General features: G+C 43.8%; 51 protein-coding genes, 1 tRNA gene and 1 pseudogene (1 of these 53 only partly in view). 38 read left to right on the top strand and 15 right to left on the bottom strand.

Annotated features, from left to right (window positions below; translation table 11 throughout):
• Window positions 1-15 carry the start of a DMT family transporter gene (locus tag LZZ98_RS10065; RefSeq protein ID WP_237787730.1) on the bottom strand. Its footprint begins 912 nt before the window's first position, so only the first 15 of its 927 coding nucleotides appear in the window; its start codon is at window positions 13-15; its stop codon lies off the left edge, out of view.
• Window positions 16-984: 969 nt separating this feature from the next.
• Here LZZ98_RS10065 and LZZ98_RS10060 point away from each other — a divergent pair.
• The 5 genes from LZZ98_RS10060 to LZZ98_RS10040 all read left to right on the top strand — a co-directional run bounded on the left by LZZ98_RS10060 (window position 985) and on the right by LZZ98_RS10040 (window position 6,237).
• Entirely contained in the window at window positions 985-2,112 is a 1,128-nt protein-coding gene (locus LZZ98_RS10060; protein WP_237787729.1) for a Re/Si-specific NAD(P)(+) transhydrogenase subunit alpha, read from the top strand.
• An 11-nt stretch (window positions 2,113-2,123) separates the two neighbouring features.
• Entirely contained in the window at window positions 2,124-2,444 is a 321-nt protein-coding gene (locus tag LZZ98_RS10055; RefSeq protein WP_086195869.1) for a proton-translocating transhydrogenase family protein, read from the top strand.
• A 3-nt stretch (window positions 2,445-2,447) separates the two neighbouring features.
• Complete coding sequence (locus LZZ98_RS10050) at window positions 2,448-3,902, top strand: NAD(P)(+) transhydrogenase (Re/Si-specific) subunit beta (protein WP_237787728.1); 1,455 nt, start codon at window positions 2,448-2,450, stop codon at window positions 3,900-3,902.
• Window positions 3,903-4,272: 370 nt separating this feature from the next.
• Window positions 4,273-5,607: an ammonium transporter gene (locus tag LZZ98_RS10045; RefSeq protein WP_237787727.1), complete on the top strand. Its 1,335-nt coding sequence runs from the start codon at window positions 4,273-4,275 to the stop codon at window positions 5,605-5,607.
• Between the two features lie 21 nt (window positions 5,608-5,628).
• A complete protein-coding gene (locus tag LZZ98_RS10040) occupies window positions 5,629-6,237 on the top strand; it encodes a hypothetical protein (RefSeq protein ID WP_237787726.1) in 609 nt (202 codons plus the stop codon).
• Window positions 6,238-6,347: 110 nt separating this feature from the next.
• Here the strand turns inward: LZZ98_RS10040 and rsfS are convergent, their stop codons facing one another.
• The 5 genes from rsfS to LZZ98_RS10015 form a co-directional block, all read right to left on the bottom strand.
• Entirely contained in the window at window positions 6,348-6,749 is a 402-nt protein-coding gene (rsfS, locus tag LZZ98_RS10035) for a ribosome silencing factor (protein WP_237787725.1), read from the bottom strand.
• Window positions 6,750-6,826: 77 nt separating this feature from the next.
• On the bottom strand, window positions 6,827-7,621 hold the full coding sequence (locus LZZ98_RS10030; protein WP_237787724.1) for a hydroxypyruvate isomerase family protein: 795 nt from the start codon (window positions 7,619-7,621) through the stop codon (window positions 6,827-6,829).
• 34 nt (window positions 7,622-7,655) lie between these two features.
• A complete protein-coding gene (locus LZZ98_RS10025; protein ID WP_086174371.1) occupies window positions 7,656-8,522 on the bottom strand; it encodes an NAD(P)-dependent oxidoreductase in 867 nt (288 codons plus the stop codon).
• Between the two features lie 36 nt (window positions 8,523-8,558).
• A complete protein-coding gene (locus LZZ98_RS10020; protein ID WP_237787723.1) occupies window positions 8,559-9,347 on the bottom strand; it encodes a crotonase/enoyl-CoA hydratase family protein in 789 nt (262 codons plus the stop codon).
• A 128-nt stretch (window positions 9,348-9,475) separates the two neighbouring features.
• Window positions 9,476-12,286 (bottom strand): GacS-like sensor histidine kinase, encoded by a 2,811-nt coding sequence (locus LZZ98_RS10015; RefSeq protein WP_237787722.1) that lies wholly within the window; start codon window positions 12,284-12,286, stop codon window positions 9,476-9,478.
• Window positions 12,287-12,439: 153 nt separating this feature from the next.
• On the opposite strand from LZZ98_RS10015, the gene cysM reads away from it, so the two are divergent.
• The 23 genes and pseudogenes from cysM (at window position 12,440) to LZZ98_RS09900 (ending at window position 34,881) form a co-directional block, all read left to right on the top strand.
• Window positions 12,440-13,360: a cysteine synthase CysM gene (cysM, locus tag LZZ98_RS10010; RefSeq protein WP_086174374.1), complete on the top strand. Its 921-nt coding sequence runs from the start codon at window positions 12,440-12,442 to the stop codon at window positions 13,358-13,360.
• 19 nt (window positions 13,361-13,379) lie between these two features.
• Entirely contained in the window at window positions 13,380-14,201 is an 822-nt protein-coding gene (locus LZZ98_RS10005) for a 3'-5' exonuclease (RefSeq protein ID WP_237787721.1), read from the top strand.
• Window positions 14,202-14,207: 6 nt separating this feature from the next.
• On the top strand, window positions 14,208-15,599 hold the full coding sequence (gene rlmD / locus LZZ98_RS10000) for a 23S rRNA (uracil(1939)-C(5))-methyltransferase RlmD (protein WP_237787720.1): 1,392 nt from the start codon (window positions 14,208-14,210) through the stop codon (window positions 15,597-15,599).
• 29 nt (window positions 15,600-15,628) lie between these two features.
• A complete protein-coding gene (locus LZZ98_RS09995) occupies window positions 15,629-17,935 on the top strand; it encodes a RelA/SpoT family protein (RefSeq protein WP_086174377.1) in 2,307 nt (768 codons plus the stop codon).
• A gap of 231 nt (window positions 17,936-18,166) precedes the next feature.
• Window positions 18,167-18,805, top strand: coding sequence for a beta-ketoacyl synthase chain length factor (locus tag LZZ98_RS09990; protein ID WP_237787719.1), 639 nt, complete (start codon window positions 18,167-18,169; stop codon window positions 18,803-18,805).
• Window positions 18,799-19,612: pseudogene (locus LZZ98_RS09985) on the top strand (lysophospholipid acyltransferase family protein). The gene LZZ98_RS09990 and the pseudogene LZZ98_RS09985 overlap by 7 nt, the downstream one beginning before the upstream one ends.
• On the top strand, window positions 19,596-19,856 hold the full coding sequence (locus LZZ98_RS09980; RefSeq protein ID WP_086199792.1) for a phosphopantetheine-binding protein: 261 nt from the start codon (window positions 19,596-19,598) through the stop codon (window positions 19,854-19,856). The pseudogene LZZ98_RS09985 and the gene LZZ98_RS09980 overlap by 17 nt, the downstream one beginning before the upstream one ends.
• Window positions 19,857-19,865: 9 nt before the next feature.
• Entirely contained in the window at window positions 19,866-20,114 is a 249-nt protein-coding gene (locus tag LZZ98_RS09975; RefSeq protein ID WP_237787717.1) for an acyl carrier protein, read from the top strand.
• A complete protein-coding gene (locus LZZ98_RS09970; RefSeq protein WP_237787716.1) occupies window positions 20,111-20,665 on the top strand; it encodes a septation protein IspZ in 555 nt (184 codons plus the stop codon). Before LZZ98_RS09975 ends, LZZ98_RS09970 begins: the two co-directional genes overlap by 4 nt.
• Before the next feature lie 12 nt (window positions 20,666-20,677).
• Window positions 20,678-22,348, top strand: coding sequence for an AMP-binding protein (locus tag LZZ98_RS09965; protein WP_237787715.1), 1,671 nt, complete (start codon window positions 20,678-20,680; stop codon window positions 22,346-22,348).
• A gap of 12 nt (window positions 22,349-22,360) precedes the next feature.
• Window positions 22,361-23,095, top strand: a complete 735-nt coding sequence (locus tag LZZ98_RS09960) for a glycosyltransferase family 2 protein (protein ID WP_237787714.1) — start codon at window positions 22,361-22,363, stop codon at window positions 23,093-23,095.
• 55 nt (window positions 23,096-23,150) lie between these two features.
• Complete coding sequence (locus LZZ98_RS09955; RefSeq protein ID WP_269091744.1) at window positions 23,151-24,029, top strand: LpxL/LpxP family acyltransferase; 879 nt, start codon at window positions 23,151-23,153, stop codon at window positions 24,027-24,029.
• Window positions 24,029-25,561, top strand: a complete 1,533-nt coding sequence (locus tag LZZ98_RS09950; RefSeq protein WP_237787712.1) for an HAL/PAL/TAL family ammonia-lyase — start codon at window positions 24,029-24,031, stop codon at window positions 25,559-25,561. The genes LZZ98_RS09955 and LZZ98_RS09950 overlap by 1 nt, the downstream gene beginning before the upstream one ends.
• Window positions 25,562-25,580: 19 nt before the next feature.
• Window positions 25,581-26,000, top strand: a complete 420-nt coding sequence (locus LZZ98_RS09945; RefSeq protein ID WP_237787711.1) for an acyl-CoA thioesterase — start codon at window positions 25,581-25,583, stop codon at window positions 25,998-26,000.
• A gap of 5 nt (window positions 26,001-26,005) precedes the next feature.
• Window positions 26,006-26,653 carry a LolA family protein gene (locus tag LZZ98_RS09940; RefSeq protein ID WP_237787710.1) on the top strand — a complete coding sequence of 216 codons (648 nt, stop codon included), beginning with the start codon at window positions 26,006-26,008 and terminating at the stop codon, window positions 26,651-26,653.
• Window positions 26,628-28,952 (top strand): MMPL family transporter, encoded by a 2,325-nt coding sequence (locus LZZ98_RS09935; RefSeq protein ID WP_237787709.1) that lies wholly within the window; start codon window positions 26,628-26,630, stop codon window positions 28,950-28,952. Before LZZ98_RS09940 ends, LZZ98_RS09935 begins: the two co-directional genes overlap by 26 nt.
• Before the next feature lie 19 nt (window positions 28,953-28,971).
• Window positions 28,972-30,270 carry an NAD(P)/FAD-dependent oxidoreductase gene (locus LZZ98_RS09930; protein ID WP_237787708.1) on the top strand — a complete coding sequence of 433 codons (1,299 nt, stop codon included), beginning with the start codon at window positions 28,972-28,974 and terminating at the stop codon, window positions 30,268-30,270.
• A gap of 1 nt (window position 30,271) precedes the next feature.
• Window positions 30,272-30,838, top strand: coding sequence for a DUF3261 domain-containing protein (locus LZZ98_RS09925; RefSeq protein ID WP_237787707.1), 567 nt, complete (start codon window positions 30,272-30,274; stop codon window positions 30,836-30,838).
• A gap of 12 nt (window positions 30,839-30,850) precedes the next feature.
• Window positions 30,851-32,050 (top strand): beta-ketoacyl-[acyl-carrier-protein] synthase family protein, encoded by a 1,200-nt coding sequence (locus LZZ98_RS09920; RefSeq protein WP_237787706.1) that lies wholly within the window; start codon window positions 30,851-30,853, stop codon window positions 32,048-32,050.
• Window positions 32,047-32,484, top strand: coding sequence for an ApeP family dehydratase (locus LZZ98_RS09915; protein ID WP_237787705.1), 438 nt, complete (start codon window positions 32,047-32,049; stop codon window positions 32,482-32,484). Before LZZ98_RS09920 ends, LZZ98_RS09915 begins: the two co-directional genes overlap by 4 nt.
• Window positions 32,481-33,206 carry a 3-ketoacyl-ACP reductase FabG2 gene (locus LZZ98_RS09910; protein WP_237787704.1) on the top strand — a complete coding sequence of 242 codons (726 nt, stop codon included), beginning with the start codon at window positions 32,481-32,483 and terminating at the stop codon, window positions 33,204-33,206. The genes LZZ98_RS09915 and LZZ98_RS09910 overlap by 4 nt, the downstream gene beginning before the upstream one ends.
• On the top strand, window positions 33,206-34,426 hold the full coding sequence (locus LZZ98_RS09905) for a beta-ketoacyl-ACP synthase (RefSeq protein ID WP_237787703.1): 1,221 nt from the start codon (window positions 33,206-33,208) through the stop codon (window positions 34,424-34,426). The genes LZZ98_RS09910 and LZZ98_RS09905 overlap by 1 nt, the downstream gene beginning before the upstream one ends.
• A gap of 20 nt (window positions 34,427-34,446) precedes the next feature.
• A complete protein-coding gene (locus tag LZZ98_RS09900; RefSeq protein ID WP_237787702.1) occupies window positions 34,447-34,881 on the top strand; it encodes an excinuclease in 435 nt (144 codons plus the stop codon).
• Window positions 34,882-35,024: 143 nt separating this feature from the next.
• Here LZZ98_RS09900 and secF read toward each other — a convergent pair whose 3' ends face one another.
• The 7 genes from secF to queA form a co-directional block, all read right to left on the bottom strand.
• A complete protein-coding gene (gene secF, locus LZZ98_RS09895) occupies window positions 35,025-35,990 on the bottom strand; it encodes a protein translocase subunit SecF (RefSeq protein ID WP_237787701.1) in 966 nt (321 codons plus the stop codon).
• 10 nt (window positions 35,991-36,000) lie between these two features.
• Window positions 36,001-37,899, bottom strand: coding sequence for a protein translocase subunit SecD (gene secD / locus LZZ98_RS09890; protein ID WP_237787700.1), 1,899 nt, complete (start codon window positions 37,897-37,899; stop codon window positions 36,001-36,003).
• Between the two features lie 51 nt (window positions 37,900-37,950).
• Window positions 37,951-38,280, bottom strand: a complete 330-nt coding sequence (gene yajC / locus LZZ98_RS09885) for a preprotein translocase subunit YajC (RefSeq protein ID WP_086174397.1) — start codon at window positions 38,278-38,280, stop codon at window positions 37,951-37,953.
• A 103-nt stretch (window positions 38,281-38,383) separates the two neighbouring features.
• Window positions 38,384-39,514: a tRNA guanosine(34) transglycosylase Tgt gene (gene tgt / locus LZZ98_RS09880; protein WP_237787699.1), complete on the bottom strand. Its 1,131-nt coding sequence runs from the start codon at window positions 39,512-39,514 to the stop codon at window positions 38,384-38,386.
• A gap of 242 nt (window positions 39,515-39,756) precedes the next feature.
• Window positions 39,757-40,323, bottom strand: a complete 567-nt coding sequence (locus tag LZZ98_RS09875) for a LemA family protein (protein ID WP_086175490.1) — start codon at window positions 40,321-40,323, stop codon at window positions 39,757-39,759.
• Between the two features lie 28 nt (window positions 40,324-40,351).
• Entirely contained in the window at window positions 40,352-41,380 is a 1,029-nt protein-coding gene (locus LZZ98_RS09870) for a hypothetical protein (RefSeq protein ID WP_237787698.1), read from the bottom strand.
• 26 nt (window positions 41,381-41,406) lie between these two features.
• Window positions 41,407-42,444 carry a tRNA preQ1(34) S-adenosylmethionine ribosyltransferase-isomerase QueA gene (gene queA, locus LZZ98_RS09865; RefSeq protein WP_237787697.1) on the bottom strand — a complete coding sequence of 346 codons (1,038 nt, stop codon included), beginning with the start codon at window positions 42,442-42,444 and terminating at the stop codon, window positions 41,407-41,409.
• Between the two features lie 194 nt (window positions 42,445-42,638).
• Between queA and LZZ98_RS09860 the strand changes: the two genes are divergently transcribed.
• Window positions 42,639-42,725 (top strand) — tRNA-Leu (locus LZZ98_RS09860).
• A 138-nt stretch (window positions 42,726-42,863) separates the two neighbouring features.
• Entirely contained in the window at window positions 42,864-43,601 is a 738-nt protein-coding gene (locus tag LZZ98_RS09855; RefSeq protein ID WP_237787696.1) for a hypothetical protein, read from the top strand.
• A gap of 132 nt (window positions 43,602-43,733) precedes the next feature.
• Here LZZ98_RS09855 and LZZ98_RS09850 read toward each other — a convergent pair whose 3' ends face one another.
• Entirely contained in the window at window positions 43,734-45,965 is a 2,232-nt protein-coding gene (locus LZZ98_RS09850) for an NADP-dependent isocitrate dehydrogenase (RefSeq protein ID WP_237787695.1), read from the bottom strand.
• A 1,193-nt stretch (window positions 45,966-47,158) separates the two neighbouring features.
• Between LZZ98_RS09850 and LZZ98_RS09845 the strand changes: the two genes are divergently transcribed.
• From LZZ98_RS09845 to LZZ98_RS09810, 8 genes are all read left to right on the top strand, one after another.
• The gene (locus tag LZZ98_RS09845) at window positions 47,159-48,433 is read left to right on the top strand and encodes a sensor histidine kinase (RefSeq protein WP_237787694.1); all 1,275 of its coding nucleotides are present in this window, start codon (window positions 47,159-47,161) and stop codon (window positions 48,431-48,433) included.
• 74 nt (window positions 48,434-48,507) lie between these two features.
• Entirely contained in the window at window positions 48,508-51,267 is a 2,760-nt protein-coding gene (gene glnE, locus LZZ98_RS09840; RefSeq protein WP_237787693.1) for a bifunctional [glutamate--ammonia ligase]-adenylyl-L-tyrosine phosphorylase/[glutamate--ammonia-ligase] adenylyltransferase, read from the top strand.
• Window positions 51,268-51,285: 18 nt separating this feature from the next.
• Window positions 51,286-52,212, top strand: a complete 927-nt coding sequence (locus LZZ98_RS09835; protein WP_237787692.1) for a branched-chain amino acid transaminase — start codon at window positions 51,286-51,288, stop codon at window positions 52,210-52,212.
• An 81-nt stretch (window positions 52,213-52,293) separates the two neighbouring features.
• Window positions 52,294-53,172, top strand: coding sequence for an ELM1/GtrOC1 family putative glycosyltransferase (locus LZZ98_RS09830; RefSeq protein ID WP_237787691.1), 879 nt, complete (start codon window positions 52,294-52,296; stop codon window positions 53,170-53,172).
• A gap of 13 nt (window positions 53,173-53,185) precedes the next feature.
• Window positions 53,186-54,214 carry a glycosyltransferase family protein gene (locus tag LZZ98_RS09825; protein WP_237787690.1) on the top strand — a complete coding sequence of 343 codons (1,029 nt, stop codon included), beginning with the start codon at window positions 53,186-53,188 and terminating at the stop codon, window positions 54,212-54,214.
• Entirely contained in the window at window positions 54,211-54,966 is a 756-nt protein-coding gene (locus LZZ98_RS09820; RefSeq protein ID WP_237787752.1) for a polysaccharide deacetylase family protein, read from the top strand. The genes LZZ98_RS09825 and LZZ98_RS09820 overlap by 4 nt, the downstream gene beginning before the upstream one ends.
• Complete coding sequence (locus LZZ98_RS09815; RefSeq protein WP_237787751.1) at window positions 54,960-55,739, top strand: glycosyltransferase family 2 protein; 780 nt, start codon at window positions 54,960-54,962, stop codon at window positions 55,737-55,739. Before LZZ98_RS09820 ends, LZZ98_RS09815 begins: the two co-directional genes overlap by 7 nt.
• Window positions 55,736-56,770 carry a glycosyltransferase gene (locus LZZ98_RS09810; protein ID WP_237787689.1) on the top strand — a complete coding sequence of 345 codons (1,035 nt, stop codon included), beginning with the start codon at window positions 55,736-55,738 and terminating at the stop codon, window positions 56,768-56,770. The genes LZZ98_RS09815 and LZZ98_RS09810 overlap by 4 nt, the downstream gene beginning before the upstream one ends.
• Here LZZ98_RS09810 and LZZ98_RS09805 read toward each other — a convergent pair whose 3' ends face one another.
• Complete coding sequence (locus tag LZZ98_RS09805; protein WP_237787688.1) at window positions 56,771-57,661, bottom strand: glucosamine inositolphosphorylceramide transferase family protein; 891 nt, start codon at window positions 57,659-57,661, stop codon at window positions 56,771-56,773.
• Window positions 57,662-57,671 lie beyond the last annotated feature (10 nt).

Raw genomic sequence — 57,671 nt, 5'->3', positions numbered from 1 at the left:
TAGAGTCGGTTTCATTTTACCTGCTTGATTAGGGCTTCTGATCTGAAGAAGATCGAGACAAAGTTGAATTATAAAGTTTTTAAGCCCCGAGGTTAAATGCAAAAAGATGCGAATTATAATTCCAATTTGGAATGATTGATGCTTAGAGCTATTTTCTAGAGGTTACTGACAGCTGGCTTGGCTTCTCTGGAAAGTGAGTTTTTTGTCTAAATTTTATTCAAACGCGTTTATTTAGAAACCTTATCTTACTATGCCTATTCTTTTAAAATTAATAAAAACAAGAAGATGAGTATAAAAAATAAATTTTTGCACTAAATTTGTGCAAAACATGTTGAATTGAGACAAATCCAGCGTAAAACATCATCAAGCGAAATGGCTGTAAAATTTTTTTTAATTTATTTTTTTAATTGCCTTAGACTTAGGGCGAATAAGCATTAAATAACAAAAAAACATAAAAATAAGGAAAATCAGCATTTTTTCTGATATGCCGCTCCAGACTTGATTTAGGCAAAACAAGATAGGCAATCGCTGATTTTTTAAGGGAACAAGCCCATTCAAAATGTCATCCTGGCTAATAGAGAGGGAGAAAATTATTTAAATTTAATCAGTCGATAAGTAAATCAAGCAACTTTCTGGGTACTTATTTAAATTCTGATTAAAGGAAGAATGTCAGAAAGATCAATTTTGTGGGACAAGCCGGCTGGAAATGATGAACGGAAAGGTCAAGATAAAGATTAATGGCTTTTTCAGGCTGGCATTTAAAGTCATGAAGACGAGCTAAAATGAAAGTAAAACCGACGAATCCTATATGAAACTATTATTTTTATGAATCATCAGTTCAAAATATGGGTATTTATTAAATAAATATTGGGTGGTAATTTAAAAAAGTTCAATTAGAATCCAAAAATTCAACAAAAATGCATCTAGGGGGAAACATTGCTCACCGCAATGTTTACTTAAGAAAAATTAGCTTGAGGAACGCTCATGCAGATCGGAATCCCAACTGAAACTGTTGCCGGTGAAAGTCGTGTGGCTGCAACGCCAGAAACAGTAAAGAAGTTGATCAGTGCTGGTCATACTGTAGTCATTGAACGTAGAGCGGGTGTAAAAGCCGCTTATATTGACAGTGCATATGAACAGGTCGGTGCCAAAATTACGGATGATGCCTATACCGGCAGTCAGATTATTTTGAAAGTTCGTGCGCCTAAAGGGGACGAAATTCAAAAGCTTGCTCCAAATACTGCAGTTATTGCGATGTTTGACCCATATCGCAACACTGAACTTGATCAGTTTGCATCACAGCAGGTTTCTGCATTTGCATTAGAGCTTTTACCCCGTACGCTTTCCCGTGCGCAAAACATGGACGTGTTGTCTTCTCAAGCTAACCTGGCCGGTTATAAATCGGTACTTTTGGCAGCAGCAGAATATCAACGCATGTTCCCAATGCTGATGACTGCAGCCGGTACGGTAAAACCAGCCCGTGTTGTGATTATGGGTGTGGGTGTTGCGGGTCTACAAGCGATTGCAACAGCGAAACGTTTAGGTGCTGTGGTAGAAGCAACCGATTTACGTCCAACTGCGCGTGATCAAGTGGAATCGCTTGGCGGTAAGTGGCTAGACGTGCCGATGTCGGATGAAGAAAAACAGAAAGCGGCGGATGCTGCTAAAAACGGTTATGGATGGATGCCAGGTGAGCAATACATCAAAGACCAGGCAGCGATTGTCGATAAAGCCGTTTCCAATGCTGACATCGTGATTACCACTGCACTTTTACCGGGCCGTGATGCACCGCGTTTAATTCGTGCTGAAACGGTTGCCAAAATGAAACCGGGTTCAATCATCCTGGATATGGCAGTTGAATCTGGCGGTAACGTGGAAGGCTCAAAATGTGGCGAAAATGTCGTGACTGATAATGGCGTGACCATTTTAGGTATTCCAAATATCCCGGCAACCGTTGCGACTGAAGCTTCGGCACTTTATGCGCGTAACGTCTTTAATTTCCTCGAGACACTGTTTGATGCAGAGAAAAACTTTGCCATCAATACGGAAGAAGAAATTCAAAAAGCCCTTCTAGTAACTCATGGCGGTCAAGTGCTGCTGAAGCGTGGTTAAGGAGAGAGATCATGGTTGAAACGATTACAATTTTCGTCCTTGCCATCTTCGTAGGTTACTACGTGGTTTGGGGCGTTACCCCTGCATTACATACGCCATTGATGGCTGTAACCAATGCTTTGTCATCTATTATTGTGGTGGGTGCGATGTTACAGACTGTTGGCATCCCGGGTTTGGTTGAAGCCAATGTGCAATTCCAAAGCATCAACGTGGTCAGTATTTTGGGTGCAGTCGCAGTATTCCTGGCAAGTATCAATATTTTTGGTGGCTTCGCCGTGACTGCACGTATGCTTGAAATGTTCAAGCCAAAGCAAAAGAAAAAAGAGGGCTAAGACATGGAATTCATTCGAGAATATGCGGATTGGTTCTACCTGGTTGGTGCCGTTCTTTTTATCTTAACCTTACGTGGTTTGTCTGGTCCTAAAACAGCGATTCAAGGTAACCGTTACGGTATGGTTGCAATGGCAATTGCCGTGATCACCACTTTCTTCGTTGCAGATCATCCTGTGGTCTGGATGATTGGCGGTGCGATGGTGCTGGGTGCAATTGTCGGTATTGCCCGTGCACGTACGGTTCCGATGACTCAAATGCCAGAAACTGTTGCATTAATGCACTCACTGGTGGGTTTGGCTGCGGTACTGATTGCCATTGCTGCGATTCTGCATAACAACCAGCTCACTGCGTTATTTGCACAAAATGAAGCGGTATTAACGGCGGCTGGCGTACAGCATGCACATATGAGCAGCGTACATTTATTTGAATTGTTCGTGGGTTGCTTCGTGGGTGCAATCACATTTACAGCCTCTGTATTTGCTTACGGTAAACTGGCGGCGAAGAAATGGGCAAAAACCATTTCGGGTGCATGGGTTAAACCGGTACAGGCGATTATCTTCCTGGCAATGCTCGGTTGTGGTATCAACTTCTTCTTAACAGGCGACATGACTTCGTTCTGGGCAATGACAGCACTTGCACTTGCATTTGGCTGGGTATGGATTGCACCGGTCGGTGGCGGTGATATGCCAGTTGTGGTATCACTGTTGAACTCATTCTCTGGCTGGGCAGCAGCAGGTATTGGTTTCACTTTAGAAAACAATATGTTGATTGTTGCTGGTTCACTGGTTGGTTCTTCAGGTGCGATTCTGTCTTACATCATGTGTAAAGCCATGAACCGTTCAATCATCAATGTCTTGTTTGGTGGTGCAATGGGCGGTACGGCAGTTGCTTCTGGTGACAAGGGCGAACAGGTTCAGCGTAATCACCGTTCTGGTTCGGCAGATGATGCAGGCTTCTTGATGTCTAATGCAGACAGCGTTGTGATTGTACCGGGTTATGGTATGGCACAAGGCCGTGCACAAAATGCCGTGAAAGAATTGTGTGAAATCCTGAAAGAACAAGGCGTGAAAGTACGCTTTGCGATTCACCCGGTTGCAGGCCGTATGCCAGGTCACATGAACGTATTGCTTGCGGAAGCTGATGTGGCTTATGAAGACATCCTGGAAATGGATGAAATCAACTCAGACTTCCCGGCAACTGATGTGGTACTGGTGATTGGTGCAAACGACGTCGTCAACCCGGCAGCGAAAGATGATCCAAGTTCACCAATTTATGGCATGCCGATTTTGGAAGCGCATAAAGCACGTACCATTATGGTGATCAAGCGTTCGATGGCAACCGGTTATGCGGGTCTGGACAATGACTTGTTCTATAATGAAAAAACCATGATGATCTTCGGTGATGCCAAGAAAGTTGTGGAAGACATGACTAAAGCCATTAACGGCGGCGGTCACTAAATCCACGCTTCAAAAGTCCCTCTTTCATAAAGAGGGATTTAGGGAGATTAAAACCACCTTCGGGTGGTTTTTTAATTCTAGAATATATGACTTTTCAACAATTAAATTGAAGAACAGAGCAGTGCACATTTTTATAAGGCTATGGTCTCTTGTTTTTTTTGGTGCTGCCTGATCAAGCGATATTGCAAAAATGCTTTATAAAATGGCAATTAACTGTTTATTTCTAAATGGGTATTGCTGATGAGGGATATTTTTAGAAAATAAGTTGTGTTAAGACCGGCATTTGCCGGCCTTTTTAAATAAAAAGATAAATCTCGATAATCTGGCATTTCTTTTGCATTTTTGTGATTCAGTTTTAGGGGGACTGTTCATGAAAATAATAAAGTATCTAGTATTGCTGTTATGTGTATGTTCACTGCCGGCATTTGCAAGTGAAACCGCGACAAACACAGCCAATATTCAGGAAATACGCTTATCACTCGACAGCGTATGGGTAGTGATGGGCGGTATATTGGTGTTCTTTATGCAGGCCGGTTTTGCACTGATCGAAAGTGGTTCGGTACGCAGCAAAAATACAGTGAATGTACTGATGAAAAACTATATGGATGCTTGTCTGGGGGGATTGGTGTTCTGGTTGGTAGGTTTTGGTTTGATGTTTGGGGTCAATGCTTCAGGCTGGATCGGAACCAGTCATTTTGCACCCAATGTCATGGATGGTTGGCATTGGAATCTATTGTTCTTTCAAATGATGTTTGCAGCAACAGCAACCACCATTGCCAGCGGAGCCATGGCTGAGCGCATTCACTTTGTTGCTTATATTGTCAGTGCCACCGTAGTCAGCGGCCTGATTTATCCAATCTTTGGTAGCTGGGTATGGGGCAGTATTTTTGATGGCTCAGGCTGGCTAAAAGCTTTAGGTTTCATTGACTTCGCCGGTTCAACCGTGGTGCATTCTATTGGTGGCTGGGTCGCTCTGGCTGGAATTATTGTATTGGGGCCACGTTTGGGGCGCTTTGGACGTAATGGACAAAGTCACCATTTGGCCGCACATAATCTACCTTTGGTGGCCTTGGGCGGTTTTATCCTCTGGCTGGCATGGTTTGGTTTTAATGCTGCATCCACCGTGAATGCCAATGTCAGTATTGGCCGCATTGCCCTCAATACCCATTTGGCTGCCTGTGCGGGAGCGGTGGCTTATATGCTGTATGCCCTGATTCGTGGTAAAGCAATTTTAATGCAGACCACCATTAATGCCTCATTGGGTGGTCTGGTCGGTATTACCGCAGGTTGTGCCACCATGTCACCACTATTTGCCGTAATTACCGGCCTTGTTGCAGGTTTGCTGGTGAGTGTGCTGCCAAGTCTGATGGAAAAACTCAAACTGGACGATGTGGTTGATGCCGTGACGGTACATGGTTTTTGCGGGGCATGGGGAACGCTGGCAGCAGGTTTGTTCTTTGAAACAGATATGTTTAATTCACAAATTGTCTCGATTCAGCTTTTGGGCATAGGCGCTGCATTTGCATGGGGCTTTGGGGTTGCATTGATCGTTTTTAAAATTCTGGACAAATTGCTGGGTGGGTTGCGTGTGAGTAAGCAACATGAACAACGTGGCCTGGATTATACCGAACATGCGGAACTGTCTTATCCCGAATTTCAGCGTGATGTGACTTTTGAAACAGATGATATTACCAAACGCCACTAAACCAACAAGGGGAGTTTCGCTATGCCAAATGAATTACTCACTGTGATGCAAAAGAAACAGGCGATTGAACGCGGTTTAAGTCATTATCTGCAAGGGACTGTATTGGAACGGGTATTGAATTATTGGGAACAGGAGTACGGAGACAAACCTTCATTTGTCCTCAACCGTTTTATGAATGACATTTGCAATACCGATGAATTGCGTGTTCAGCGCAAAGAAATGCTGAAGCAGGTGTTATGTGAAATGTCGGCGGTTGAGAAACAGGTGTTGCTGGATACCCAGCCAAAAGTGCAAACGGAGGTGCCGATTTCAGCCGATTTTGCCGATGCTTTTTTTGATTTGATTAATGGAGTGCTACAGACAGTAGCTAGAGCTGATCTGAATGATTTTAATGTGGAAGTCAAAAATCATGTTCAAGCCCTGGGCATTGCCATTCAGCAATCCGCGAATCTGAATGATGCTGCTTTTGCAGAATGTTTACCGCTCACCAGTTATGCTCAGGTGATAACCGCATCATATGAATGCTATTGTGAATTCTATGGTCCAAGCAAGGCTGATCAGGTTTATGCACGGGTGAAAATGGACATCAAGAGCAAATATCCGTCCGTGGATTTACATCATTTATTATAGTTGGCAGCAATCTTGATCGAATGGATGTTCAGTCTTAAGCCTAGGCTGGGCATCCCAAAAATAGCAGCACTAAAAAAGCGACCTGAAGGTCGCTTTTTTAGTTTAAATTTTTAAGCTACTGATTCTGGAGTCACGCGCCATAAGCTTTCAAGGTCGTAAAATTTACGCGCTGTTGGAAGCATGACATGAACCACCACAAAACCAAGATCGATTAAAATCCATTCAGCATCACGTTCGCCTTCAACGCCGATAGGGCGGAAACCCGCTTTACGTGCTTCTTCAGCAACGTTATCTGCGAGGGCTTTAATGTGACGGGTTGATGTACCGCTAGCAATAACCATGGCATCTGCCACATTGCTGATTGCGCTGACATCAAGTTCTAAAATATCTTTTGCTTTTACATCTAATAGGGCTTCATGTACAACTTTTAAGCAAGCTTGTACATCTTTAGCATGAGCATTCATTGCGTGTTCGAGAGAATTAGAAGCGCTGGGCGATGGTTCTAAATTCATAAAGGGTTTAATTTCCGGACAATATCTCATCGTGTAATATAGCGGTTTTGGTGCCGAATTTCAAATCAGTTCATAATTTAACTTTGCGGATGTTTTGCAAAATATTTATCTTTCCATGCAAAAGAATGGTTTGAATGCGCCTGTGGACGGTATTCTGCCGCAGTAAAACCGTTATAAGTGCTTTGATTTAACCACTGAAAAATTTCTGCATATTGAATTTGTGCCGTATCGGGCTGATGTCGTCCGGGACAGTCTGCAAATTGGATATGTCCAATATCCTGAATATTTTCCTTTAAGCCTTGCAGTACATCTTCACCCATCATCGCCATGTGATAGCAGTCATATTGCATTTTCAGCGCAGGGTGTTGTACCGCTTCCAGCATCTCCTGGGCTTGGGCAATATTCTGCACCAAAAAGCGTGGCATATCGGTGCTGTTAATCATTTCAAACACCGGTTGGATGTTATGTGCAGCAAGCATGGAACAAGCCAGTTTTAAATTTTTTGCTAGGGTATTTAAGCAAGGCAACAAGTCTGCATCTAGCGGTTGCTTGCCGGCCAGAATATTCACACTGGGTACATTCAGTGCTGTGGCGTATTGAATTGCCTGTTCCAGGGCATGATGAAACTCGATTTCTTGACCCGGTACGCCAGCCAGACCATTGCCACCTTGCATCAGGTCACCTGCAGGCACATTAATCAGGCATAAGCTCAGGTCGTGCAGGGTCAATTGGGTCTGAATCTGTTCAATGCTGAGTTCATAGGGAAACTGAATTTCTACATGCTGAAAACCATGAGCCTGCGCCAGAGCAAAGCGCTCAAGCAAAGGCACTTCAGTAAAAATCATCGATAAATTTACCGCTAGCTTAATCATGCTTTTACTCCTTGCTCGCTAAAAAATGTTCTGCTCAAGATTCAACAAGTTGAATGACCGTCGCCAGATCAGCTTCAGCATAGCCTTTATTTTGATGAGTTTTCAATTGTGAAAGTGCCTGTTTTGCTACAGGAATATTTAAATTGAACTGTTCAGCCAGCTGTACGGCATTATTTAAGTCTTTGGACAGGGTTTGAACTTTCCATTGCACCGGTTCAAAAGTATGCGTGGCCATACGCGGGGTTAAAATCTGAAACGGTTTGGAGTCGGCAAAACCACCGGCAAGCGCTGGAGCCAGCAGGGTTGTATCCACCCCAGCTTGTCCAGCTAAAGCCACCGCTTCAGCAATAAGAGTACTGTTGGCTGCCACAATTAGCTGGTTGCAAATTTTGGTGGCTTGTCCGGTGCCCGTTTCACCCATACGGGTCACACGTTGCGAAAGTACATTATAAATCAGTGATAAATCCTGGATGGTTTGCCTGTCCCCACCGGCAAAGATCACTAGTGTGCCCTGTTCGGCACCTGCCGTGCCACCGGAAACAGGGGAGTCAATCCACTGGACTTGACGAGTTTGAGCCTGCTCTGCCAAAACTTTGGTTTTATCCACAGACAGGCTGGAGAAATCCACAATCACTTGTCCGGCCTGTAAATTGCTCTGAATCTGGTCATAAACCGCTTGTACGGCAGCATCATCGGCCAGACAGGTCAGAATCACCGGATATTGTCCAATATTCTGCAAGTCCAGGGCTGTGGCGCCCATATCAATCAGCACGTCACAGGCGGATGCCGTTCTGTTCCATACAGCCACTTCAAAACCGGCTTGAATCAGCCGAGTTGCCATTCGGCTTCCCATGAGACCCATGCCTAAGAATGCAATTTTTGTATTACGATCAAAACTCATGTGTTTTTCTCTGAACGATCCTGTTATGGCCCTATTTTACTTATATTGACGCGGTAAAAACTGAACTTCAGGGTTCTTGTCTTTTTTACGAGCCAATTTACTGTTTTTACCTAACAGTAATTTCAGCTGCCAGATTTTCTCCAGACGTAACGATTTCTTCGGTTCATGTTCCATGGCATCCAGTACGCGTTTGGCTGCAGCAAGTGCATCTGGAGAACGTTGCAGCATTTCTTCTGCTATGGCTTGTGCTTTAGTTACAGGAGAGGCATCGAGATGAGTCACCAAACCAATTTCTTTGGCATAGTTGGCATCAAAAATACGACCGGTCAAGGTCAGTTCTTTGGCCAGATCAACACTGATAATACCTTTAATGGAACGGGTCAGCCCCATGTCCGGCACCAATCCCCAGCGGCTTTCCATAATCGACATTTTGGTGTCCGGATGGGCAATACGAATATCGGCTGCCAGAGCCAACTGCATGCCGGCACCCAGACAATAACCTTCGATTGCTGCAATGACCGGTACAGGCAGTTCCTGCCAGATTAAAAAGGCTTTCTGGAACAGGCTTTGTCCCGGTTTGATTAGTTCCCAAGCCGCGTAAGCGGTATTTTTCGGCGCATTTAAATCGGCTAGATCAATTCCGGCACTAAACACATGCGCTTCGCCAGTTAAAATGACACAACGAATTGAGCGGTCTTTTTTGATCTGCTTGGCGGCATTCACCAGTTCACGTAACAAAGCAAAGCTCATGGCATTGCGTTTTTCTGGACGGTTTAAAGAGACGGTTGCGATGCCATTGTTTTTTTCTATGCGAAGTAACGCCATGAGATAGACCTGTATTTTTATATGGTTTTGAGCATAACATGGACATTTCTATGATACATGCCAAGATACATGACAGCAGAGTCACATCTAAGGATGGACGCTGCCGGCAAAATTAGTATCAGTCCCGATCAGATATTCTGTTTGCTTAAAATTTGCTGTGAAGCCTGTTCAACCTGCTGAATCACGGACTGTAATTGATCAAAGCGTTGCAGGGTTTCCTGAATAAAGGCTTCATCTGCTTTGCGTCGTTCTTTACGTAAGGAAGAAACAAATTGCTCAAATCCACCGGTTACTTCTTGCAAGTGCGGCACACCTACATAACGGGTTGCACCATATAAACGGTGCAGCACATGTTCCAGTTGCGGAAAATCTTCCATCTCGATTAACTGCTGCATTTCATCCAGTTCGGTCGGGAAACTGTCCGTCAGCATTTTCAGTAAATCGATGGCTAAATCTTCTTTATTGGCTGCCAGTTGCAGGCTTTGTTGCCAATCCAGAATAGTTGGATCCAGCGCTTCAATCAGAATGGATTGCTCTACACTTTTAGCCTTTTTAAAACTTTCCGAAGTCCAGTGGGTCAGAATCTGAGTAATCTGTTCCATCTGAATCGGTTTGGTGACGTAATCATCCATGCCCACCTGCAACAATTTCTGCTTTTCATCCGCCAGTGCATGGGCAGTCAGGGCAATAATCGGCAAGCGTTTATGGTCTTCCAAGGTCGATTCTAGCGAGCGAATGGCGCGAGTGGTATCAATACCGGACATGACCGGCATTTGAATATCCATAAACACCACATCAAATGCAGGCAAACCTTGTGCTATACGCTGCTGGATAATATCAATGGCTTCCTGACCACTCAGGGCTTTGGTGGTGGTGACATTCAGCTCTGCGAGCAGCGCTTCCAGAACAATCAGATTCGGTAAATGGTCATCCACGGCCAGTACATGCAGACCTTGTCCATTAAACTCTTCATGTACATCTTGCTCGAAAATAGGCTGATTGCTGAGCAGCTGAATCAAGGCACTACGGCTGAGTGGTTGATACAGTGGGCGTGCACGGTACTCGTTCAGCATGTTTTGATCAAGCGCCATCTGATAGCCATATACCGCAATATTGCCATGATAGCGGTTGCGTATTTCTTTCAGCAAAGCTTCACTATCGCCACTATGATCGACAATCAGCCAGGTATTTTCATCGCTTTTCGAGAATTTATTCAGCTGACTGAACAAGTCCAGAATCGACGTGGTTTCGACATGATGAACATCATAATTTTCAAGATAATGCCGTAAAATATTGGCTGTTGCAGGGTGGGCTAAATAGGAAACCACCTGCATTTGATTAAAGTGTGGATGCATAATTTCAATATCTTCCTCCACGACAAACATGGCGGTGAACCAGAAAGTGGAACCTTTTTCAGTGGGTGCGCGTTCCTGGTTATCTTCAAAGCCAATTTGCCCTTGCATCAAATGCACCAGCTGTTTGGAAATAGCCAGGCCGAGTCCTGTACCGCCAAATTGACGGGTCACTGAAGCATCGCCTTGCGAGAAGGATTCAAACAGTTTTTTACGGTCTGTACCACTCAGGCCAATACCACTGTCCTGCACGCTAAAGTGCAATAGACATTGCCCGATATCATCATGTTCCATACGGGCACGGACAATAATTTCGCCATCCGGAGTAAATTTAATCGCATTCGAAATCAGGTTGGTCAGAATCTGCTTGAAGCGCAGGACATCGCCAATGACTTGTGTTGGCACATTGTCAGCATAATAAAACGCCATATCGATATGCTTTTGTGCCGCCAATGGCGAGAGCATATCCATCACGTCAAAAATGGCTTCTTCCATGTCAAACGGTGCAGTTTCCAGTTCCAGCTTGCCGGCATCAATTTTGGAGAAATCCAGTACATCGTTAATCAGTGCCAGCAGATGGGCAGATGATTTACGAATGGTTTGCAAATACAGGTTCTGCTCATTGCTCAGGTTACCTTGACGCAGCAATAAATGAATAAAGCCATCAATACTGTTGAGCGGCGTCCGCAATTCGTGGCTGATATTGGCCAGAAACACCGATTTGGACTGGTTGGCTGAAATGGCCTGGTCACGTGCCTGACGGTAGGTAATGTTTTGCACTTCCAGTGTATCCAGAGTACGGCGCAAATCATCTTCAGTCTGTTCGGTATGTTCTTTCAGTTCAAGAAAGCTAAAGTGCAAGCGCTTGACCACATTGGCAATATCGCGCTGTAGTAAACGCAATTCACCGGTACTGTTAATCACCATATGCTGATCTAGGGTATCGGCATTCAGACGCTGTAACTGCATCCGGATTTCGTACATTGGTGCAATCCAGCGCCGTGAATAGAAATTCAGGCACAGTAACAGCAGTAATAAAGTCAATAAACCAGTGGCGATCAGAACAATCATGACCCGGTAGTGGGCAATTTCCAGGGGCTGGTTATCCAGCTCAATCACCAGTCTGGCCGGGTTATCGGTATGTTCATTAATTTTTAAGGCATAGATATGATTGTGATTATGCAGGATAGGGCCGACAAAATCGGCTTTAGTGTCAATCTTGGGCCAAGCTTCCTGATCTTGAAAACCAATACTTAAACGGTTTCTGCCTTGGGGATCGATAATTGCGGCACGAATCAGATGTTTTTCATCCAGCATTACCTGCAGGGTATTACGGGCTTGATCATATTGCCAGGGATAGCGGTTGAGCAGATCGAATGCAGCTTCGGCGGTAAGCTGATAGCGAGCCACAATCGCAATCGCCATCTGACGTTGCTGCGCCCGTGAGGCATTGGATGTTTCGGATAAAACCAGCAATGCCCCCACACATGCCAAAACCATAATGGGGACAAAAATCATGGCGATGAGTTGTCCATAAGCATGATTTAAGTGTAGACGCTTAAATAACTTTTTATTGATATTTGACATGGTTAAAGCAGTTGATTCCCTATGCTTTGCATATTAGCACGCTTTATTTAAAACTGGCTGCGCTTTAATCACTTTCAATAAAAAGCCTGCTAAATGGGTGCAGGAGGAAGCATTTTTTCATACAATAGGCGCACCTCGATATAGGTGCAAATAATGAGTAATACTACCCCTGATTTCCAAGCTGACGAATTTTTACTGGACCACTATGTAGGAAAAACTCCTCTGGTGCGTTTACAACGTTTGGCAAGTCATACTCAAGCAACAGTATTGGCTAAACTTGAAGGAAACAATCCTGCAGGTTCGGTAAAAGACCGCCCAGCGTACAATATGATTATGCAAGCTGAAAAACGTGGTCAAATCAAGCCAGGCGATACATTGATTGAGGCGACCAGTGGAAATACGGGAATTGCCTTGGCGATGGTGGCTGCTATGCGTGGCTACAAAATGAAACTCATTATGCCTGCAGGTTCCAGTCAGGAACGCAAAGATGCCATGCGTGCTTATGGCGCCGAGCTAATCGAATCTGAAAATATGGAACAGGCGCGTGATATGGCGCTGCAAATGCAAAAAGAAGGGAAAGGACTGGTCTTGAACCAGTTTGGTAACCCGGACAATGTTGAAGCTCATTATCTCACCACCGGTCCAGAAATCTGGCAACAAACCGGCGGTAAAATTACCCATTTCGTCAGTTCCATGGGAACTACAGGTACGATTATGGGAATTTCCAAATATCTGAAAGAACAAAATCCTGATATTCAAATTGTGGGGTTACAACCTTCTGAAGGTTCAAATATTGCCGGTATCCGTCGTTGGCCACAAGAATATCTTCCAACCATTTTTGATCCAAAACGCGTTGACCGCATTATGGATATTCCGCAAATTGAAGCGGAAAAAACTGCACGTCAATTGGCGCGCAAAGAAGGCATCAGTGCCGGAACTTCATCAGGCGGTGCTGTTTGGGCCTCCATTAAACTGGCGGAAGAAAATCCGGGTGCCGTGATTGTCTGTATCATCTGTGACCGTGGCGACCGCTATCTGTCTACCGGTTTGTTTTCTGTCGTCGATCCTGAATAATTCAAAATTGTGAGATGAAATGCGCTTACCTGTCTTAATTTTCGATATCGAAACGCTGACCGATTTAAAGTCAGGGGCGCATTTATATCATCTGGATTTACCCGAAGCAGATCTTGAGCAGGCGTTAATGAAATTGCGCCGTCAGGAATCTGGTATGGATTTTCAGCGTTTGCCGCTACATGAAATTGTCTGTATTTCCGGGCTATGGATTGATGAAAATGGCGCAATGAAGCTGTTTTCATTTAGCCGCGAGCAATACGGCGAAGCGGAAATTTTAAAAAAATTCCTGTCCATTTTTGACAAGCGTCATCCGACATTGGTCAGCTGGAATGGCTCGCAATTTGATTTGCCGGTGATTCTGTTCCGCGCCATGTATCATGGTCTTTCGGCACCAAGTTTGTTTGATCAGGGCGAAATTGATCAGCAAAAGCGCTATAATAATTATCAGAACCGTTACCATCAGCGTCATGTCGATTTAATGGATGTCATGGCCATGTTTAATGGCCGTCATTTCCAGAAGTTGGACGATGTTGCACATTTACTCGGTTTCCCGGGCAAGCGCGGTGATGGTGCTTACCATGTTCTGGAATATGTCCGAGCGCAACAGTGGTCAAAACTGACCAGCTACTGTGAAGGCGATGTGCTAAATACTTGGTTGATCTATTTGCGCTGGCTATTGCTGAAGGGCCAGTTATTGACTGAAGATCATCGTTACTGGATTCAAGCCACCATCCAGTATTTACAGCAACAACCGCAACATGCGGATTTTCTTCAGGTATGGCGTGAAACCTCACAACATACCGAATTTACCACTGCAGATTTTTTCTCTCCCACACTTTAGGTATTCATGAAACATAGAACCAAGCCACGTCCAGCTCAATATCCGATTTATACGCTTCAGGTTGAGTCTCTTTCACATGAAGGACGGGGGATAGCACACTATGGATCACATCCCGATCATCCGAGTGACAAGCACGGTAAAAAAGTTTTTATTGCTTATGCCTTGCCTGGTGAGACGGTGAGAGCCCAAATTACCAATGTGGTGAAACGTTTAGAAGAAGCAGATTGTGTTGAAATTCTGAGTCAGCCTTCGCATTTGCGTGTTCAACCGCCATGTCCGCATTTTGGTGTCTGTGGGGGCTGCAATATGCAGCATATTCAGCAAGATGAGCAAATTCGTTTAAAACAGGATGTTTTGAAATCTCATCTGGAACATTTTGCCGGCATTCAACCTGAACAATGGTTGGAACCATTACGTTCCAAGCGGGAAGATTATCGCCGTAAAGCGCGTATCGGCGTGCGCTATATTCCGGCTAAAGATCAGCTGGTGGTGGGTTTTCGTGAGCGTCAGAGCAATAAATTGACCCCGATTGACCGCTGTATGGTACTAGACCGTGAATTTGGCCCAATTAGCGCCTTGCGGGAGTTACTCGAAAGTCTAAAGGGCAAAGCAGCGATTGGTCATGTAGAATTGGCCATGGGGGATGAGGATATTGCACTGCTGGTTCGTCATACTGAAAAATTGTCATCCGATGATGTCAACCAATTAAAACAGTTTACGTTAAACAGACAGTGGCAGTTGTATTTGCAGCCTGCAGGTAGCGACAGTTTGCATCGGGTGGATGATCCGACCGCGGCGATGCGTTTGCATTATGCTTTGGATGAGTTTGATGTGAAATTTGGCTTTAATCCGCTGGATTTTACTCAGGTCAATTCGACCATTAACCCGCAGATGGTGAAGCTGGCATGTGATTTGCTTCAGTTGCAGCAAGGTGAACGCGTTCTCGACCTGTTTTGTGGTTTAGGAAATTTTTCTTTACCCCTGGCTCGTTGTGTCGGTGAAACCGGACAAGTAGTCGCTGTTGAAGGAAGTGAAGAAATGGTACAACGTGGGGCAGAAAATGCTAAACAAAACGGCATGACTCACGTTCAGTTCCATTCACAAGATTTAACAAAAGATTTTTCGCAGCATTCTTGGGCAAATCAAGGATTTGATGCATTATTGATTGACCCTCCACGTTCAGGTGCGGAAGAAATAATGTATTATGTGCCCAAGTTTGGTGCAAAAAGAATCGTTTATGTATCATGTAATCCTGCAACATTGGCGCGAGATGCGGGTGTACTGGCGAAACATGGTTATCGATTAAAAAAGGCTGGGGTAATGGACATGTTTACCCATACGGGACATGTGGAATCTATTGCCTTATTCGAAAAATATAAAGAAATAAACGATTTATAATATGAAGTGTAAAAAAGTAGGAGTAGGGTATGGTCACAGTACGTGAGCAACTTCCTGGACGTCTCAATGAGTTGTCGGAGGAAGCGACTGTAGAACATGCCGAACAAGCTCGACATGATTTGGCCGAATGGTTAAATCGGGTTCGTGGCATATTAGATGATACGGCGCTAAAACAACTCGAAGAAGTTGCACATCTGACTTTATATAAAGAGCTACAAACGACTGTCGATCATCGCTCAAATACCTTTTATACCGGCATTGAAATGGCGGATATTTTGGCGCATCTGCATGTCGATGAAGCGACCTTGTCTGCCGCAATGCTGTATCGTAGCGTTCGTGAAGGCGTGATGACGCTGGAAGAAGTACAGCAACATTTTGGCGAGCAAGTCTATAGTCTGGTGCAAGGCACACTGGCGATGGGTAAGCTTTCCGAGCTGATTGAAAAGAACAAGCGCCTGGAAGATCATTTTAACAACAACCAGCGTGAACATTTAAGCGGCATTTACAAGATGCTGATTTCAGTGACTGAAGATGTTCGTGTAGTACTGATCAAGCTGGCAGAACGTACCTATGCCTTGCGTGAGCTGACCAAAGCTTCTCGAGAGCGTCAGGAACGTGTGGCGCGTGAAATTCTGACCATTTACTCGCCTTTGGCGCACCGTTTGGGGATAGCCCAACTGAAATGGGAGCTTGAAGATTTAGCTTTCCGTTACTTGGCACCAGAACGCTATAAAGAAATTGCCTCTTTACTGAATGAAAAACGGCTGGAGCGTGAACAATATATCCAGTTTGTGATTGATAAACTGAAGAATGAGCTGGCTCAGTACAATATTGAAGCTGAGATTAGCGGGCGGGTGAAACACATTTATTCGATTTATCGAAAAATGAAAAGCAAGAACCTGAGCTTTGACCAGCTTTATGATATTCGTGCGGTTCGGGTATTGGTCAAAACCGTCCCTGAGTGCTATCACTCTTTAGGCATTGTGCATCAAATCTGGCGCCATATTCCGCATCAGTTTGATGATTACATTACTAATCCCAAAGCCAATGGTTACCGTTCATTGCATACTGCCGTGATTGCAGAGAACAAATCGCTGGAAGTGCAAATCCGGACTAAGGATATGCATGAAGAGGCCGAGCTTGGAGTATGTTCGCACTTTAACTATAAAGAAGGCGCGAAAAATACCGATCATTCCTTCAATCATCGTTTGCATTCTTTACGTGCCGTACTTGAACATTATCAGGAACGTAACGATGCCAGTGCGCATAAATCAGATGATGAAACTGAAAATTTTGAACAGATTCAAGATTTCGAAGGCTTTGAAAAAATTTACGTGTTTAGCCGTGATGGGGATATTAAAGAATTACCGCGTGGCTCGACCGTTTTAGACTTTGCTTATCACGTACATACTGAAGTGGGCAACAAGTGCTATGCGGCACGTGTGAATCAGCGCTATGTACCGTTGACCTATACTCTAAAAACTGGTGAACAGGTCGAAATTTTAACCAAGAAAGATCGCGAGCCGAATCGTGATTGGTTGGTAAATTCACTTGGCTACATTAAAACTGCCCGGGCACGGGATAAGTTACGTCACTGGTTCAGGCAGCAAGACCGCAGTAAAAATCTGGAAGTAGGCCGTGAAATTCTCAATAAAGAGCTTTCACGTCTGGCGATTCACCCGAAAAGTATTGATTTAAGTGACTATTGCAATCACTTCAATGTTAAATTGGGTGAAGATATCCTGATTGGACTGGTGAATGGCGATATTAGCCTGCATGCCATGATCAATCAGATCAATCGTCATATGCACATTGGCCAGGATGAACCTGAGTTGGTGCTTAAACCGACCTTGAATCCACGTGCCAGTCATACCTTGTCTGCACATGGCATTTTAATTGACGGTTTGGACAATGTAGAACTGCATATTGCACAGTGCTGTCAGCCGGTGCATGGTGAATCGATTGGCGGTTATATCACCCTGAACCGTGGTGTCAGTATCCATAAGGTTGCCTGTCCGGATTATGTGCGCATGATTTCTCAGGAACCTGAGCGTGCTGTCGAAGCTGACTGGGAAATGCAGCCGACCCGTGGTCAAAGTGTACAGATTGTGGTGGAAGCCTATGACCGCCGCGGTCTGCTCAAAGATCTGACTCAAGTGATTTTCTCGGATCAGATCAACATTCGTCAGGTAAATACCATTTCTGAAGCAGACGGTATTGCCAACATGAAACTGTTGATTGAGGTCAAAGGTCTGGCACAGCTTTCACGTCTGTTGGCACGTCTGGAGCAGCAACCGGGTATCATTAGTGCTCGCCGATTGGTACAGGGCAATTAATTGAATCTTTAAATTCAGAATTTTAAAAAACCAGCACTGAGTTGCTGGTTTTTTTATGAAAAAGCATTTGCAAGTGAATTATCAATAAAATACGCAATTAAATCAAAACTATAAATTTAGATAATTAATCTTCTACAAGATACTTTTTGTGTAATTTTTATTACAAATGCTATAATCCCGCCAATAAAATGGCCTTGAGCCAAACGATTAAAGGGTGTGGAAATTACGGCAATGCTTCAAATCAATGTGTCACAACTGTGCATGAGTCGTGCCGATGGAACAGTTCCAGCCCTCGAACAAATTCCGGCCATGCAGCGCAGACGACTGTCGGGGATTGCCAAATTGGCATTAAGCAGTGCCATTCAATCGCTGAATTCCCAAGCGGTAGATTATATAGTCTGGGCATCGCAGTATGGTGATGAACATAAGACGCTAAAAATTCTGGCAGATGTACTGCAAGATCAAACGCCGTCACCGACCCAGTTTTCAACTTCCGTACATAATGCCATTGCCGGCCTGTATTCAATTTTATGTCAGGATGCAACGCCATCGACCAGTTTGGCTGCATCGTGGAGTGAAGCACTGCTTGAAGCCTATGCCTGGTTAAAGACCGATGGTCAGCCCAATGCACGTGTATTGGTGGTGTATTACGATGAAGCTTTACCGGAAATTTATCAGGAAGCTCAGCCTTTCGATGCTTTTGCCATGTCGGCAATCATTGCTCTTGAAGCAGCAAACCTGCAACTGGATATGCATGCGTTAAGCAATCATCGTCATAAATATATCGATGCTCAGAATTTTTATGATTTTTGGCAGCAATCTGAACAGGATTTAAAACATCCTCAAACTCAGGCATGGCAAAAATGTTAAAACGCGATCAGATTAAACAAAAAGCCAACTACCTGTGGCGTGTTGGCGCGACCGGCTTTAGTTTTGCCAGTTTTGGCATTGGCGGTGTTGCCATTGGTGCGCTGGTGGCGCCTTTGGTGAATTTGTCTACCAGGAATCCAGGTTTAAGACAGCAGCGTACCCAGCAAGTCATTCAGCACAGTTTCAAGGGCTTTACCGAAATGATGGTAAAACTTGGAATTATGACCTATGACATTGAAGGATTGGAAAAATTACAGCACAGTAAGCAAGAGCTGGTGATTGCCAACCATCCTACCCTGGTAGATGTAGTGGTACTGATTGGTTTGATGGAGCAGGCCAACTGTGTCGTGAAACAGGCACTGTGGTCGAATCCGTTTACCAAAGGTCCGGTGCAAAATGCCGGCTATATTTTAAATGCCGGTTCTGAACAGTTTATTCATGACTGTGTGGAAAAATTACAGCAGGATCAGTCAGCTTCGTTACTGATTTTTCCGGAAGGTACACGTACGGCAAAAGGGGGATTACTGAATGAGTTTCAGCGCGGGGCTGCGAATATTGCGATTCGTGCCAACGTGCCGATTCGTCCGGTACTGATTACTTGTACGCCTTCAACCTTAACCAAGAATGAAAAGTGGTATCACGTTCCTTCACGTCCATTTCATATTCACGTGAAAGTACTGGATGCCATTCAAGTCGATGATCTTTTGGAGAATACCACCGTAAATCCAAAAAATGTGCGTCAGCTCAATCATCAATTACACCAATTTTTTAACCAAGAGTTATCTAAAAAATGAGCAATCTTGCTGATGAATTAAAGCAAATGATTATTGATGTACTGGCCCTTGAGGACATCAGCATAGAAGATATTGAAACTGAAGCACCTTTATTTGGTGATGGCTTGGGTCTAGATTCTATTGATGCATTGGAACTCGGTTTGGCCTTGAAAAAACGTTACAACATTCATTTGAATGCTGAATCGGCAGAAACCAAACAGCATTTTAAATCAATTCAAAGCCTGGTGGCTTTGGTTGAAGCACAGCAACAGGCATAAGAGGTTGGGATGTTAACTCAGGAACAAGTACTGGAAAAATTGAGAGAATGGATGGAAGATCTGTTTGAAATTGCCCCTGAAGATGTTCAGCTGGATGCAAATTTAGCCACGGATCTGGATGTTGACAGTATTGATGCGATTGATCTTGTAGTCAAAATTAAAGAACTGACCGGTAAACAGGTCAATCCTGAAGACTTTAAAAGTGTACGCACAGTGCAGGATGTGGTGACTGTGATTCAGAACATGTCTGCTGCATGAAACTGATCTTTAAAGGGATAGTGGCAATCGGGTTGATGCTCTATCCCTTTTTAGTGGGCTATAGTTTGGCACATGGACAATATGTCTGGGTCAGCAGTCTGCTGATTGTTTTGGGTCTATTGCGTCTGTTCAGTAAGGGCAATGCCTTACTGTGGCCCTTAACCGGCTTTGCGATTTTGTGTGGCAGCTTGAGCCTGATTTTAAAAGATCATGCCTGGTTGAAACTGTATCCAGTGTTTATGAGTGTGGGTGCATGTATAATTTTTGCCTCCACTTTAATTCGACCACCGTCAATGATTGAGCGTTTTGCCCGTCTGGCAGAACCGGATTTACCCGAAGCAGGCGTGATCTGGACCCGTAAAGTTACCATTGTCTGGTGCGGTTTTTTTGTGCTAAATGCCCTGATTGCTTTGGCAACCGTACTCTTTGCCTCTATGCAGACCTGGGTGCTATATAACGGCTTTATTTCTTATGTGTTGATGGGATTATTACTGCTGGGCGAATTTATCTTGCGTAAGCGACAGCAGCGCTTAAACCAAATTCAGGAATAAAAACAGAATATTATGTTGTGTCATTTTCAAAATCATCTCCATTCACTGAAACCGCTGTGTATTCAGCCCGATTTAAGCCCAGTCCGTTTTCAGGATTTCTGGCAGGATGTGATACAACAAAGTCATGCAATTGAGTCACTTTCTCAGGAAAGTTGGGCACTTTGGGAAGCTGACAGTTATCAATTCTTAGTGCTGTTATTTGCGGCACTGTTGGCCAAAAAACAGGTGTTGTTGCCACCTAATCGGGTGAGCGATCTGGAAAAAGAACTGGTAGAACAGAACATTTATTTCTTGCAGCGTCAGCCAGTATCTTCTTCACAAAATCAAACTATAGAACTAAATCTGGATGATGCTTTTTTAAATCAGGCGCAGATCTATTTTTACACTTCCGGTTCAACTGGTCAGCCGAAAAAAATCCCGCGCAGCTTGCGTCAGTTACTCAATGAAGTGCAGGGACTGGATGCCAGTTTTCAGTTACCTGAACAGGCGATTGCCATAGCGACAGTGAGTCATCAGCATATTTATGGTTTGCTGTTTAAGTTGCTATGGCCACTGGCAAGCGGGCGCTGTTTTTATCAGGCACAGCTGGCTTTCCCGGAAGATGTCGCCGATATTCAGAAAAAACTAGCTGCTTTTAAGCTAGAGAATTATGTCATTTCCAGTCCGGCATTGTTAAAACGCTGGACTCAGGATGTGTTGTTGCAAGATTGCTTAACCGTATATTCATCCGGTGGAAAACTGGAATCCGGTGTACGGCCGTATCTGAACCGACCAATTACTGAAGTGTTTGGTAGTTCGGAAACCGGCGGGATTGCGCATCGGCAGCAGGATGATGCCTTGTGGATACCGTTTGCCAATGTCGATATACAGGCTACTGAACAGCAGGAACTACAAGTTAAAACCAATCATGCTTTTAGTGCAGACTGGATTTTGACTGGCGATAAAGTTGAACTGGTTGAAGCAGATAATTTAAAAAGCCCATTCCGTTTGTTGGGACGTTTAGACCGCATTGTCAAACTGGAAGAAAAGCGCTTAAGTCTGGATGCAATTGAACAGAAAATTGTCGAGTTGGATGACATGCTGCAGTGTCATGTGCTGATTCTGGAACGGGAATATCGTCAGATTTTAGCCTGCGTTGCGGTATTGTCAGAGCAGGCCAGACAGCAGCTGCAAAATAGCAGTAAAGCCCAGTATGTCGCGGCCTTAAAAGCCCAGTTGAAAGCCAAACTGGAAAGCATTGCCATTCCAAGACAGTGGCGTTTTTTGACACAATTACCGCAAAATTCCCAATCTAAGCTGAATAAACAATACATGAAATCCTTATTTCAACCTATGTTATTACCTATTGTATTGGAACAACAGAATGATGCGGATTCAGCGTCATATCGTTTGGAGTTTTCACCTGAACTGGAATGCTTTAAAGGGCATTTTCCGGACTATCCTATTTTTCCGGGTGTAGGTCAGATCGGGTTTATTCAGCATTTTGCCCGCCAGACCTGGGCCGACTTGGAATGGTGTAACAGTTTTGAGCAGCTCAAATTTCAGGATCTGATCAAGCCTTATATGGTGCTTCAATTGAAATTGACCAGAAAATTGCACAAAGTCAGTTTTGAACTTACCCATGCAGATCAGACCTTGGCCTCTGGACGATTGTTGTTTAAAACACCGAGCGATCAGATTTAAAGGTAAATGTATATGCAGCAATGTTTTGTGATTCCAGTTTATAACCATCCTCATTATATTGAGGCGCTGGTTGAGCATTTGGATCATTTTCAGAAGCCGATCATTCTGGTCAATGATGGTAGTGATGCTGCATGTACTACACTTTTACATCGCATTGCTGAACAGAATACAAGAGTAGAACTGGTTGAACATAGCCATAACCAAGGCAAAGGGCAGGCCGTGATCACCGGTTTGCGTCATGCGTATAAGCTTGGCTTTAGTCATGCCTTGCAGCTTGATTCGGATGGTCAACATGACTGGCAGGATGTGGCCAAATTTCTTGATATTTCAGAACAACATCCAGATGCCATGGTGATTGGTCAGCCAATCTTTGATGAGTCCGTGCCAAAAAAACGCCTTTATGGGCGTTATGCGACTCATATCTGGGTATGGATCAACAGCCTGTCTTTTGATATTAAGGACAGCATGTGCGGTTTCCGGGTTTATCCTTTAGCCGCTACCATTAAGGTGCTGGATTCTGCCAAATTTCAGCCGCGTATGGGCTTTGACAGTGAAATTCTGGTGCGTCTGAAATGGGCCAATCTGCCTTTTATCAATGTACCGACCAAAGTCATTTACCCTGAAGGCGGTATTTCTCATTACCATGTCTGGCGAGACAATCTTGGCATGAGTAAGGCTCATGCCAAATTGCTGGGCGGGATGCTGATTCGTTTGCCAAAATTGCTGGCACATAAAGTAAAAGGTTGATTCTGTGGCCGAGCTAAATTCAAGCAAATGGAGTGACATTAAAGAACGTGGTGGCATGACCTCACTGAGTCTGGTACTGGCATTCTATCGTCTGGGTGGCCGATGGTTATGCCGGGCACTGATGTATTTTGTGATTCTGTGGTACTGGCTGTTTTCGACCGTCGCGCGTCAGTCTTCACTACAATATTTAACCCGATTGCATCATTTTGCCGGCAAAAATTCTCCATTTTCGCATCCACCGAGTCTGGCACATAGCTATCAGCATTTCATGCAGTTTGGTGAATGCATTCTGGATAAAATTGAAGGCTGGCTGGGTAAAATCCCGGAACAGCAACTGGTTTTGCATGGACATGAACATTTCCGCGCGCATTATCAAAAAGGTGCGGTGATTGTGGTGTCGCATTTCGGCAATATTGAATTGCTGCGTGCCATTAAGTCGGAACATCCGCAGAAAATTAATGTCTTGGTCTATCAAAAACATGCCACCAAATTTAACCAGTTTTTGAAAAAATTGAACGACCATGCCGATGTCAATCTGGTTTCGGTGGATGAACTGGGTATTGAAACTGCCTTGGTATTGCAAGAAAAACTGGATCGCGGTGAATGGGTCATAGTTGCAGCAGACCGTGTGCCTGTGGAATCGGATCGGGTACAGCCGATTTCATTTTTAGGCGAACAGGCCAACTGGCCACAAGGCGCGTGGATTCTAGCCAGTCTGCTTAAAGTTCCGGTGCTCGCCGTGTTTTGTTATCGCGTGGGCGACAGCTTTGAAGTGCATGTTCATCCGATTGCCGAGCAACTGAATTTCCCACGGAAAAACCGTCTGCAAGCCATGCAAACGACGACCCGTGAATATGTGACATTACTCGAGCAGCACTGCATTCGTGCGCCCTATCAATGGTTTAATTTTTATAATTTTTGGAACAAACAATAATGCAAGTGTTAGTTGTTGGGGAAAATCCGCTTTCAATTGAAGATGTCGTCGCTGTAGCGCGTCAGGAAAAATCAGTGGCTTTACCGGCCAGTGCTGAATGGAGCGAATTGATTCAGCGCGGCGCCGATTTTCTGGATCAGTTGCTGCAAGATGAAGGCGTGATTTATGGCGTTACTACCGGTTATGGCGATTCCTGTCTGGTGGAAATTCCTGCGCATCAGGTCAATGAACTGCCTTTGCATTTATCGCGCTTTCATTGCTGTGGCCTCGGTCAGAATCTAGATTTAATCACCGCACGTGCGGTGGTGGTAACCCGTTTATGTTCACTGGCACGCGGTTATTCCGGTGTTTCGCATGCCTTGCTGCAACGTCTGGTGTGGATGCTGAATGAAAACGTGATTCCGGTAATTCCTTCTGAAGGTTCGGTTGGAGCCAGTGGGGATTTAACGCCATTATCTTATATTGCGGGTGCTTTGGTCGGTGAACGTGACGTTTACCATCTGGGACAGATTGTTCCAATCAGCCAAGTGTATGCAGAAAAAGATATGCAGCCTTTGGTAATGCGTCCTAAAGAGGGGCTGGCACTGATGAATGGTACAGCGGTGATGACGGCGATTGCCTGCCTGAACTATAAAAAAGCTGAACAAATCAGTTTGGCCAGCACCTGCATTACTGCGCTGAATGTATTGGCTCTAGAAGGTAATCCGAGTCATTTTGATGAAGTGCTGTTTGCACAGAAGCCTCATCCGGGTCAGCAAAATATTGCTGCGCAATTGCGGAATTGGCTAAACAGTGAAGTGCAAACAGAACATCAGAGTTCACGCTTGCAAGACCGTTATTCGCTACGCTGTGCGCCGCATATTATTGGTGTGTTTGAAGATTCTAAACCTTGGTTACGCCAGTTTATTGAAAATGAATTGAACTCCAGCAATGACAATCCGCTGATTGATCCGGTGAATTTACGCGTGTTGCATGGCGGTCATTTCTATGGCGGTCATATTGCCCAAGCCATGGATAGCCTGAAAATCATGATTGCCAATATTGCCGATTTAATGGACCGCCAATTTGCGCAACTAGTCGATTATAAAATGAATAATGGTTTGCCACGCAATCTGACCGGGGCAACCGATGAGCGTTTGCCGCTAAATCATGGCTTTAAAGCGGTGCAGATTGGCGTGTCGGCATGGACGGCAGAAGCCTTGAAACAAACCCTTTCAGCATCCATTTTTTCGCGCTCGACCGAATGTCATAACCAGGACAAAGTCAGTATGGGCACCATTGCCGCGCGTGATGCCAGCCGCGTGATTGTGCTGACTGAACAGGTGATTGCAGCCTTGTGCTGTGCCAGCGTGCAAGCGGTGAACTTAAAAGGTTTAGATGGCAAGTTAGCTGAAGTCTTAACTGCTTTTAAAGTTTGGGTATTACAAACCTTTGATTACGTGGTAGAAGACCGTCCGTTGCAACAGGAGTTGCAGCAACTGGTGAATCGTCTGGAAAATTTAGAATTATTGAATAGTGCACTTGTTCGCTAAAAATATCAGGAAATAGACTATGCATGCCGATGTGATGATTGAAGTGCCATTTCATGATGTAGATACCATGGACGTGGTTTGGCATGGGCATTATTTAAAGTATTTTGAAATTGCGCGCTGCAAGTTGCTGGATCAGTTTGATTATAACTATAAGCAGATGCGCGCTTCTGGCTATGCCTGGCCGGTGATTGAAAGTCATGTGCGTTATGCGCATGGCATCCTGTTTGAACAGAAAATTCGCGTGCGTGCCATCTTAAAAGAATGGGAAAACCGCCTGAAAATTGAGTATCAGATTTTTGATGCCCAAAGTGGTAAAAGGCTGACTAAAGGTTATACCACGCAAGTGGCGGTAGATATAGAAAGCCGTGAAATGTGTTTCCAGTCACCGCAAATTTTATTGCAGCGTTTACACGCATGGTCTGAGTTTAAACCGGAGTAAAGCAGATGACATCTATCAATCTACAACGTGCAGTATGGCTGGTGTTGGCCGCGATATTGTCCCTGATTATTGTGCTATCGCAGCCTGTACATGCGCAAAATCCGCAGCTCAAACAAATTTTTAGCCAGCTTTCCGAAACCCCAACTGTGCGGGCCAATTTTGAACAGCAAAAAAAACTGGCGAGCATGAATAAAACTTTTGTATCCAAAGGCACAGTGTTATTTTCCAAGTCACAAGGGGTGATCTGGAAAATCCAAAATCCGGTCAAAGCCGACCTGATTGTGACGCCGCGTAAACTGGTACAAAAAACCCAGCGGACTTATAGCCAGATTGAAATTGATAAATCGCCTTATGGTTCGGTCGCAACCATGTTTTTGCAGCTGATGTCGGGTAATGAAGCTGCGATCGCCAAAAACTTTAATGTTGTTTCTGCAAGTTATAGCCCGGCACAATGGAGTGTGGCCTTAACTCCGAAAAGCAGTCTGTTTAAGAAATTATTTGTTCGGGTCGATGCCCAAGGGCAGCGTTATGTTGACCGTATCGTGATTCGTGAGAAAGCCAATAACATGACCATGATCCGCTTTAGCCAGCAAACCACTCAACCCCAAACTTTAATGGCTGAGGAAAATGTACTTTTCCAACTGGCAAAATAAATTTACCGCGCTCTGGCTGATTGTACTCAGCGTGATCGCGATTGCGCTGGGTACCGCATGGCTAAAAAAAGATATTCATATTCAAACCAATATCTTTGCTTTATTGCCGGAAGCCCACCATGACCCGCGGCTGGAACGGGCGCAGCAATATGTCAGTCAGCAGCTGAATGACAAAGTCTTTGTGGTGCTGAATGCCCAGGATGATGCCGCCCTGACCAAAGCTACAGCGACTTTTAAACAAAGCGTGGCGGCAACGGATTTATGGCAACCGTTACATGCACAGCTGGACAGTGAGAAGTTTGCCCAAGTGTTGTATCAGCATCGTACCGGTCTGCTGTCATCCACAGATCAAAAGCTGCTAGAGCAACAGGACTATACCGCGCTGAGCGAACAGGGCCTGTTGCAGATCATGAGTCCGGGTATGCCGGTCACAGCAGAGCTGTTACAACAAGACCCGCTCTTATTATTTCCACGTTATGCTGTCGGCTTATCCGCTTTACAGGCGAACCCGGATATTGCGCTGGAAGATGGCTTTGCCACCATTCGCGATGAGCAGGGCATTTCCCGTCTTATGGTGTTGCAGCTTAAAAATAGCCCTTACAATATTGATTATCAGGAAAAAACTGCAGCATGGATTGCGCAGTTAAATTTAAAATTGAAACAGATGCGAGTTGAGCCGCATTGGACCGGCACATTGCTGTTTGCCCAATTCGGTACCATCTCGGCGGAAAAAGAGATTTCCACCATTGGGGTTGGTTCTACAGTAGGGATTTTCCTGTTAGTACTGTTCGGTTTCCGCTCGGTTCGTCCGATGCTCACGGAAATGATAGCCGTAGGCACCGGCTGTCTGGTGGCGTTTGCCATCACCCATGCAGTGTTTGGGGAAATTCACCTGATGACCTTGGTGTTTGGTGCCAGTCTGGTCGGGGTCTGTGTCGATTTTTCCTTTTACTTTATGGCCATGCAGTCGCAGCATCGGCATATTGACGGTTTTGCCGTACTGAAACCGTTGTTGCCCAGTCTGTTTATGGGTCTGATGACCACCTTGGTGGCTTATATTTTCCTCAGCTTTACCCCATTTCCAGGCTTTAGGCAGATTGCTGTTTTCTCAATGGTGGGGCTGGCTGCGGCATGGATCACCAGCATTTTATTGTTGCCAAGACTGCCGGCGTTAAATGCTGAACCGGCGATTCGCCGCCTAAGTTTTATTGGCCAAGCCCGAACCTTTATTCAGGCCAGAAAGGGGTTGCGTTATGGCTTGATCGCTGTGATTACGGTCGTCACCGGCAGCAGCCTGATGTTGCTGCAAAGCAATGATGATATCCGTAACCTGCAAAGTATGGATCAAAAGCTGAAACAGGAAGACCAGTATGTGCGTGAACGCTTTATGCAGCAGCAAAGCAGCGAATACTTTGTGGTGCATGGCAACACGGCTCAGGAACTGGAACAAAACGAACAGCAACTGCTACAAAAACTGCAAGTGTTACAGGAACAAAACAAACTGGAAAATTTCCAGGCTCTAGGCCAATGGCTGCCCTCCAAAGCACAGCAGCAACACAATATTGAGTTGTTGCAGGCCATTCCAGCCAGTGCCTTGCAGGACTATGCAGCAGCCTTGCAACTGAATCCGGCAGAAGTACTGGCCTGGCAAAAGCAGTTGGCCGAGCAGCCTTTACTCAGTTCTACTGAAATGAAGCAGCATCCTTTGGCCTTTTTACAAATGAGCCCAACCGAGCGTCTGGTGCTGTTGCAAAATGTCCATGATGTAACTGCCTTGCAGCAGCTGAATAGTCCGCAGACCCAATTATTGCGTCCGGTGAATCAGCTGTCTGAGCTGTTCCAGCAACACCGTATTCAGGCGCAGTGGTTACTGGTTTCTGCTTTAATCTGCTTGATGATTGGTCTGGGCATCATTTATGGCATCAAGTCAGTTTTGCCTTTGGTGCTACCGGTGAGTCTGGCGTTGATGACCACCTTTGCGATTCAGGCCTGGCTGGGTGTGGAAATCAATCTGTTCAGCATTATGGGCACCTTCCTGATTATCGGGATTGGTGTGGACTATGCCATTTTCTATAGACACGGACATGACCATCCTCAAGTGGTGGGCATGGCCTTATTCCTATGTATGATGTCGACCTTGCTCGGTTTCGGGTTATTATCCTTTAGCCATACCTATGCCATTCACTGCTTTGGTCTGACCGTGTTACTTGGGGTTATTTTTTCATTTATCTATGCAACATTGTTTACATCATCCGATGCCAAACATGTTGTACTTCAACAATATCAGCCAAAGAGCTGAGAAAATAAGGTACCGTGCAATGAGCACTATGCAACATACAGACGTATTAATTATTGGCGCAGGGCCATCGGGGAGTTCGGCAGCAGCATTACTGCGCCAAAAGGGCTATCAGGTCACGATCATCGAAAAACAACATTTTCCACGCTTTTCCATTGGGGAATCATTACTGCCACAATCGATGGTATTTCTGGAAGAAGCTGGCTTGCTGGAAACAGTGCGTGAGCATGTCGAACAGTTTGCTTTCCAGTTTAAAAATGGCGCCGCCTTCTTAAAGGGCAAGCAGCGCAGTTTTTATGATTTCCGCGAGAAATTTAGCGATGGCCCAGGCACCACCTGGCAAGTGCGCCGTGCCAATTTTGACCATTTGCTGGCACAGCAGGCAGAAAAATACGGTGCAGACATCCGTTTCGGTCATGAAGTAGTCGATGTTGATGTTGCTCCGGAGCATCCGCTGTTAACCGTAAAAGATGAACAGCAAAATGTGTATCAGATTCAGGGTAAATTTTTACTCGATGCCAGTGGTTTTGGCCGAATCCTGCCAAAATTTTTGAATCTGGAAAGCCCGTCTGATTTCCCGGTACGCCGTGCCGTGTTTACCCATATTGAAGATGGCATTCTGGATGATCCCGATTTTGACCGCGAAAAAATTCTGATTACGGTGCATGCCAAAGATCCACGGGCCTGGTACTGGCTGATTCCATTTGCCGATGGCCGTTGCTCTTTCGGGGTGGTGGCAGAGCAGGATTTCTTTGAGCACTATGGCTTTGATGGCAGTACCGATTACGATCTGGAAGCTTTATTCAAGCGTATTCTGGCAGATGAAGAAAGCCTGTCACATGTACTGCACAATGCCAAATTTGACACGCCGGTACGTACACTGGTGGGCTATTCTGCTGATGTCAAACATCTGGCAGAACGCAACTATGCCTTGCTCGGTAATGCCGGTGAATTCCTCGATCCGGTATTCTCTTCAGGTGTAACGATTGCCTTAAAATCTTCAAGTCTGGCCATTCCTCTGGTCGATCAGGTGCTGCAAGGACAGCCGGTCGACTGGATGGAGCAATATGAAAAACCTTTACGTGCAGGCATTCAGGTGTTCCGCGCCTATGTGGAATCGTGGTATAGCGGTGAATTTCAGGATGTGGTGTTTTCGAAAAATCAGGATGACAAAATCCGCCGTATGGTGTCATCGCTATTGGCAGGATATGCTTGGGATACAACCAATCCAATTTATAAAAATGCCAAAAAGCGTTTAAGCACGCTGGCAGAATATTGCCGTGATCCGCAATTACAACACATCGAGATGAACGGTGCCTAGAATGAAACTGAAATGGATGGGGATTTTGCTTGGTGCTGTCCTGCTATGCGGTGGCTGCCAGTCCATGTTGCCTAAAGCACCAGGTCTGGCAACGGCGGCCTGGGCTGCACAAAACTACCAGCGTCAGGATCAGTTAGAAATTCAGTGGAAAGAGCACAGTTTCAGCTTTTTGCTGTATCAGCAACAACAGGGTTCCAAGCTGGAAATGCTGGCTTTGACCCTGACCGGGCAGCAGTTATTCAAGCTCAGTTTTGATGGCCGCAAGGTTCATGTCGAACAGTGCATCGAGCAAATGAAACTGTTGCCATTTGAATTTGTGGTGCGCGATATTCTCTATGCCACCTATCCGAATTTTGCTCAGCTAAAGCAGCAGAATGTCCGTATTGAAACTTCAGCTCAGACACAGAAAGTATTTATCAATCAGCAGCATGTGCTGAATATTCAGCAGCAGGATGATGCCATTGAGCTGAATAATGTACAGGTGCCGTATCAAATGGTCATCAGTCGCATCAATGATGGCTTGGAAAACTCAGATGTGGAAAGTACAAATCTGGAAAGCACTGAATAAGAAGGGATGATTATGGACGATAAAATCACGACACAACATCCTGCAGTGGGCATTCAGTTTAGTGTGGGTTTATCCGCACTCGGAAATACGGCTGAACAGATCAAGCAGGCGCTGACCACACAGCAAAATACCTTGAGCCTGTGTTCAGGATTTATTCCAGAAAAACAGGTTTGGGTAGGCGCTTATCAGCAGCCCTTAATCGAAACTATCCCAGAATTTTTGCAGGACGTGGATTCGCGAAATTTACGTTTTGCCTTAACCGCTTTAAGTGCTATTGAAAGCGAAATTCGCACCTATACTGCGCAATTCGATCGCAAACGTCTGGCGATTATTCTGGGTACTTCTACTTCAGGCATTGCTGACAATGAAAAACTGCTGAAACAGTATTTTAATAATCACACCGAGATTGCAATTGATCATTATAAGCAGGAAATGGGCAGTCTGGCCAAAGGCCTGCAAATGTATCTGGGCTGGGAAGGTCCGGCATATACTATTTCGACGGCCTGTTCTTCTAGTGCCAAAGCCATGGCGGCAGGACAGCGTTTGATCAATGCCGGTCTGGCTGATGCGGTACTGGTCGGTGGTATTGATACCCTATGTAAACTGACATTGAATGGTTTTCATAGTCTGGAAAGCTTGGCTCATGATTTATGTCAGCCCTGTGGCGCACAGCGTGACGGGATTAATATTGGCGAAGCGGCCGGGCTGTTTTTATTGTCCAAAGAAACTGCGCCAGTGATGCTGATGTCAGCCGGCGAGTCGATGGATGCCTGGCATATTTCTGCGCCGCATCCGGAAGGCAAAGGCGCGGCCGAAGCCATGCAAAAAGCGCTGGATATGGCAGGTATTACAGCCAGCGAGATTGGCTATTTAAATATGCACGGAACGGCAACCCCGCAAAATGATGCCATGGAAATCAAAGCCGTGCAGACGGTATTTCAGTCACATGATGTTCCTATCAGCAGTACTAAGCATAAAACCGGACATTGTCTGGGTGCAGCAGGTGCCATTGAAGCGGTGATTTGTCAGCAGATGCTAGCCGATCAATCATGGTTACCTTTGCATCATTTTGGAAGCATCGACCCGGAACTGGACGAAGCCAACTATGTGCTGAATGCGCAGTTGCAACAACCGATAGAATATGTCATGAGTAATTCTTTTGCCTTTGGCGGCAGCAATATCAGCCTAATTTTTGGAACAAAACTGAAATGATGGATGCAGTACAGTTTATCCCCCATGAACAGCCAATGGTGTTTGTCGATCATCTGATTGAAGCCAATGATGTGTTTGCCATTGCGGAATTGGTGATTCGGCCTGAACTGATGTTTTGTGAAGCTGAAGGTTTACCGACCTGGACCAGTATTGAGTTGATGGCGCAGACTATTAGCGTCTATGCGGGGCATAAAGGAAAAATGTCGGGCTTGCCACCGAAAATCGGGTTTTTATTGGGTACGCGTAAAATGCAGTTGCCCGTGCCTTATTTCGCTTTAGGGGAAAGCGTAAGGATTAAAGCCGAACAAGGCTATTTACATGAGGGGCTGGGGCAGTTTCACTGTGAAATTGAATACCGGGAACATCGCTTTAGTGCCATGTTGAGTGTATTTGAGCCGCCAGAAATGAAAGAAGAGATCAGGAAGTCAGTGTGAGTAGACGAATTTTAGTAACAGGCTCAAGCCGCGGAATTGGTAAAGCTATTGCCTTGCAACTGGCACAGGCAGGATTTGATGTCACCGTCCATGCACGCTCCAGACTACAAGAAGCCGAACAGGTCGTGCAGGAAATTCAGGCCTTGGGACAAGCCAGCCATGCACTCTTATTTGACGTAAATGAGCGCGAAAAAGTCATGCAATTGCTGGAGCAAGATGTTACAGAACATGGCGCATTTTATGGTGTGGTATTGAATGCAGGCTTAACCCGTGATGCAGCATTTCCGGCTTTAACCGACAGTGACTGGGACGAAGTGGTTTCGACTTCTCTGGGCGGTTTTTATAATGTTTTAAAACCGCTGGTTATGCCAATGATTCGCCTGAAACAAGGCGGACGTATTGTGACCCTGTCTTCTGTGTCAGGTTTAATGGGCAATCGTGGGCAGGTCAATTACAGCGCGGCAAAAGCTGGCCTGATTGGCGCGACCAAAGCTTTGGCACTGGAGCTGGCAAAACGCAAAATTACCGTTAACTGCGTGGCACCGGGTTTAATTGAAACTGAAATGGTCACTGAAGAAGTGAAAGAACATGCTTTAAAAATGATTCCACTGCAACGCATGGGACATGTTGATGAAGTGGCTAAGGTCGTAAAATTTTTATGCAGTGATGATGCCAGCTATATCACCCGACAGGTGATTTCAGTCAATGGGGGCTTGATTTGATGAAACGTGTTGTGGTCACGGGCATGGCTGGGATTACCTCTTTGGGTGAAACCGCGGAGCAGATTTTTAGTCAATTTGAACAGGGTAAAAGTGGCATTCGCTATATGCCCGACTGGGAAGTGTATACCGACTTGCGCAGCAAACTGGGCGGCCCAGTCGAATCCTATACCATCCCAAAGCATTTTAACCGTAAGGTGACCCGCGGCATGGGCCGAGTCGCCTTGATGTCAACCGTATGTGCGGAAAAGGCTCTAGAAGATGCAGCCCTATTGCATGACCCGATCTTAAGCAGTGGTCAAACCGGGGTGGCATTTGGTTCATCTGCGGGCAGCGTCGATGCGATTGGTGAGTTTGGCAGCATGTTGATTGATAACAACATGAACAAGCTCAATGCTACCACTTATATCCGTATGATGTCGCATACCAGTGCCGTCAACATGACCGTTTATTTTGGCTTAAAAGGCTTAACCTTGCCCACCTCAAGTGCCTGTACTTCAGGTTCCATGGCGATTGGGCAGGCCTATGAAGCGATTAAATACGGCAAGCAAACTGTAATGCTAGCCGGTGGGGCAGAGGAACTCAGCGCTGCAGGTTCTGCGGTATTTGATGTACTGTTGGCCACCAGCAGCCAAAATGAATATCCGGAAAAAACACCGCGTCCATTTGATGCCAAGCGTGATGGCCTGGTGGTGGGTGAAGGGGCTGGCTGTTTAATTCTGGAAGAATATGAGCATGCCAAAGCACGTGGCGCCAAAATTTATGCAGAAATCATTGGTTATGGTAGCAATACCGATGGTCAGCATGTGACCCGCCCAGATTCAGAAATGATGGGACGTTGTATGGAGCTGGCCTTGGTAGATGCGCAAATTCCGGCAGATCAGATTGATTATGTCAATGCACACGGTACATCCACCGATCAGGGTGATATTGCTGAAACCCAGGCCACTGCCCGTGTGATGGGTAAAAAGCCAATCAGCTCTTTAAAAAGTTATTTCGGGCATACGTTGGGCGCATGTGGGGCGATTGAAGCTTGGCTCAGTATCGAGATGATGTCACGAAATACCTTTATCCCGACTTTAAATCTGGATGAAATTGATGCGGCCTGCGGCGATCTGGATTACATCGTCAAACAACCAAGAAATATGCATGCCGAGATTATTATGAGTAATAATTTTGCTTTTGGAGGAATTAATACCTCCCTAATTTTTAAACGTGTCTAACAACAACTAGAGGGTACATCATGTTCATCAAAAAATTAACACTTACAGCTGCATTGTGTTTGGGTGGGGTAGTTTCAGCTCAGGCCGCAGACCAAATGCATGACTTCAACTTTCAGGAAGCGGTCAGTCGTGCCGTTGCTGACGGTACGCTGGACGGTTCGGTTAAGTTTTACCTGGCGGGTACGCGCGCTGGTGGCAAAGTCATTCAAAAAGGTTTGGTGACCAACAAGAAAACCAATGGCTTTGCCAAATCTGCTGAAACGTCATGTGATCATGTTTTGCGTTCAGCCTTGATCCAGTTCCAGAACACTGCCAAGGCAAAGGGTGCCAATGCCGTGACCAATATCGTGAGCTACTATAAGTCTAATGAGACCAAGAGCAGCACCACTTATCAATGTGCCAAAGGCATGGCGGTTGCAGGTGTAGCTTTAAAAGGGGATATTGCCAAGCTATAAGCTTGAGCATTTGAATCTATAAAATGTCTAGTTAAAGATACAGCATTTTGTATTTTTGACTTCCATAAAAAAGCCCATCTTGTGATGGGCTTTTTTATATCTATTCAAAGAAGAATCAATCGAAATTGCTCAGATCGCTTGGATCATTTAGGAATTTCTTCTTCTTCAAATTCAGGTTTAACCTGAACAATAAAGTCCTGACGGTTCAGACCGCGCCATAAGGCAAATGCAGTACCAATATAAATTGAAGAATAAGTACCAACAAATACCCCAATAAACATGGCGACAGAGAACCAGTGCAAACCTTCACCACCCAGGAACATCATTGCCACGACTACAAGCAATAAAGTCATTGAGGTATGAATGGTACGACGTAAAGTTTCAGTCAAAGAAATATTGACTACTTCACGAGGCGTAGCACCGCGAATCTTACGGAAATTTTCACGGATACGGTCAGATACCACGATGTTATCGTTTAGCGAGAAGCCTAACAGTGCAAGAATGGCTGCCAATACGGTTAAGTCAAATGGCCATTGCATCATGGCAAAAACACCAATGGTTACAATGACATCATGGAATAACGAAAGCACTGCACCTAAAGCCAGCTTAAACTCAAAACGGATGGTCACGTAAACCAGCATTAACAGTAATGCCAGTGCTACGGCACCTGCCGAACGAATATAAAGCTCATTACCGACTTGTCCACCGACAGAGTCGACTTTATGGACTTCAGCCGGATTGTTAGGTAATTGAGCGGCTTTGGTGATGGCGTTATTCAGATCTTCTACTTCAATGTCTTGAACGGGCATACGCACCAAAAGATCTTTGTTGCTACCGAGGGTTTGCACTACAGCATCTTTAAAACCGGCCTGATTTAGCGCCTGGATCACTTCAACCTGATTGGCAGGTTGCTTATAGTTCAGCTCGGCAGACACACCGCCAGTAAAGTCCAGACCGAGGTTTAGACCTTTGGTGGCAATAAAGAAAATGCTGGCCAAGGTTAAAAGAATAGAGATGATTGCCGCAGGTTTGGCAATCTTCATAAAGTCTATGATGCGCTCATCATCTGGGCGACCGTATTTCTTTTTCGGTTGAGTCATATCAGTCATCTTCGATCTCCTAAATGCTCAACTTTTTCAAGTTACGTTTTTTGCCATAAATAATTTGCACAATCGCACGGGTTACAGTAATGGCTGTAAACATCGAGCAGACAATACCAATCATCAAGGTGACCGCGAAGCCCTTAATCGGGCCGGTACCGATGGCAAACAGAATAAACGCAACCAGGAAGGTGGTTAAGTTCGAGTCAAAAATGGTGTTATAGGCTCGATCATAGCCCGCGATAATCGCCTGTTTGGGCGAGGCTCCCCATTTCATTTCTTCCCGTATCCGTTCACAGATCAGGACGTTGGCATCGACCGCCATACCAATGGTAATCACGATACCGGCAATACCCGGAAGGGTGAGGGATGCGCCAATCCATGACATCACTGTCAGGATCATTGCCAGATTGGCAATCAGGGCAAAGTTGGCAATCAGACCGAACAAACGGAAGAACACCACCATCCAGATGGCGACCAGAATGAAACCGATTTGAGTCGATAACACACCTTTGTCAATGTTTTCCTGACCCAGGCTAGGACCAACCACTCGTTCTTCGACGAAGTACATCGGCGCAGCAAGGGCACCGGCACGAAGCATCAATGCAAGTTCAGCGGCTTCCTGAGGTGAATCCAGACCGGTAATACGGAACTGGGAACCTAATACTGCCTGAATAGTAGCAGCATTAATGATCACAGATTCTGCATAAGGGGTACGAACTTCAGTTTGCGCACCAGTCACAGGATCTGGAACATAACTGATCTTCTGCTTGTTCTCGATGAACAATACCGCCATGCGTTTACCAACTGCATTACGGGTTGCGTCGGCCATCAGCTTACCGCCAGCGCTGTCCAAAGTAATATTTACTTCAGCACCACCGGTATCCTGGCTAAAGCCACTCGATGCATTTTGTACACGTTCACCGGTCAGAATACGGTTACGGTTGAGCAGTAATTGACGACCGCTATCCAGCGATTCATAAGCAAAAGCTTCTGTACCTGGTGGGAGTGTGCCTTTTACCTGACCTGTATATGGATCGATATACTGGTCATTCAAATCGGAAACGATACGGAATTCCAGGTTGGCTGTACGACCCAAGACACGTTTCGCTTCAGCAGTGTCTTGCACCCCTGGCAGTTCAACCACAATACGGTTGCTACCTTGGGTTTGAACCAATGCTTCCGCTACGCCTAACTCGTTAATACGGTTACGTAAGGTGGTTAAGTTCTGATTGACGGCATAAGACTGAATTTCCTGCTTGCGTACATCGGTATAGTTCAAGCGTAAAGTTGAACCCGAAGCAGAAGCAAGCGCCTGCTGGTTGAATTCATTACCATTACGGCGCAAGAAGTCCATCACCGCTTCACGGTCACTGTTATTGGCAAACTGTACGGTAATGGTATTGTTATTCAAAGCAAGGCTGTTGAATTTTAACTTGTTGTCACGGAATTGACGGCGTAAATCGGTCGCTGAGGTTTCCATGCGCTGGCTGATGGCCTTGTCCATATCCACTTCCAGCAAGAAGTGCACACCACCACGTAAATCCAGACCCAATTTCATTGGTTTGGCACCAATTTTTTGTAGCCATTCCGGAGTGGTTGGAGCAAGGTTCAATGCAACAACATAATTATCACCAAGCCCACGACGTAACACTTCTTTAGCTTTTAACTGTGCTTCAGAAGAGTCGAGACGTAAAAGGGCAGCATTATTGCTAAAGCTGTTGTCATGGCTGGTAATTTTTTCACTTTCTAATAATTGCTCTGCTTTTTGTACGATGCTTTGGTCAATCTGGGTACCAGCTTTGGCACCAGAAATTTGAACAGCAGGTTCATCGGGATACAAACTAGGCAGGGCATATAATGTACTGATCAGCAAAACCACGATGATCAGCAGATATTTCCATGCTGGGTAACGCATCTATTTTCTTCTTAAAATGAAAAAGTCGTGCAAGGGCACGACTATTTTTGATTAGAGATTATTTAATGTGCCTTCAGGCAGAATTGAAATCACACTTGCGCGCTGAATTTTTACTTCTACGCCACGGCTTAATTCAACCACTGCAAAATCACCTTCAATTTTAGTGATTTTGCCCATCAGACCACCCGCAAAAACCACTTCGCTCCCTACACCCAGGCTTTCAACCAAAGTGCGGTGTTCCTTGGCACGTTTCGCTTGAGGGCGCCAGATCAGGAAATAGAAGATTGCGACAAATACCGCAATCATCAAAAGGTTGGTCACCAAACTTGGTTGTTGTGCAGCTTCACCTGCTGCGTGAGCAGTAGAAATAAAAAGGCTCATTTCAATTTCCTAAACTAAAAAATGTATTATCAACTACATGATAAATAAACTGACTTGTTCTGCAATTTACCTTGTCTTTTTCTTCAGCGCAAATGCTGAGAGATTAATCTTCAGGACAAGGCGGGACTTCTAGACCACGACGCGCATAAAAATCCTGAACATATTCATCAAAAGTACCATTATCTAACGCATCACGGATGTCTTGTGTAAATCTTTGGTAATAACGCAAGTTATGAATGGTACCCAGCATGGAACCTAGCATTTCACCGCATTTTTCCAGATGGAACAGGTAGGCACGGGTGAAATTTTGACAGGTATAACAGTCGCATTGTGGATCAAGCGGACTTTGGTCATGACGATATTTGGCATTACGGATACGTACCAGACCGTCTGTCACAAAATAATGACCGTTACGTGCATTACGGGTCGGCATCACGCAGTCAAACATATCCACACCACGGCGAATCCCTTCCACGATGTCTTCTGGCTTGCCTACGCCCATCAGGTAACGTGGTTTGTCTTCCGGCATTTTGGGTGGCAGATGATCCAGGATCTTGATCATTTCTTCTTTCGGTTCACCAACAGAAAGACCGCCAATGGCAAAACCATCAAAATCAATTTCTTTTAAGCCCTTCAATGATTCATCACGAAGATCTTCATACATACCACCCTGAATAATACCGAACAGGGCATTTTTATTTTTTAACACATCATGATGATGGGTTTTACAACGTTTGGCCCAGCGTAGAGACAGCTGCAAAGATTTTTGTGCTTCTTCACGAGTGGCAGGATAAGGCGTACATTCATCAAAAATCATCACGATATCTGAATTCAAGGTATGTTGAATATCCATTGAAATTTCAGGTGATAAAAAGACTTTTGAACCATCAATTGGCGAACGGAAGGTCACACCTTCTTCTTTAATTTTACGCATCGCGCCGAGGCTGAAAACCTGGAAGCCGCCTGAATCGGTTAAAATTGGTTTATTCCATTTCATGAACTCGTGCAAGCCGCCATGTTCACGAATCACGTCCAGACCTGGGCGCAAATAAAGATGGAATGTGTTACCTAAAATAATCTGAGCTTTAATATCTTCTACATCACGTGGGAGCATGCCCTTGACTGTACCGTAGGTACCGACCGGCATAAACACAGGGGTTTCCACCACGCCGTGTTCAAGCGTTAAACGACCACGACGGGCACGACCCGACTGACCTAATTTCTCAAACTTCATAAAATATCCTGAACAAGCGCAAAGCACTGCGTGCAGTGCAAGAGCGAAAAAACAGTTCGCCGCTAAAAGTTCGCTATTTTCCTTGATTACGCACATAAACGCCAGTGTTGTCGAATTTTAACTCGATTCTTTTTGCTGAAGAAAATAAGCTAAAAGTGAGGCTGTGCTTGACCTGCTGAGGGGCATACAGAAAAGATGGTTTTCTGCATGCTGAGGTTTTTATTTATTATAATATTAACGACTTAAAAATTCGGTCGATAGTCAAAATTTTGTGTAGCTGCCAGATCGCGGAAGGGGCGAATGGCTTTTTTACCGAGTGACAGGGTATTGACGATGTTATTGGGAAAAATCTGAATATTGTTATTAAACAGTTCAACATTGCGGTTAAAGATGGTAATGGCAGCACCGACATTTTCATTCTGCTCTTCAATTTCATTCATCATTTTTAGATAAATTTCATCGGCTTTTAGTTCAGGATAGTTCTCCACCACGACATTTAAGCTGTGCATCACTTCCTTGTTCAGGCTTTCAATCCGCTGTAGCTGGGCAACATCGGCATTGTTTAGGTTGAGATTTAAAATATTCTGGCGCAGTTCGGTCACTTTTTCTAAAGTGCCTTTTTCAAAGTTTGAATATTGTTCTACTAAGGGTTGCAAGCCATCCAGAATTTTAATTTTCTGGCGCTCATAGGTTGCGACATCTGACCAGGCTCGAATAGAAGCATTGTGATGACGCACAATATTATTGCGAATCATGATACAGGCCACGACCACGGCAATAATCAAAAGAAAAAAAATCAACAGCCCCATGTATTAGTCCCCTAAAAATCAAAGATTTTTATTTTAAAAAGTGTGTTAAATCACGCTGTAAGCTTTCTAGATAAGGTAATTTAAAAGTACGCAAGTGTCCACGTAATGCGGAAATATCTTGAATTTTTTTTGCCCGGCTTGAGATGCTAAATAAGTCGGCAGGCCCGAGAAAGCATAAGATATGACTGTCTGGATGGAAAATTAAATCGCCCTGACGCTGGGTAAAAAATTCATCCAGCTTCAGCACAAATGCAGGCGTGAGCTGTTTTGCCATTTGCATTTCATCGCTGCCAAAAATATTCAGTTTCTGATTGATTTGAATATCGCTGGTATGCCAGGGAAAATCATAAGGATAATAAAACTCTTTATTGGCCGTGGTGACAGCCAGTCCCTGTGTTTCGACATCAAAAACAAATACACCCCATAAATCTTTATGTACTTCTTTCACTTGTACTTCATTGCCATCTTTATTGCGAACCCGAATTTCATTGACATAATGATATTGAAACACCATTACCTGATGCTGTTTACCTTCCTCATCGGTCCATTGGGTGCTGGCGTAATAGGGAAAGTCATTGGCAATACTGCCCTGATTAAAAACCGGAAACAGGCGCTTTAAATGGGCAATAAACAAAACCGGTTGCAGCGGAACGCCAATATGTTGCGGCTGTTGCTGGAAAGCAAGATGATATTTTTTAGCAATGCTTTGCTGTTCCAGATATTCGATCACTTCATCAATGGGCTTACTTTCTTCGTAACTGATATAAGCCCAGAAAATCATAAAAAAGCCACTGATCAGACTGAGCTGAATCCAGATATTGCCGGGTTTAATAAAAATCAGCAGAATAAAAAAAAGTCCCACGGCTGCCAAAAGCAGCGGTAGAACATTTTCAAACTTGAGTACGATTGGGGCATTCCATGGATGCAGGGCATCCAGAATATCCTGATGCGTTTGCGCCTTGCGTGCGATATCCCAAAGCCGCGCAACATTATTAAAAACCCGTTCATTTTTTTTACGTCGAATATGAATCGAATGTCTAACAGTATCGAGCGGCATGGTCTGCTTCTTTTAATGGATCAATATTAAGGCATGATTTTATCAATCAGCATGGCATCACCATAACTGAAGAAACGGTATTGCGCTTCCACGGCATGATGATAGGCGTTTAAAATATTATCACGATTCGACAACGCCGAAACCAGCATCAATAAAGTAGATTCAGGAAGATGGAAGTTGGTAATCAGACGATCGACTACTTTAAACTCGTAACCTGGATAAATGAAGATTTGGGTATCGCCAGTCCAGCCTTTCAATTCACCGCCATTCGCTTGTGCAGCACTTTCAGTGGCACGGGTTGCAGTGGTGCCTACCGCAATCACTTTATTGCCATGGGCTTTAGTTTCGCGGATTAGTGCCATAGATTCATCAGACACATCACACCATTCACTGTGCATGATATGGTTTTTAATATCATTGGTACGAACCGGCAGGAATGTGCCTGCACCGACATGCAAGGTCACAAAGGTTTTCTGGATACCTTTCTGTTCCAGTTTTTTCAACAAGGCTTCGTCAAAATGCAGGCTGGCAGTAGGGGCCGCGACACTGGCCAGTTTGCTTGGATCATTAAAGACAGTTTGATAACGTACAGTATCAATGGCTTCTGCTTCACGGTTAAAATAAGGCGGAATTGGCAAAGCACCATATAGATCTAAAACATTTAAAATGGGCTGAGAAAACTCAACGATAAACAAGTTTTCATGACGACCTTTTACAGTGACTTTAACTTCATCTGGACCAATGAACAGTTCTGCACCTTCTTTAGGTGAATTGCTGGCTTTAATGTGGCAATGTGCAGTGAATTTGTCCTGCATACGTTCCACTAAAACTTCAACAGCACCGCCAGTGGCACGTTTGCCTTTAAGACGCGCTTTCATAACCTTGGTGTCATTTAAAACCAGTAAATCACCGGGTTCGAGTAAGTCTAGAATATCGGTAAAGTAATGGTCATGATATTGACCTTGAGCATCAAGATGCAAAAGACGTGAAGCACTACGGGTTTCAAGGGGGTAACGGGCAATCAGCTCGTCAGGGAGATCAAAGTTAAAGTCGGAAAGTTGCATCTTCAATGTATAGAAATAAGAAAAACCTGTGCATTATAGGCCTGAAAAGGGTAAAACAGATGATATCTGATGCTTTTTAAGACAAAGTTTTTGATTTTGCTTTAAAAGTGAGCGATTGGTTGATTTAGATAATTGACAATTTCAAGTTTGATAGTAATATAGCCACCACAAGCTAATTAGCTTGCAACACCTTTCCCGAGGTGGTGAAATTGGTAGACGCGGCGGACTCAAAATCCGCTGTCAGAGATGACGTGTCGGTTCGAGTCCGACCCTCGGGACCAGAATTCTAAAGAACCCCAAGCATATTAAGTCTTGGGGTTTTTTATTGCCTAAAATTTAATGATTTAAAAAGTAAGGATATCTTAAAAATAATTAAAGTTGAATTAAGATATTGAAAATTAAAGGGTGCTAATAAAAATATGGCTGCTAATTTAAATTCTGAATTAAATTTAACTCCTTTACTTGAGAAAATATTGGATAATCCTTATGGATTATTCGTTATTTGTATGGTGCTTGGATTAATTTTAATTATTGCTCTTGTATATTTTATTGCACGTTCAGGGATACTTAGTAGTATTCGTGAACATCAAGAATATAAAGTTAGAAAAATTAAAGATGAAATAAAAGATCAAGAAGAATTACTAAAAGATGATTCATTTAAAAGATATAGAGATCAAATTCAATATCATCTTGATGTTACTAAACTGAGTAAATTACTAAAATATTCACATCATGATAAAGATTTATTGGAATATATTCTTTCTTGTAAGGATAGTCGACTGGCAATATTTTATTATGAATCTTCAAATTCTTATTTAGAAAAAGATAATGAGACAAAACAATTTAAATTAAAAAAATATTGTAAGGACTGGGGTGTTAATTGGCTTAATAGAATAGGAACTATTATTTATTTTGGTATTAGCTTGGGGTCATTATCTCCAACGATATATATCTTTTATATATGTATAAAAGCTGGTGAAAGCTTAAATAAAATTCCAAATAGTTTTTTTGTTTCACAATTTTTTCTATTTCTTATAAGTTTGGTTTTCGCTCTTATGCTTTTAAATCCTTTGGTTAAACCTTGGAAGGCTAAGAAGTTTTTAGGGTTAGAAAAGATTGATATACAACTGCCAAAGCAAACTGATGTTTCACTTTAATTTAGGTCATGATTATTTTTATAGATTTATTCTAGATAACTAACTTTCATATTATGTAAATGATACACATAAAAAACCGGCGCCTAAGCGCCGGTTTTTTTACATCACTGACATAGTCAGTGTTGTGTGAACTTAGATTGTTGCAAGAGTAGCATTGAATGTAGCGCTTGGACGCATTACAGCATTTACTTTCTCTTGATCAAGAGCGTAGTAACCACCGATATCGACGGCTTTACCTTGCACTTCTGCAAGTTCAGCAACGATCTTGTCTTCGTTTTCAGCCAATGCTTTCGCAAGAGGAGCAAACTTCGCTTTAAGCTCAGCATCTTCGTCTTGAGCAGTCAATGCTTCAGCCCAGTATTTAGCAAGGTAGAAGTGGCTGCCACGGTTGTCCAACTCGCCAGTACGACGTGAAGGTGATTGGTCATTATCGAGCAATTTACCAGTCGCTTGGTCTAAAGTTTTAGCCAACAATTTAGCGCGAGCGTTGTCTTCTTTAATGCCCATTTCTTCTAGAGAAACAGCCAGAGCCAAGAACTCACCTAAAGAATCCCAACGCAAGTGGTTTTCTTCAACAAGTTGTTGTACGTGTTTAGGCGCTGAACCGCCAGCACCAGTTTCGTACATGCCGCCACCAGCCATTAAAGGCACGATAGAAAGCATTTTCGCAGAAGTACCAAGCTCCATGATTGGGAACAAGTCAGTGAGGTAGTCACGCAAAATGTTACCAGTTACAGAAATAGTATCTAAACCACGAGCAACACGTTCAAGTGTATAGCGCATTGCGCGTACTTGAGACATGATTTGGATATCCAAACCAGTTGTGTCGTGATCTTTTAAGTATTTTTCAACTTTCTTGATCAATTCATTTTCGTGTGGACGGTATGGGTCAAGCCAGAAGATTGCAGGCATGCCAGAGTTACGTGCACGAGTGACTGCAAGTTTCACCCAGTCACGGATCGGAGCATCTTTCACCTGACACATACGCCAGATATCGCCTTGCTCAACGTTTTGCGACATCAACACTTCACCTGTTTCAAGGTCAGTGATGTTTGCAATACCTGCTTCAGAGATTTCAAAAGTCTTGTCGTGTGAACCGTATTCTTCAGCTTTTTGCGCCATCAAACCAACGTTTGGCACAGTACCCATAGTGCGTGGGTCGAAGTTACCGTTCCATTTACAGAAATTGATCATTTCTTGGTAAATACGCGCGAAAGTAGATTCAGGCATTACTGCTTTAGCATCATACTGTTTACCATCAGCACCCCACATTTTACCACCGGCACGGATCATTGCCGGCATAGAAGCATCTACGATGATGTCGTTAGGAGAATGGAAGTTGGTGATGCCTTTTGCAGAATCCACCATTGCAAGCGCAGGACGGTGTTCTTGGCAAGCATGTAGGTCAGCAATGATTTCTTCACGAACAGAAGTTGGAAGTGTTTCAATTTTTTCGTAAAGACCCGCCATACCGTTGTTGATGTTAATACCTAACTCATCAAACAGTTTGCCGTGTTTTTCGAATGCTTCTTTGTAGTAAATCTTCACACAGTGACCGAATACGATCGGGTGTGAAACTTTCATCATGGTTGCTTTAACGTGAAGAGAGAACAAAATGCCAGCTTCGCGACAATCTTCAAGTTCTTTTTCATAGAAATCGCAAAGCGCTTTCTTGCTCATGAACATTGAGTCGATAATTTCGCCGTCTAGAAGTGCTAATTTAGGCTTAAGAACGATAGTTTCGCCGTTCTTAGTGATAAGCTCCATTTTCACATTGCGAGCGCGGTCTAAAGTCATAGACTTTTCACCGTGGTAGAAGTCACCTTCTTCCATGTGAGAAACGTGAGTTTGTGACCATTGTTTCCACTCGCTCATAGAGTGCGGGTGTTTTTTCGCGTAGTTTTTAACTGCAGCCGGTGCACGACGGTCAGAGTTACCTTCACGTAATACTGGGTTTACAGCAGAACCTAAACATTTGCTGTAACGTGCTTTGATTGCTTTTTCTTCCTCAGTTGCCGGGTTTTCCGGATAGTCAGGAAGAGCATAGCCTTTCGATTGAAGTTCCTTGATACAAGCTGTCAACTGGCCAACTGAAGCACTAATATTAGGAAGTTTAATGATATTAGTGTCTGGGTCTTGTGTAAGACGGCCAAGCTCTGCCAGGTTATTCGGTACTTTCTGCTCATCGCTTAGAAAGTCCGTAAATTCTGCAAGCACACGTATAGCTACAGAGATATCTTTTTTGACAATCTCTACGCCAGCAGGCTTGGTAAAGGTCTCAATGATCGGCAGCAGGGAATAGGTCGCCAACAGAGGCGCCTCGTCGGTCAATGTGTAAATGATTTTTGACTTTCCACCAGCCATATATAGCCCCTTGCTTTAGATTGAGTTTGTCAGTGCCGAGCTTTTGGCTCAGTTCTGCGAACCGGTTTGCTTAAATAAAACATTAAAAGTATCGGCGCTTATTTGCACCTCAGCCGAACAGCAATATCATGCATATTGGTCTTTGGCTGAAAATTTGTATACATCAGTGTTGTTCACCAATCCCCCTATTCTACGTGAAATTTAGTCATTTTTCGAATCGGGGCCGGGTTGCCAGCCTCTGATGTGGTACTTCATGCTCTTTACTATATAAGTATTGATTTTGGGTTAAAATAAAAATTAACATATAATTATCATAAACTTAATTTATTTTTGTACTGAAAAAAATGAAAAAATCCAACAGGCGTTTTTTGCCGATTTGTAAACTAATTACTTGCAACATGTTGGGTATCATGGAAATAAATTATCTCGTAGTGAAAAGATACAAATTTCTTTTCGGATCGGCAGCAAAGCTATTGTGGGGAAGAATGGACTTATTGCTATTGCGTAGTGTTCAGCTTAAAAGCTTTCTAGTCACGATTATTTTAGTCGCTGTCATATAAAAAGTGAAAGTGCTACAGATCTTATGGAAAAAGAAGATATTAAGCGAGTGAACAATTGTTCTGAGTAACACTATGGGAAAGGTAGCATCCTAGAAACAAGGAATTATTTGCGTGGATAATTTAATAATCTGCATGCATGAAAAAAGGTGATTGTTCAACTTTTATTGAAGAAATATGGCTATTTACTCTCTATGATTTTTGTAACAGAGAGGCTACTGAAGTAAGTTGAATAATTGACTTCTGCTCTCGCTAAATCTGATCAATTATTCATTAATTAAATCTATTGATGATTCGGGGCGCGTTTACTTGGATCAGTATCCCAATGAAAATCTAGCAGTGTGTTATTTTAATCAAATCCTTATTGGCTCAGGCTTTGAGGTTTCTGGTCAAGTCTGCTTCGTACGAAGAAAAAATTATAAAAAAACTAAGGAGATAATAAAGAATTGGTTTTTTATTGCCTAGAATAGTTGAAGTTTGATGTCGATTTTGAGGTGAAATTTATAGATAAATATTGGCTTAAATTGGCACTTTTTGTCTTTGTTCATTGTCTTCGCTGTGAAACTTTGTTAATAAGGTTAAATGTGATAATCAATTTTTTAAAACAACAAACAATAGTGATTGGATGAATCAAATATGAAAATGCAGTTGCTTGAAATAGGCTCGGAGACTGAGCAGCTTAGCGCATGTAAAATTTCATTATTGTTAGGCGTTTTTACATCGACAAATCAGGTTGAACGTTTTTTAAAGTTTGCCCGGAAAATGCTTGGAGCTGGACAGGCTGTGCTGGCTTTTCATAACGAGCCTTATATCTGGTATTCTTCTCCTCATGGTTTCAAGGCATTCTGTTCGCCATGCGAAACCTATCTAAGCTCTTATTTTGAAGGGCATAATTTTATTGATCATCAACATCATCAATATCCGAATCTGGTGCAGCATATTAGTCAATTTGGGGTGGAAGCCAAGCGTTATCTGGCTTTTGATCTGCGTATCAATGACGGCACTTCAATTGGTCAGGCACTGTTTTTTGATCAGCAACAAAAACTCTTTGATGCTGAAGATATTGCAACTGTAAGTGATTTTACGAACAGCTTGATCCATATTATTGAGCTGAAAGCAGACCATGCCGAACTCAAAGAAATGTATGAGCAGCAAGCGGCACTCAATTTCAGTAAAACCAAGTTTTTCCAAATTATTGCGCATGATTTAAGAGCCCCATTTCATGGTTTACTCGGCTTTTCGGAAGTGCTGGCACAAGAACGTGAAACACTTGATGAATCCAGTGTACAAAGTATTTCTGAATATTTATACGATACGGCACAATCGACTTATAACCTGCTGGAAAGTCTATTAAATTGGGCGATGGCTGAGGGTGGGCGCTTTATCTATCATCCAATTAATTTTGAATTAAAACAGTCAAGCAAGATCGTTTCTAATGTATTGAATAGTCTGGCGATAAAGAAAAATATTCAGCTTATTGACCAGATTGATGAAGGCATTAAAGTCTACGCCGATATCAATATGATCACTTCAATAATCCAAAACTTGGTTTCCAATGCTTTGAAATTTACCCCAACCGATGGCACGGGCCGCGTCATCATCCATGCAAGTGAGTCCGAAGCAGGTGTGCATATTTCTGTTCGGGATACCGGTCTGGGTATGAGTCAGACACAAATGGATCAGCTGTTCCAGCAGTCGGTTACTGCCAGTATTAAAGGTACTGCAGGGGAAAAAGGTACCGGTTTGGGGCTGGTGTTGTGTAAGCGATTTATTGATCTGAACCATGGTCAAATTTCTGTAGATTCTAGGGAAGGGGAAGGCACGACGTTTAATGTGACTTTACCAGCAGCCACCAATGCTCATCAGGCTTTAACTCAGGAACCTCTCAAAACTGAAAAAGTAAAAGTATAGAAAATAAATTTTTCTTTTCCCCTATCTGAATTCAGCTGCTATAACTAGAAAAAAATCAGGCTGAAGGTTTTAAGATGAATGCGGAACAATTGCACAACACATTGCGAGCGAGCCAATATGCAGAACAGGTATTGGGAAAACACAGTGCTTTATTAGAGCAAGATTATGCAGTTGATCAATTTCTCCTTCCTTTAACGACCACGCAAATCCAGAATTTTATTCATGACACGCTAGAGCAGATTGCAGATGAAAGCACATGGATGCATGCCATTCGTGTGCTTCGTGCACGCTTGATGTTTCGCTGGATTTGGCAGGATGCCAATCGGTTGACCGATGTGGTGACCTTGACCCGTGAGCTTTCCGATTTTGCCGATGCCGCCATTTGTGCAGCCAAAGATTTTGCCCGTGCTCCCTTGGTGGCCAAGCATGGTGAGCCGATCGGTTACGGTGGTGCTGTGCAGGATCTCATTGTGGTGGCCATGGGTAAACTTGGGGCGCAAGAGCTTAATCTTTCAAGTGATATTGATCTTATTTTTGCCTTTGATGAACAGGGCGAAACCAATGGCCGTAAATGTATTGACGTACAGCAGTTTTGTATACTGTGGGGACAAAAACTGATTTATCTGCTCGATCATATTACTGCAGACGGTTTTGTATTCCGTGTTGATATGCGCCTGCGCCCTTGGGGAGATGGTTCTGCTCTGGCAATCAGTCACGCCGCTTTAGAAAAATATTTAAGCCAGCATGGCCGTGAATGGGAACGCTATGCCTGGATCAAGGCGCGCATTGTCACCGGTGGCAAAGAAGGGGCAGAACTGCTGGATATGACCCGACCATTTGTTTTTCGTAAATACGTGGATTACACCGCATTTGAAGCGATGCGCGAAATGAAAGCCATGATTGAACGCGAAGTACAACGCCGCAATATTGAAGATGATATTAAGCTGGGTGCTGGCGGAATTCGCGAGGTTGAATTTATTGTTCAGGTCTTTCAGCTGATTTATGGCGGGGCAAAATTGGAGCTGCAAGATCGCCAGTGTTTGGTGAGTCTGCATCATTTGGGGGAAGTGGGACTTCTTGAGCAAAATGCTGTGTTTGAACTGGAAGATGCCTATCTGTTCCTGCGCCGTATCGAGCATGCCATTCAAGCCTTAAATGATCAGCAAACCCAGTCTTTACCGACTGAACCTGATTTACGCAACCGTATGATTGAAACCCTGGGCTTTGATACTTGGGATCAATTTTTAGCGTTACTCAATCAAAAACGCGCCAAAGTCATTTACCAGTTTGAACATCTGATCAAGGAAAAAGAACCTGATCCTTTAATAGAAAGTTTTACCCAATTAGAGAAACAGCTGAACGAGGTACTGGATGAAGATGCCAAAAATCTGGTGCATGAATTCTGGTATGGACATGCGCTGAAAAAATTGCCCGCCAAAGCCGTACAGCGTTTAAAGACGTTTTGGCCGCATCTGATCGAAGCCATCTTGCAGTCGGACAAACCGCAAGTGGCATTATTGCGCTTGATGCCTTTGGTCGAATCGGTCCTACGCCGTACCGTCTATCTGGTGATGCTGATTGAAAGCAAAGGGGCGTTACAGCGCCTAGTGAAAATGGCGACGGTAAGTCCATGGATTTGTGAAGAACTGACGCATTATCCGGTATTGCTAGATGAATTCCTGTCGATGGATTTTGAACTGCCAAAACGTCAGGATCTGGAAGATTCGCTGCGTCAGCAATTGCTGCGTATTGAAATTGATCAGGTCGAAGATCAAATGCGCGTGCTGCGTTTATTCAAAAAATCCAATGTTTTGGCTGTGGCAGCCAGTGATGTACTGGCGGAAAGTCCACTGATGAAAGTCTCCGATGCATTAACCGATATTGCCGAGGTATCGGTTAATGCTGCGCTGAATTTGGCTTATCAAATTACTGCTAAAAAGCATGGCTATCCTTTAGATGCTGAAGAGCAACGTTGTTCACTCGATCATATGGCTTTCGCAGTTGCAGGTTATGGCAAATTGGGTGGTATTGAGCTGGGTTATGGCTCAGATCTGGATCTGGTCTTTATTCACTATATGAGTGAGCAAGGCGATACTGACGGGATCAAGCAGATTAGCGGTTTTGAGTTTGCCATGCGCGTCGCACAAAAATTCATATCGCTGATGACCACGCAAACCTTAGATGGGCGTGTTTATGAAATTGATACCCGCTTACGTCCATCGGGTGAGGCTGGATTGTTGGTAACAAGCTTAAAGGCCTTTGAGCAATATCAATTGAAAAATGCCTGGCTGTGGGAACACCAGGCCCTGGTGCGTGCCCGTTCAATTGCAGGCGAGCCAACTCTGCGCAATAAATTCGAAGCATTACGCTGCCATATTTTGACTCAACCGCGGGATGAGGCGAATGTTCGAGCAGAAGTACTGAAAATGCGCCAGAAGATGAAAGACCATTTGGGTTCTTCCAAAGAGCAGCAAAAAGATGGGATTTTTCATTTAAAACAGGATGCAGGTGGTATCGTTGATATCGAATTTATGGCACAGTATGCGGTATTAGCATGGAGTGGGTCGAATCCTGATCTCGCCCATTACTCCGACAACGTACGAATCCTTGAGGATGCCGCAAAAACGGATCGCTTATCCAGCGCCGATGCGACAGCATTGATTCAAGCTTATCTCCGTGAACGAGCCGAGAGCCATCGTTTAGCACTTGCGAATCAATCCATGCAAGTTTCAGCTGACGACTGGCGCGATACCCGAGAGGTCGTTTGCAAGTTATGGCAAAGATTAATTGATCCAACTGCAATGTCTGCATTGGATAAAAATGACTGTGTATAAAAATTTGGAGTGTGTGCCATGAATTTGGCTGATCGTGATGGTTTTATTTGGCAAGATGGACAAATGGTTGACTGGCGTGAGGCGAAAATCCACGTCCTAACTCATACCTTACATTACAGTATGGGGGTCTTTGAGGGTGTCCGTGCTTATGAAACACCAAATGGTACCGCGATTTTCCGTCTCCAAGACCATACCAAACGTTTGCTGAACTCTGCAAAAATCTATCAAATGAAAGTTCCATTTGATCAGGCGGTACTTGAGCAAGCTCAAATTGATGTCGTGCGCGAAAATAAATTAGCTTCATGCTATTTGCGCCCAATTATTTTTATTGGTTCTGAAAAGCTCGGTATTGCTGCAACAAATAATACAATTCATGCCACAGTAGCGGCATGGGGCTGGGGTGCTTACCTCGGTGAAGAAGCGATGGCGAAAGGTATTCGCGTTAAAACTTCATCATTTACCCACCACCATCCAAACGTGACCATGTGTAAAGCAAAAGCGTCTGGTAACTATACTTTGTCTATTCTTGCACACCAAGAAGTGGCACATTCTGGTTATGACGAAGCCATGCTGATGGATCCACAAGGTTATGTATGCCAAGGTTCTGGCGAAAACGTATTCTTGGTAAAAGATGGCGCATTGCATACACCGGATATCGCTGGCGGTGCTTTAGATGGTATTACCCGTCAAACCATCATTACCATTGCCAAAGACTTGGGCATTGAAGTGGTTGAACGCCGTATTACCCGTGACGAATTCTATATTGGTGATGAAGCGTTCTTCACAGGTACTGCCGCTGAAGTGACGCCTATCCGTGAATATGATGACCGTGTGATTGGTGAAGGCTGTCGTGGCCCAATTACAACAAAAATCCAGAAAGCATTCTTTGATGCAGTTCAGGGTAAAGATCCTAAATATGCACACTGGTTAACTTACGTAAAATAAGTCGATCGGTTAAGATGAAGAGGCGGAACGAAAGTTTCGCCTTTTTTTATTGCTTTAGGCTGTGAAAGGAAACAATACAACATGCATATTGTCTACGTCAGTGATGGTAAAGCGGGGCACCGTTCGCAAGCAGTCGGTTTGTATAAGGCTATGCAGCGTATAAGCAATAGCGAAGTAACTTTTCAGGAAATATCCATTCAGCAATTGCCAATTTTCACGCTGTTAAAAGGCATGTTGAGTCATCAATTAGCGCTGTTTGAACAAAAGCCAGATTATATTTTTGGTGTAGGTAGCCATACGCAATTACGGGTTTTGCTGCTGGGGAAAGTATTCCCTCAAGCGAAAACTGTCATTTTAATGAAGCCAAATTTTCCTTTCAGCTGGTTTGATTATGCCATTATTCCTGAACATGATGGCGTAGCTGAATCCAGTCATGTCATCACTACCCAAGGCGCTTTAAACCCGATTGTCAATGAACAGCGTCATCAAGCCAATCGTATTTTGATTGCTTTGGGTGGTTCTTCTAAACGTCATCAGTGGAGTGAAGAAAAGGTGTTGGAGGCAATTCAGAATATTGTGCAGCATAATCCAAATGCTGACATTATTTTAACCACCTCACGCCGTACACCCAAAGAATTCCTTCAACATTTATCTGCACAGCCTTATGCAAACCAGTTACAGATTTTTCCAGTTGAAGATACGCCGCAAGGCTGGATTTTTGAGGAAATGCAAAAGGCAGAAGCGGTTTGGGTCACTGAAGACAGTGTTTCCATGATTTTTGAGGCTTTAACTGGTGGATGCTTGGTTGGGGTTATTGCAATAGACCGTTTGAAATCTGATAGAATTACCACGTTGTTAGATCAGCTTTTATCGACATCGTCAGATAAATCACATCATAATCTATTGAATTTAAAACTGAATGAAGCAACCCGAGTTGCTGATATATTATTGAAAACATAGAGTTGTTTTTTTCATGAAAATTTTACATATTGCGAATTTTGGCTTTAATAAACAAGGCGCGCATTTTTACTGCACAGACCGCAAAATTTCAGCGGGATTAATTGAAAATGGTCATTTTGTTTATGATTTCAGTTTTCGCGATATGGCACGTATGGGGACTGTGTTCAAAACCAAAAAACTCGGTGCCAGCTGGGCCAATAAAGAAATTCTAAAAATTGTGGATAATATTGAGCCAGATCTGGTTTTAGTGGGGCATAGTGACCTGATGAGTCCGAATGTGCTCAAAGAAATCAAGCAGCGCTATCCACAAACAAAAATTGCCTTTTGGTACGTAGATCCATTGTATCTGGAACAGAAACTCGGCTTTGTTCGTGAATTTTCACCCTATCTGGATGCCATTTTCTGCACCACGGGCGGTGAGTATCTGAGAAAACTAAAACAGCCGCATTTAAAAGTGGCCTATATGCCCAATGTGGGACACCGAAATGTAGAACAATTAAAACAGTTTGAATCAAACAATATTGATAAGGAATTTATTTTCTGTGGCGTGGTGTATAAAGAGCCGGAGCGTGAAAAATTCCTCAAAGATTTGGCTGATACCTTAAAGAATAATCATATTCAATATCAGTATTATGGCTGTTTTGAACAACCCGGTGTGTATGGTAAAGGCTATTATAAAGTGTTGTCTGAATCGCGTATGGGACTGAATTATTCGCGTAAAAATGATGTCACGCTATATAGTTCTGACCGGATTGTGCAGCTTACAGGCAATGGCTTGTTAACATTCAGTCCACGAATTCCGGGCTTCGATAAACTCTATACTGATCAAGAAATTATTTACTTTGATGATCAGTTTGATTTGGCTGAAAAAATCAAGTTTTATGCAGAGCATCCCGCTGAGGCCAAAAGTATGGCAGAAGCGGGTTGGCAAAAAACACGCAATAGTTTTAATGCTCAACGAATTACCCAGTTTATGCTTGAAGTAACTTTTGATCAGCCTTTGTCAGAAGTCTATGAATGGTCACATGAGGTATATGCATAATGTGGGCCTTGTATGTGGTGCTGGGTTTAGTCATCTTTGCGGCAGTTTTATATCTGCTGGGAAATTATACTTTTTGGCTACCATTTCGTAGTGCCAGTTTGCCAAGAATAGTCATGCTGCACCAGGTGACACCACATTCAGAAGCTTCAGGCATGAATATGCCGCCAGCCAAGTTCGAGCAACTGCTGCAATATCTGAGCAAACAGCAATCTACCTTCTGTTTTGTCTCGGAACTGGAGCAGTTTCAAGGGCAAAAAAATATTGTGGCATTATCATTCGATGATGGTTTTTTAGATAATTATCAATATGCCTATCCCTTGCTAAAAAAATACCATGCCAAGGCGACCATTTTTTTAGCGACTCAAATTGAAGGCATTGAAAAACTCAACCCTGAACAGATTCGCGAAATGTCTGATTCGGGCGTGATTGAGTTTGGTGCGCATACACAGCATCATGTCAATTTGCTGAAACTGTCCGATGAACAAGCTTTTGCAGAAATACAGGCCTCCAAACAGGATGTGGAAGCACTTGTTGGACGCTGTCCAAGTTTTGCTTATCCTTTTGGCCGTTTTAATGAAAAGCATCAGCAAATGGCCAAAGAAATCGGCTTTAAAAATGCGGTATCTACACGTAAAAAAATCGAAGCCTATACAGCTGAAAATCAATTTAATATCCCACGTGTCAGCACACACGGGGCAATGAATGCCTTGCAAATGCGTATTGCCTTAGCCAAAGGACGTTATAAATTATGAGTATTCCATGTAGTGTTTATATCGTCACTTTAAATTGCGGCGCATGGCTTGAAGATACCTTAAACAGTGTGCGTGATTTTGCTGAAGTGATTATTCTGGATTCTGGCAGCACCGATAATACGTATGCCATTGCTCAGTCATTTTCTAATGTCCGTATTTCGCACCAAGACTGGCAAGGTTATGCCGGACAAAAAAGCCTGGCTCTGGCACAGTGTCAACATGATTGGGTGCTAAATTTGGATGGTGATGAAGTGTTATCACCTGAATTGAAAAATGAAATTGAACAGACCATTCAAGCCAATCAGATTGATGCCTTAATCACACCCATTAATGATGTCTTCTTGGGTGTACCAAACAGTAAGCATACAAAAAAGCATGCCAAAGTGCGTTTTTTCCGCAAAAGCAAAGGACATTATGATCTGGAAAATAAGGTCCATGAAAATGTGATTGTGGATGGGCAGAGTATTCGTGCTGAAGGCGATATTTACCACTACGGTGAATCGAGTATTTTTGTCAAAGTTGAAAAAAACAATCAGTATTCCAATTTGAAAGCTGCTGAAAAATTTCAAAAAGGCAAAAAGCCCAGCTTGTTAAAATTGAGTCTGGTTATGCCTGTGACCTTCTTGAAATCCTACTTTATCCGCCGTAGTTGCTTGAATGGCTGGCGTGGTTTTGTGAACAGCATGATCAATGCATTTTATGCTTTTTTAAAAGAAGCCAAGCTGTTTGAACAGTATCAAAATGCGTCCAAGAATAAACAGGACAAAACATGAAGATCGTTCAGGTTTTGGCAACCAGTGGCGGTGTGGGTGGCCTGGAACAGCATACTTTTAATCTGGTCAACGAAATGTCATTGCAGCATGATGTGCATATGATTGCGCATCCGTGTTATGCAGAAAAGTTTAATGAGTATGTGCATTTTCATCCACTAGATTTTGCCCGTAGTCGCTGGAATATCTGTTTGTTGTGGCAATTGAAGTCCCTTATTCAACAGATTCAGCCCGATATTGTACATGCCCAAGCCGGTAAGGCTGCTGAACTGGTTTCCCGGATTCGGCTATTTTTAGCCAATGTCAAAGTGGTGACGACCGTTCACGGTACGAAAAAGAATAAATCTGCTTATCTGGTTGGAGATGCAGTTATTGCCGTAAGTCAGGCATTAACACAAGGAATTCCTGAGTCGAAAGCACATGTTGTTTATAACGGCGTATATGCACAGCCCAGCCTGACGGATGCAGAAAAGCTGATATTGAAAGCAGAAATAAATAAACAGTTTCCTGCCTTAGATGCGGGTAAAAAAAATGTGATGTGCATTGGCCGTTTAGAACCTGTTAAAAATATTTCACTATTGATTCAAGCCATGCAGGGCATTGATGCGAATCTTTGGATTGTGGGGGATGGTTCATTGCGTCCAGCACTTGAGCAACAAGTCATTGAATTGAAAATGCAAAACCAGGTGGCATTTTTAGGCTTTCGAACCGATGCACGTGATCTGGTGCAGTTGGCCGATGTGGTCGTGCTTTCATCTGACCGGGAAGGTTTTCCATTGGTGATGGTGGAAGCTTTACAAGCAGACAAAGTCATGGCTGCAACGAAGGTGAATGGTGTGGTTGAATGGCTGCCGGAAGCCTATTTGGCTGAGATTGGCGATGTACAGGGATTACAGCATGCCATTCAAAATGCGTTAAATGTACCTGCCCAACAGGATTTTCAGCCTTTATTTGCTAAAGCTAAAGCGGAATTAACGGTGGCGTCAATGACCCGGCAAACGCTCAAGATTTATGAACGTTTGCTAAAGGCTTAATTATTTTTTAGCGGATAGACGAATTGCATCCAATACTACAAAATTATTTTCGGCATTAATGGTGTGGCAGCCATCGTCCGCGCTATTCCAGTCTGGCAATACTACTTCTAAAAGCTGCTCTTGATAAACTGTCGGGCTAAGTTGAATAATTTCTTTCAGCTCAATATTACCGCCATAGCGTTTGAGTGAATCTTGGCTTGGTCGAACCAGTTTCCCCTTATAAATAAAAGGTTTGCCTGCCATACGGAACTGTTGCTGACCTTTACATACTGGGTTTTGCGGATGTTCTTGCCAGTTTGGATTGAGAATATCCTCAGTAAAGAACAGGTCTAAACGGTCACCAAATTTTTTACAGTTTCTGCGTGTCGAGGTAAACAGGTACCACATGCCTTCATGGTAAAAAGGTGTGCTATCAACTGCTTCAATACCTTCTAAAATATTGGAATGTTTTTCCCATTTTAGTGGGAATTCAGTACATTTCCAAAGTTCAATGGTTTTATTGGCACTGGTTTCAGGAATCATATACCAGTCATTTTCGACCTTAAACACGCATGGATAAGACAGGTGGTAATCCAGTTTTAAAATGGTCTGTGGTTCTGTATATGCCCCATCTTTAAATACTTCTAAAACTGACAGAAAACCAACGGGATGAACATCATCCACTTCTTCAAAGAAAATGAAATGACGATCATTTTCCTGTACATAGAAGCAATCTGCAAAGGTGAATTGTCTAGGCGAATGGATTTCAAATAAATCCCGTAACTGATCTTGGCTTTTTAAGGGTTGATCAATCCAGCCAAAGCGCATGTACCAATGAGAATTAAACTTTTTGAGCTGTTGGTTTTGTTGAAATTTATACCATTTTTTTAACAAGATACGAGACAATGACATCACAAATTCT

The sequence above is a fragment of the Acinetobacter sp. SM34 genome (assembly GCF_022012365.1).
Classification (GTDB): Bacteria; Pseudomonadota; Gammaproteobacteria; order Pseudomonadales; family Moraxellaceae; genus Acinetobacter.
This window is presented reverse-complemented; position numbering and strand designations above follow the sequence as displayed.

Bases quoted from the DNA above. Each gene is read 5' to 3' on its own strand.
- LZZ98_RS10060 (WP_237787729.1), top strand. From the start codon at position 985: ATGCAGATCGGAATCCCAACTGAAACTGTTGCCGGTGAAAGTCGTGTG.
- LZZ98_RS10055 (WP_086195869.1), top strand. From the start codon at position 2,124: ATGGTTGAAACGATTACAATTTTCGTCCTTGCCATCTTCGTAGGTTAC.
- LZZ98_RS10050 (WP_237787728.1), top strand. From the start codon at position 2,448: ATGGAATTCATTCGAGAATATGCGGATTGGTTCTACCTGGTTGGTGCC.
- LZZ98_RS10045 (WP_237787727.1), top strand. From the start codon at position 4,273: ATGAAAATAATAAAGTATCTAGTATTGCTGTTATGTGTATGTTCACTG.
- LZZ98_RS10040 (WP_237787726.1), top strand. From the start codon at position 5,629: ATGCCAAATGAATTACTCACTGTGATGCAAAAGAAACAGGCGATTGAA.
- rsfS (WP_237787725.1), bottom strand. From the start codon at position 6,749: ATGAATTTAGAACCATCGCCCAGCGCTTCTAATTCTCTCGAACACGCA.
- LZZ98_RS10030 (WP_237787724.1), bottom strand. From the start codon at position 7,621: ATGATTAAGCTAGCGGTAAATTTATCGATGATTTTTACTGAAGTGCCT.
- LZZ98_RS10025 (WP_086174371.1), bottom strand. From the start codon at position 8,522: ATGAGTTTTGATCGTAATACAAAAATTGCATTCTTAGGCATGGGTCTC.
- LZZ98_RS10020 (WP_237787723.1), bottom strand. From the start codon at position 9,347: ATGGCGTTACTTCGCATAGAAAAAAACAATGGCATCGCAACCGTCTCT.
- LZZ98_RS10015 (WP_237787722.1), bottom strand. From the start codon at position 12,286: ATGTCAAATATCAATAAAAAGTTATTTAAGCGTCTACACTTAAATCAT.
- cysM (WP_086174374.1), top strand. From the start codon at position 12,440: ATGAGTAATACTACCCCTGATTTCCAAGCTGACGAATTTTTACTGGAC.
- LZZ98_RS10005 (WP_237787721.1), top strand. From the start codon at position 13,380: ATGCGCTTACCTGTCTTAATTTTCGATATCGAAACGCTGACCGATTTA.
- rlmD (WP_237787720.1), top strand. From the start codon at position 14,208: ATGAAACATAGAACCAAGCCACGTCCAGCTCAATATCCGATTTATACG.
- LZZ98_RS09995 (WP_086174377.1), top strand. From the start codon at position 15,629: ATGGTCACAGTACGTGAGCAACTTCCTGGACGTCTCAATGAGTTGTCG.
- LZZ98_RS09990 (WP_237787719.1), top strand. From the start codon at position 18,167: ATGCTTCAAATCAATGTGTCACAACTGTGCATGAGTCGTGCCGATGGA.
- LZZ98_RS09980 (WP_086199792.1), top strand. From the start codon at position 19,596: ATGAGCAATCTTGCTGATGAATTAAAGCAAATGATTATTGATGTACTG.
- LZZ98_RS09975 (WP_237787717.1), top strand. From the start codon at position 19,866: ATGTTAACTCAGGAACAAGTACTGGAAAAATTGAGAGAATGGATGGAA.
- LZZ98_RS09970 (WP_237787716.1), top strand. From the start codon at position 20,111: ATGAAACTGATCTTTAAAGGGATAGTGGCAATCGGGTTGATGCTCTAT.
- LZZ98_RS09965 (WP_237787715.1), top strand. From the start codon at position 20,678: ATGTTGTGTCATTTTCAAAATCATCTCCATTCACTGAAACCGCTGTGT.
- LZZ98_RS09960 (WP_237787714.1), top strand. From the start codon at position 22,361: ATGCAGCAATGTTTTGTGATTCCAGTTTATAACCATCCTCATTATATT.
- LZZ98_RS09955 (WP_269091744.1), top strand. From the start codon at position 23,151: ATGACCTCACTGAGTCTGGTACTGGCATTCTATCGTCTGGGTGGCCGA.
- LZZ98_RS09950 (WP_237787712.1), top strand. From the start codon at position 24,029: ATGCAAGTGTTAGTTGTTGGGGAAAATCCGCTTTCAATTGAAGATGTC.
- LZZ98_RS09945 (WP_237787711.1), top strand. From the start codon at position 25,581: ATGCATGCCGATGTGATGATTGAAGTGCCATTTCATGATGTAGATACC.
- LZZ98_RS09940 (WP_237787710.1), top strand. From the start codon at position 26,006: ATGACATCTATCAATCTACAACGTGCAGTATGGCTGGTGTTGGCCGCG.
- LZZ98_RS09935 (WP_237787709.1), top strand. From the start codon at position 26,628: ATGTACTTTTCCAACTGGCAAAATAAATTTACCGCGCTCTGGCTGATT.
- LZZ98_RS09930 (WP_237787708.1), top strand. From the start codon at position 28,972: ATGAGCACTATGCAACATACAGACGTATTAATTATTGGCGCAGGGCCA.
- LZZ98_RS09925 (WP_237787707.1), top strand. From the start codon at position 30,272: ATGAAACTGAAATGGATGGGGATTTTGCTTGGTGCTGTCCTGCTATGC.
- LZZ98_RS09920 (WP_237787706.1), top strand. From the start codon at position 30,851: ATGGACGATAAAATCACGACACAACATCCTGCAGTGGGCATTCAGTTT.
- LZZ98_RS09915 (WP_237787705.1), top strand. From the start codon at position 32,047: ATGATGGATGCAGTACAGTTTATCCCCCATGAACAGCCAATGGTGTTT.
- LZZ98_RS09905 (WP_237787703.1), top strand. From the start codon at position 33,206: ATGAAACGTGTTGTGGTCACGGGCATGGCTGGGATTACCTCTTTGGGT.
- LZZ98_RS09900 (WP_237787702.1), top strand. From the start codon at position 34,447: ATGTTCATCAAAAAATTAACACTTACAGCTGCATTGTGTTTGGGTGGG.
- secF (WP_237787701.1), bottom strand. From the start codon at position 35,990: ATGACTGATATGACTCAACCGAAAAAGAAATACGGTCGCCCAGATGAT.
- secD (WP_237787700.1), bottom strand. From the start codon at position 37,899: ATGCGTTACCCAGCATGGAAATATCTGCTGATCATCGTGGTTTTGCTG.
- yajC (WP_086174397.1), bottom strand. From the start codon at position 38,280: ATGAGCCTTTTTATTTCTACTGCTCACGCAGCAGGTGAAGCTGCACAA.
- tgt (WP_237787699.1), bottom strand. From the start codon at position 39,514: ATGAAGTTTGAGAAATTAGGTCAGTCGGGTCGTGCCCGTCGTGGTCGT.
- LZZ98_RS09875 (WP_086175490.1), bottom strand. From the start codon at position 40,323: ATGGGGCTGTTGATTTTTTTTCTTTTGATTATTGCCGTGGTCGTGGCC.
- LZZ98_RS09870 (WP_237787698.1), bottom strand. From the start codon at position 41,380: ATGCCGCTCGATACTGTTAGACATTCGATTCATATTCGACGTAAAAAA.
- queA (WP_237787697.1), bottom strand. From the start codon at position 42,444: ATGCAACTTTCCGACTTTAACTTTGATCTCCCTGACGAGCTGATTGCC.
- LZZ98_RS09855 (WP_237787696.1), top strand. From the start codon at position 42,864: ATGGCTGCTAATTTAAATTCTGAATTAAATTTAACTCCTTTACTTGAG.
- LZZ98_RS09850 (WP_237787695.1), bottom strand. From the start codon at position 45,965: ATGGCTGGTGGAAAGTCAAAAATCATTTACACATTGACCGACGAGGCG.
- LZZ98_RS09845 (WP_237787694.1), top strand. From the start codon at position 47,159: ATGAAAATGCAGTTGCTTGAAATAGGCTCGGAGACTGAGCAGCTTAGC.
- glnE (WP_237787693.1), top strand. From the start codon at position 48,508: ATGAATGCGGAACAATTGCACAACACATTGCGAGCGAGCCAATATGCA.
- LZZ98_RS09835 (WP_237787692.1), top strand. From the start codon at position 51,286: ATGAATTTGGCTGATCGTGATGGTTTTATTTGGCAAGATGGACAAATG.
- LZZ98_RS09830 (WP_237787691.1), top strand. From the start codon at position 52,294: ATGCATATTGTCTACGTCAGTGATGGTAAAGCGGGGCACCGTTCGCAA.
- LZZ98_RS09825 (WP_237787690.1), top strand. From the start codon at position 53,186: ATGAAAATTTTACATATTGCGAATTTTGGCTTTAATAAACAAGGCGCG.
- LZZ98_RS09810 (WP_237787689.1), top strand. From the start codon at position 55,736: ATGAAGATCGTTCAGGTTTTGGCAACCAGTGGCGGTGTGGGTGGCCTG.
- LZZ98_RS09805 (WP_237787688.1), bottom strand. From the start codon at position 57,661: ATGTCATTGTCTCGTATCTTGTTAAAAAAATGGTATAAATTTCAACAA.